This window comes from Amycolatopsis sp. NBC_01480, from assembly GCF_036227205.1.
GTDB lineage: Bacteria > Actinomycetota > Actinomycetes > Mycobacteriales > Pseudonocardiaceae > Amycolatopsis.
Map to the genome: position 1 here is coordinate 5439022 of NZ_CP109442.1, position 56264 is coordinate 5495285.

Genomic DNA, 56264 nt, shown 5'->3' on the forward strand with positions numbered 1-56264 from the left:
GTGCAGTTCCAGGTCTTCATGTCGCTGCGGGACCAGAAGGACCCGCAGCGGCGCGCGGTGCTGCACGTGGTGCTGTCCGCGTTGCTGGAGAACCAGTTCGAGCAGGTCATCGACGACTTCCAGAAGTTCCTCTCGACGATCACCCCCGAGAAGGCCTGATGAACGAGACTGCCAGGCAGCTGCTGGCGCGGATCGAGGCGATCGACACCGCGGCGGCCGAGAACCGGATGCGCGCCGAGTCCTACCGCCACATGGCCGACGAGCTGAAGGACGCCCGGGGCCAGGCCACCTCGCCGGACGGGGTGGTGACCGTGGTCGCGGGCGCGGGCGGCTCGATCACGTCCATCACCTTCAGCGAGCGGGCCCGCGAGACGGCGCCTTCGGCGTTGTCGGCCGACGTCATGGGCGCCATCGCCGAGGCGCAGGCGATCGCCGCGCGGATGCAGGCCGACGTCGTCCGCCGGGGCCTGGGCGACACCGAGCTGCTGGACCGCGTGCTGGATTCCGACGAGCAGCTGTTCGGCGCGGCCCGCCCGTCGGCGGCCGCCACGGCGCCGCTGCCGGTCCAGGCCCCGCCGCCCGGTGCGCCGGGCCGCCGCCCGGCCCGGCCGGTCGAGGACGAACACGTCGAAGAATTCGTCCTGCGCAAGGAGGGACCGGGCTGATGAGCACCGGGGCGATCATCGCGATCGCGGTCGGCGGCACGGTGATCTTCGGTGCCGCGATCGTCGCCTTCGTGCTGTGGATCATGCGGATGAACAAGCGCCAGGAAGCCGGGGCGCTCGCGCGGCTGGCGGAGGAATCCGCGCGCCGCGGCTGGAAGTTCGAGGAGCGCAACGACTCCTACTGCGCGGTCTACAACGAGGCCGACACCTATATCCAGCAAAGCCTGGTCTCGCAGGTGGTCAACCCCGGCGATCCGCTCGCCGGGCGGCTGCGCGCGATCGAGGCGCACGAGATCATCAGCGGGACGCACCGCGGGCGCCCGTTCCTGGCCGCCCGGTTCAAGGTGACCAGGCCGGGCCCGGGCTCGAGCCTGGCCCAGGCGATCTGGGTGCAGGCGCCCGGCCGCGGGCCGGCGCTGCAGATCAGCCCGTCCGCCGGGGTCGCCAACCGGGTCAACGCCATGGCCGGGCAGGGCGACCTGCAGTTCGGCAACCCGGACTTCGACAACCGCTGGGAGGTGCACACCGGCGACGAGCGCTTCGCCCGCGCGGTGCTCGCCACGCAGGTGACGAACTTCCTGGCGACCGACACCCGCCAGTTCCGCGGCTTCACGCTGCTCGGCGCGAACCTCGACTTCTTCGACCAGGTCAGCGACTACCGCGACCCGAAGGAGCTGATCCCCGCGCTCGACCTGCGCTGCGACCTGCTCGACCTGATCCCCCGTTCCGTCTGGGCCTGAGGAGGCTTACGCTCCATGTTCCGTCCGATGAGGACAGTCACGCTCGCGCTCTGCTGCGCGGGTCTCGTGCTCGGCGGCTGCTCGGCCAACGTCGAGGTGAACCAGCAGATCGCCAAGGCCGACCTGGAGAAGGGGATCGCCGACGCGTTGCAGCAGTCGGTGGGGCAGCGCCCCGACTCGATCACCTGCCCGGGCCCGATCAACGCCAAGCAGGGCGAGCACATGCGCTGCGAGCTGGCGGCCGGGTCGACCAAGTACGGGCTCACCGCCACGATCAAGTCGGTCGAGGGCAGCAACGCCAAGTACGACGTCCAGGTGGACAACAAGCCCAGCAACTGAAAAACCCGGTGACCGCGCGGCCTCGCCGGGCGCACACTCCTGAGCGTGCCGCCCGACGAGACCGCCGTGATCATCGAAGGCCCGCGCGTCCACCTGCGCCCGCTCACCGAGCGGGACCGCGACCGGGCGCGGGACATCCTCGCCACCCCGGAAGTCGCGTCGTGGTGGGGTGAAGCCGAGAAAGAGGCCGACGGGCTGCTGGAAGCCGAAGCGGGATTTTCCAGCTATGCCATCGAGTTCGACGGCGAGACCGTCGGGCTGATCCAGAGTTTCGAGGAACTGGAGCCGCAGTACCGGCACGCCGGCATCGACATCGCCGTCGACCCGCGGTGGCACGGCCGGGGCTTCGGCGCCGAGGCGATCCGCGTGCTCGCCGCGCACCTGTTCGCCCAGGGCCACCACCGGCTCACCATCGACCCGGCGGTGGCCAACACTCGGGCCGTGCACGTGTACGAGAAGCTCGGCTTCCGGCCGGTCGGCGTGCTGCGGTCGTACGAGCGCGGGCCCGACGGCACGTGGCACGACGGGCTGCTGATGGACCTGCTGGCCGGTGAACTCGTGGGCGGCTCTGCTCGCTGACGCCGCCCACGAGCGGGTTCAGGCGGGCGGCAGCTGTTGCGAGAGCCGGTCCGCGATCTTCTGCACCACCGGCGCGATGTGCGCCACCGCGTCCGCGGTCAGCCGTCCCGACGGGCCGGACACCGAAACCGCGGCGGGCACCGGCGCGCCGGGCACGGCCACCGCGATGCAGCGGACGCCCAGCTCCTGCTCGGCCTCGTCCAGCGCGTAGCCCTGGCCCGCGATCCGGGTCAGCTCCGCGGCGAGCGCGTCCGGGTCGGTGAAGGTGTGTTCGGTGTAGGCGGGCATGCCGGTGCGGTCGAGCAGCGCGGTGACGTCTTCGGCGGGCAGTTGCGCGAGCATCGCCTTCCCGACCCCGGTGCCGTGCGGCAGCAGCCGCCGGCCGACTTCGGTGAACATCCGCATCGAGTGCTTGGACGGCACCTGCGCCACGTACACCACCTCGTCGCGTTCCAGCACCGCGAGGTTGGCCGTCTCGCCGACCTCCTCCACCAGCTCGACCAGCAGCGGGCGCGCCCAGGCGCCGAACTGCATGCTGGCGTTCTCGCCGAGCCGGATCAGCCGGGCGCCGAGGGCGTACCGGCGGTTGGTGTTCTGCCGCACGTAGCCGAGGTCGACCAGCGTCCGGATCAGCCGGTGGATCGTCGGCATCGGCAGCCCGGACAGCGTCGCGAGCTCCGAGAGACTGGCCTCCCCGCCGGTGTCGGCGAGGTGTTCCAGCAGCTCGAAGGCGCGTTGCAGGGACTGGACGCCGCCGTCTCGTCCGCTTTTCTCAGCCGCCACCGTGGTCCTCCTCACAGGTCCGGGCACTGCCGTTTGAGCTTCCGCTATGCAGAAACTATAGTCCGTCAGGTAAAAACCGTAGGGACGTTATCCAAAGAACGACTCGGGGTGTTTCGCATGTCTGAAGTCCAGGTCCTCGGCGGCTCTGTCGAGCGCGGCGACGAGATCCTGACGCCGGAAGCCCTCGCCTTCCTGGCGGGGCTGCACGACGCGTTCGCGGGCCGCCGGGACGAACTGCTGCTCGCCCGCGGCAAGCGCCGCGAGGAGGCCCGCACCACCGGCCGGCTCGACTTCCTGCCGGAGACCCAGGCGATCCGCGAGGGCGACTGGCAGGTCGCCGGGGCGCCGCCGGCGCTGCGCGACCGCCGGGTGGAGATCACCGGCCCGACCGACCGCAAGATGACCATCAACGCGCTCAACTCCGGCGCCAAGGTGTGGCTCGCCGACTTCGAGGACGCGAACACCCCGCACTGGGCGAACGTGGTCTCCGGCCAGGTCAACCTGCGTGACGCGGTCCGCGGCGACATCACGCTGGAGAGCGGCGGCAAGAGCTACGCGCTGAAGGACGACGTCGAGCACGCCACCATCGTGGTCCGCCCGCGCGGCTGGCACCTCGACGAGCGCAACCTGACCTTCGGCGGGCGCAAGGGCGTCGGCGCGCTGGTCGACTTCGGCCTGTACTTCTTCCACAACGCGGCCGAATTGCTCAAGCGCGGCAAGGGCCCGTACTTCTACCTGCCGAAGATGGAGAGCCACCTCGAGGCGCGGCTGTGGAACGACGTGTTCACCCACGCCGAGAAGGAACTCGGCATCGAGCACGGCACCGTCCGCGCGACCGTGCTGATCGAGACCATCCCGGCCGCGTTCGAGATGGAGGAGATCCTCTACGAGCTGCGCGAGCACGCCTCGGGCCTGAACGCGGGCCGCTGGGACTACCTGTTCAGCGTGATCAAGTACTTCCGCGACGCCGGCGAGAAGTTCGTGCTGCCGGACCGCAACTCGGTCACCATGACCGCGCCGTTCATGCGCGCCTACACCGAGCTGCTGGTGCGCACCTGCCACAAGCGCGGCGCGTTCGCGATCGGCGGCATGGCCGCGTTCATCCCGAGCAAGGACCCGGCGGTCAACGAGGGCGCGTTCAAGAAGGTCCACGACGACAAGGCGCGCGAGGCCGGCGACGGCTTCGACGGCTCGTGGGTCGCGCACCCGGGCATGGTTTCGCTCTGCCGCGAGGAGTTCGACAAGGTGCTCGGCGACAAGCCGAACCAGCTCGAGCGCACCCGCGACGAGGTCAGCGTGACCGCCGACCAGCTGCTGGACGTCGCTTCGACGCCGGGCAGCGCCACCGCGGCCGGCCTGCGCGCCGCCGTCGAGGTCGGCATCCGTTACATCGCCTCGTGGCTCAGCGGCAACGGCGCGGCGGCCATCCACAACCTGATGGAGGACGCCGCCACCGCCGAGATCTCGCGTTCGCAGGTCTGGCAGTGGGTGAAGAACGGCACGGTGCTCGACACCGGCGACCGGGTGACCGCGGAGCTGGTGCGCGGCGTGCTGGCCGACGTCCGCGGCGAGCTGGCCGCCGACGTCAAGGAAGAGCTGCTGACCCCGGCTGTCGAGCTGTTCGAGCAGGTCGCGCTGGCCGAGGAGTTCCCGGACTTCCTCACGCTCCCGGCCTACGAGCGCATCAAGTAATGGGCGGCCGGCTCTCCGAGGACGTTTACACCAGCGCGGACGCGCGGCTCGCGGATGCGGACGCGCGCGTCGCGGCGCTGTACCCCGGCGAGCCGCCGGGTCGCCGGCCCGTGCACACCGTGTACGTGCCGGCGTCCCAGTACCGCACGCGCCTGGTCGCCGACTGGGGCAAGCGGGCCATGCGGGTGTTCATCGAGGAGGGCGACCGGCTCGGCCTCACCCCGGACGTCGCTGAGCGCGTGCGCGCCAAGCTGCTCACCGAGCCGATCGAGGATCTGCGGATCGACTTCGAGGACGGCTACGGAAACCCGGGCGACGCCGCGGAGGACGCCGCCGCGCTGGCCGCCGGGCAGACGCTCGCGACCACCGGCGGCACGCCGTTTGTCGGGATCCGGTTCAAGAGCTTCGAGGCCGCGACGCGCCGACGCGGCATCCGCACGCTCGACCTGTTCCTCTCCGGCCTGCTGGAGAACGGCCCGTTGCCCGGCGGTTTTGTCGTCACGCTGCCCAAGGTGACGGCCGTCGAACAGGTTGAAGTAGCCGCGGATGTGTTGGCACGCCTGGAATCCGCGTACGAACTCGACGAGGGCTCGTTGCGCTTCGAGGTGCAGATCGAGACCGCGCAGTCGATCCTCGCCCACGACGGGACGGTTTCGGTCGCGCGCATCATCCAGGCCGCGGCCGGGCGCTGCTCCGGCCTGCACTACGGCACCTACGACTACAGTGCGGGCCTCGGCATCGCCGCCGCGTACCAGAGCATGGAGCACCCGGCCGCGGACTTCGCCAAGCAGCTCATGCAGGTCGCCGCCGCGGGCACGGGTGTGCGGCTGTCCGACGGCTCCACCAACAAACTGCCGGTCGGCGACGCCCTGCCCACGGCCTGGGCCGAGCACCTCCGCCTGGTGCGGCGCTCGCTGGAGAACGGCTTCTACCAGGGCTGGGACCTGCACCCGCACCAGCTGCCGACCCGCTTCGCGGCGACGTACGCCTTCTACCGCGAAGGCTTCCCGGACGCGGCGAAGCGGCTTCGCGACTACGCCGACCAGACGTCCGGCGGTGTCCTCGACGAGCCCGCGACGGCCGAAGCGCTCGCGCGGTACCTGCTCGGCGGCCTGTATTGCGGCGCGCTGGAGGAGTCCGAGCTGCCGTTCGACCGGGTGGAGCTGGACCGCTACGCCCGGCGCCTCGCCTGAACGCGGGACTTTGGTGCAGCGGATGACGCTTGACCCGCACTGAGCGAAGGAAAAGCGTCATCCGCTGCATTGCTTTCCGCCGGACGGCCGTCGGCGACCCGCTCGCCGCCACCAGCACCCGCTGCCTGGCCTGGACGCACCGGGCCCGAAGCCGCTTGGGTAGAATTCCGGCGGTCTTTGCGCAGGGTGGGAAGGAAGACATGTCGGTCGAAACACGGGAATTCCAGTCCGAGGCACGCCAGCTGCTGCAGTTGATGATCCATTCGATCTACTCGAACAAGGACATCTTCCTGAGGGAGCTCGTCTCGAACGCTTCGGACGCGCTGGACAAGCTGCGCCTGGAGTCGTACCGGGACAAGGATCTGCAGGCGGACACCGATGACCTGCACATCGAGATCGCGATCGACGCCGAGGCCCGCACGCTCACCGTGCGCGACAACGGGATCGGCATGAGCCGCGACGACGTGGTCGGCCTGATCGGCACCATCGCGAAGTCCGGCACCGCCGAGTTCCTGCGCAAGCTGAAGGAGTCGCAGGACGCGGCCGGCTCGCAGGACCTGATCGGCCAGTTCGGCGTCGGCTTCTACTCGAGCTTCATGGTCGCGGACAAGGTCACCCTGGTGAGCCGCCGCGCGGGCACGGACGAGGGCGTCCGCTGGGAGTCCGAGGGCGAGGGCACCTACACGATCGAACCGGTCGAGGACGCGCCGCAGGGCACCGCCGTCACGCTGCACCTGAAGCCGGCCGACGACGAGGACCACCTCTTCGACTACACGTCGCCGTGGAAGGTCCGCGAGATCGTCAAGCGGTACTCGGACTTCATCACCTGGCCGGTCCGGATGGTGAAGCAGAACCCGCTGGAGCCCGACAGCGCCGAAGACACTGCCGAGGCGCCCGAGCTGGAGACGGTCAACTCGCGCAAGGCGCTGTGGGCGCGGCCGTCTTCGGAGGTCTCCGAGGACGAGTACCACGAGTTCTACAAGCACATCAGCCACGACTGGAACAACCCGCTCGAGACCGTCCGGATGCAGGCGGAGGGCACGTTCGAGTACCAGGCGCTGCTGTTCATCCCGGCGCAGGCGCCGGTGGACCTGTTCATGCGCGACAGCAAGCGCGGCGTGCAGCTGTACGTCAAGCGCGTGTTCATCATGGACGACTGCGAAGCGCTGATGCCGAACTACCTGCGCTTCGTGAAGGGTGTTGTCGACGCGCAGGACCTTTCGCTGAACGTCTCGCGCGAGATCCTGCAGCAGGACCGGCAGATCCGGATGATCCGGCGGCGGCTGGAGAAGAAGGTGCTGTCCACGGTCAAGACGATGATGACCGAGGACGCCGAGAAGTACGCGACGTTCTGGCGCGAGTTCGGCCGCGCGGTCAAGGAGGGCCTGCTCGACGACCCGGAGAACCGCGAGTCGATCCTGGAGATCTCCTCGTTCGCCTCCACCGAGGACGCCGAGAAGCCGACCTCGCTGCGCGACTACGTGGCGCGGATGAAGGACGGCCAGGAGCACATCTACTACATCACCGGCGAGTCGCGCACGACGATCGAGAACTCGCCGCACCTGGAAGCGTTCCGCGCCAAGGGTTACGAGGTGCTGATCCTGACCGACCCGGTCGACGAGATGTGGGTCGACTCGGTGCCGGGCTTCGACGGCAAGCCGCTGCAGTCCGTGGCCAAGGGCGAGGTGGAGCTGGACCCGGCGTCGCAGGAGCAGCAGACCGAGTACACCGACCTGCTGTCCTGGATGACGACCACGCTCGAGGACACCGTCAAGGAGGTCCGGCTCTCGTCGCGGCTGACCACCTCGCCCTCGTGCATCGTCGGCGACACGAACGACCTCACGCCGACGCTCGAGAAGATGTACCGCGCGATGGGCCAGGAAATGCCGCAGATCAAGCGGATCCTGGAGCTGAACCCGGAGCACCCGCTGGTCACCGGCCTGCGCGAGGCCCGCGTGGCGAACCCGGACGACGCGTCGCTGGGCGAGACCGCGGAGCTGCTGTACGGCATGGCGCTACTCGCCGAGGGCGGCGAGCTGGCCGACCCGGGGCGGTTCCTGAAGCTGGTCGCCGACCGGGCGGCGAAGGCGCTGTAAAAAGCTCGTGAGTGTTTATGACGGTTCTAACCGTCATAAACACTCACGAGCTTTTCTCTGCGACCAGCGCCAAATACACGTCCACCTGCGCGACGAAATCGCTCAAGTCCACACCCAGCAACTCGGCCGCCCGCCCGATCCGGTACCGCAGGGTGTTCACGTGGATGTGCAACGCCTTCGCCGCCTTGGTCGGCGAGCCCGAGCACTCCAGGAACACCCGCACGGTGTGCACGAGGTCGGAGTGCTGTTCGGCGTCGTAGTCCAGCAGCGGGCCGAGCAGCCGTCGCCGTAGCGCCGCCCGCAGGTCGCCGGAGACGGCGGCCAGCAGCAGTTGGTGCACGCCGACGTCGGCGGCCGGGACCACGGCCACGGGGCCCTCGCGGTTGGCCGCCACGGAAAGCGCGTGACGCGCGACTTCCAGCGCCCCCTTGGCTTCCGTCGCCGGACCGGGGTCGCTGAACCCGGCCAGCAGCCGCCGCGCCGTCAGCAGTGGTTCCACTGTGGACAGAGCGGCGGTGGTCTCGTGGGCCCAGTCCTCCGGCCAGGACCCGTCTTCGGCGACGAGGGCGTGGGCCTCACCGGGGGTTGAGCCGGTGAGGGTGAACGTGGTGTCCGCCAGCAGTTCCGCGAGGACGTCGGCGGCTTCCGCGCTGCCGTCGGTCCGCAGGGCGACGGCCCGCACGATTCCGGTCTCCGGCAGTTCCGCGGGAAGGCGGGCACGGCCGCGCGCCAGGCCGACCAACCCGGCCAGCTCTTCGGCCAGCTCGGTCTGTGAAGCGCTCAACGGCCCGTCGACGGCGAGCAGCCACGGCACGGCGTTACGGCCTTCGACCGGCAGCACGGTCAGCCCGGCGGCGGCGGTCGGGCGGCCGTGCGCGGCGGCGAACCGGCGGACCGGCTCGGCGGGCGAGCCGGGCAGCGCCGCCGTCCCCGCGACCACCCGGGGTACGGCCGAGAGCACCCAGCAGGCCGCGCCCAGCTCGACGGCCGCGCGTTCCAGCAGCACCGGCAGCGGCGCGTCCTCCGCGGCCGCAGTCAGCAAACGTTTGCGCGCCCCGTCCGCGGCCGCCGCCAGCGCCAGCACCACCTGCTCGGTGACCACGGCGAACGACAGGTCGGGCGGCACTTCCAGCAGCGCGACCCGGTGCCGGGCGCAGGCCTCGACGACGTCGTCCGGGATGCCGTCCGAGTCGGCGCCCGAGGCGGCCAGCGCGGGGGCCCCGGCGGCGGCCAGCGCGGCCACGAACGGCTCCGCGTCGCCCGGCGCGCGCCACCAGAGCAGCCCGGACAGCACCAGCTCGCCCGCCGACAGGTAGCGGCCGGGGTCGGGCAGCTCGGTCACGTAGATCCGGGTCACGGGCCGGTCGAGCAGCGCGTCCGGGGTGCTCGGGTGCGGCCGCAGCCCGGGCAGGGCCAGCAGCGTTTTGACGGTGGTCATCAGGCTTGTAGGAAAGCACAAACGGGTGGTGTTCCGCCGCTCGGGAGTTCATGGCGAGGCACCGTTGCCGCCCGGTGGGTTTCGGCGTGTACTGAGCTGTCCAGCCGAGAAAGAGGAGCCCGCGCGTGGACTTCCTGCGTCCCGAAAGCCTCGCCGAGGCGCTGGCCGTCAAGGCCGAGCGCCCCGACGCGGTGCCCATCGCCGGCGGCACCGACGTGATGGTGGAGCTGAACTTCGACCACCGCCGCCCGGCCGCGCTGCTCGACCTGAACCAGGTCGGCGAGCTGGCGCAGTGGTCGGCAACCGAGGGTGAGGTCCGGCTCGGCGCGAGCGTGCCGTACGCCCGCGTGATCGCCGAGCTGGGGGAGTCGCTGCCCGCGCTGGCCATGGCGTCGCGCACGGTCGGCTCGCCGCAGATCCGCAACCGCGGCACGGTGGGCGGCAACCTCGGCGCCGCCTCGCCCGCCGGCGACACGCACCCGGTGCTGCTCGCGCTCGGCGGCCGGGTGGAGGTCGCTTCGGTCCGGGGCACGCGCTTCGTCCCGGCCGACGAGTTCTACCTCGGCGTGAAGCGCAACGCGCTGGAGCCCGACGAGCTGATCACCGCCGTCCACCTGCCCGCTTCGGCCGGGCCGCAGCAGTTCGCGAAGGTCGGCACGCGCAACGCGATGGTGATCGCCGTCTGCTCGTTCGCCTTGTCGCTGCGGCCGGAGAAGACCGAGGTCGGTGCCGCCGTCGGCTCGGCCGCGCCCACGCCGCGGCGGGCCCGCGAGGCCGAGGGCTTCCTGGCCGCCGAGCTGCCGTGGGGCTCGCCGGAGCCGCTGGCCGATTCGCTCAAACGCCGGTTCGGCGAGCTGGTCGCGCAGGCCGCGGCGCCGATCGACGACGTCCGCGGGAGCGCGGAATACCGCAAGCACGCCCTGTCCGTCCTCGCCCGGCGGACGCTGACCTGGGCCTGGGACGAACACCGGGGGAGTGGCCGCGAATGCGCGTGAACGTGACCGTGAACGGCGAGGGCCGGCAGGCCGACGACGTCTGGGAGGGCGAGAGCCTGCTGTACGTGCTGCGAGAGCGGCTGGGCCTGCCCGGCTCGAAGAACGCTTGTGAGCAAGGCGAATGCGGCTCCTGCACGGTGTACCTGGACGACGTGCCGGTGTGCTCGTGCCTGGTCGCCGCGGGCCAGGTGGAGGGCCGCGCGGTGCGTACCGTCGAAGGCCTGGCCGACGGCGACCGGCTCGACCCGGTGCAGCAGTCCTTTGTGGACGCCGGCGCCGTGCAGTGCGGCTTCTGCACCCCGGGACTGGTCGTCGCGGTACACGATCTGCTGAACCGCGTCGCGAAGCCCAGCGACGAGGAGATCCGCGAGGCGCTGGCCGGGAACCTCTGCCGCTGCACGGGATACGAGAAGATCCTGGACGCCGTCCGCTCGGCGGCTTCGATCAAGGACACTGCCGTCAAAGGTGGTGCCGCGTGAAGACGCTGGTGTCGAACGCCGCGATCGCCACCGTCAGCGGCCCGGAGTACGCGAGCGGTCATGTGCTGATCGACAACGACCGTATCGCCGCCGTGGGAGAAGGGCGCTACTCCGGCGAATTCGACCAGGAGGTGGACGCGTCCGGCTGCCTGGTCACGCCGGGCCTGGTCAACACCCACCATCACCTCTACCAGTGGGCGACCCGCGGGATGGCGGCCGACCACACGCTGTTCGAATGGCTCGTCGCGCTGTACCCGGTGTGGGGCCGGCTGGACGCGGACATCACGCACGCCGCGGGCACGGCCGGGATGGCGCGGCTCGCGCTGACCGGCTGCACCACCGTCGCCGATCACCACTACGTCTTCCCGCACGACGGCGGTGACCAGGTCGAGGCGCTGGTCGCCGCCCGGCAGCGGATCGGCGTCCGGCTGCACCTGGTGCGCGGCTCGATGGACCGCGGCGAGTCCGACGGCGGGCTGCCGCCGGACAACCTGGTCGAGACGACCGAGGACGCGCTGCTCGGCACCGAGGCCGCGATCGACCGGTTCCACGATTCCTCGCCCGGGTCGCACCTGCGCATCGCCGTCGGCCCGTGCTCGCCGTTCTCCGTCACCGAGCGGCTGATGTCCGGCGCGGCCGAGCTGGCCCGGCGCAAGGGCGTCCGGCTGCACACGCACCTGGCCGAGACGCTCGACGAGGAGCGGCAGTGCCTCGCCGAGGTCGGCTGCACCCCGGCCGAGTACGCGGACAAGCTCGGCTGGCTGGCCGGCGACGTCTGGCTCGCGCACACCGTCCACCTCTCCGCCGACGCGATCCGCCGCTTCGGCGCGACGGGCACGGGCTCAGCGCACTGCCCGACGTCCAACGGCCGGCTCGGCACCGGCATCGCCCCGGTGCGCGACCTGCTCGACGCGGGCGCGCCGGTCGGCCTCGGCGTCGACGGGGCGGCGTCCAGCGAGTCCGGCGGCCTCGGCGAGGAGCTCCACCAGTCGCTGTTGCAGGCTCGCCAGCGCGGCGGCCCGAAGGCGCTGACCACGCGGGAAGCGTTGTGGCTGGGCACAATGGGCGGCGCGCGGTGCCTCGGCCATGAGGCGGACGTCGGCTCGCTGGAGGTGGGCAAGCTCGCCGACCTGGCCGTGTGGGACCTGTCGGGGCTGAACTACGCGGGGATCACCGACCCGGTCGCGGCGCTGGTGCTGGGCGCGACGCCGCCGCTGGCCCGGCTGTTCGTCGGCGGCGAGGCCGTGGTGGAGAACGGCACGCTGCGCCAGGAGGACGAGTCCGCGATCGCGCGTGATCTGGCGGGCGCGAGCGCGCGGCTGCGGGAGGACCGATGACCACCACGCTGCCGCTCACCGGCACCTCGAACGGCGTCGGCGCGAACGCCCAGCGCCCGGACGGCACGGTGAAGGTGCGGGGCGAGTTCGCCTACTCCTCGGACCTGTGGCACGAGGACATGCTGTGGGGCACCACGTTGCGCAGCCCCCACCCGTACGCCCGGATCACCGGCCTCGAGATCGGGGAAGCCCTTGCGGTGCCTGGGGTTTACGCGGTGCTCACGCACGAGGACGTGCCCGGCCTCAACCGCTACGGCCTGGAGCACGCCGATCAGCCGGTGCTGGCGGGCGACGTCGTCCGGTACCAGGGCGAGCCGGTCGCGCTCGTCGCCGCGGACCACCCGGAGACGGCGCGCCGGGCGATGAAGCGCATCAAGGTGAGCTACGAAGTGCTGGAGCCGGTGACGGACTCCGAAGCGGCTGTCGACGGCGTCGGCGCTTCGCTGCACCCAGGCGGCAACGTCGTGCGGCACGTGCGGATCCGGCGTGGCGCTCCGGAAGCTTCGGCCGACGTCGTGGTGTCCGGGGTGTACGAGGTCGGCATGCAGGACCAGGCGTTCCTCGGCCCGGAGTCCGGGCTCGCGGTGCCGGACACCGAGGGCGGCGTGGACCTGTACGTCGCGACGCAATGGCTGCACGTGGACCAGCAGCAGATCGTCGCCGCGCTCGGGCTGACGACGGAGAAGGTGCGGCTGACGCTCGGCGGCGTCGGCGGGGCGTTCGGCGGGCGCGAGGATCTGTCGATGCAGGTGCACGCGTGCCTGCTCGCGCTGCACACCGACAAGCCGGTGAAGATGGTCTACAACCGCGAGGAGTCGTTCTACGGCCACGTGCACCGTCACCCCGCGAAGATGTACTACGAGCACGGCGCCACTTCCGACGGTCGTCTGGTGTACGTCCGCGCGCGGCTCTTCCTCGACGGCGGCGCGTACGCGTCTTCGACCGGCGCGGTGGTGGCGAATGCCGCGACGCTCGGGGTCGGACCGTACACAGTGGACAACGTGTCCGTCGATTGCTGGGGCACCTACACGAACAACCCGCCGTGCGGCGCGATGCGGGGCTTCGGCGCGGTGCAGGCGGCGTTCGCGTACGAGTCGCAGATGGACAAGCTGGCCGTCGCGTGTGGACTGGACCCGGTGGACCTGCGCATCCGCAACGCGATGAGCGAGGGCTCGGTGATGCCCACCGGCCAGGTGGTGGACTCGGCAGCGCCCGTCGCGGAGCTGCTGGAACTGCTGCGCGCGCGGCCACTGCCGTCGGAACGGGACTTCGACCTGCGCCACATGCCCGGCGGCGTCTCGAACACCACCCACGGTGAGGGCGTGGTGCGCGGGATCGGCTACGCGGTGGGGATCAAGAACGTCTGCTTCTCCGAGGGCTTCGACGACTACTCGACCGCGCGCGTCCGGCTGCAACTCGTCGGCGGCGAGCCCGCGGCCACCGTGCACACCGCGGCGTGTGAGGTCGGCCAGGGGCTGGTGACGATCATGCAGCAGATCGTGCGCACGGAGCTGGGCGTCGAACAGGTCACCGTGCTGCCGATGGACACCTCGATCGGCAACGGCGGCTCGACCTCGGCGTCACGCCAGAGCTACGTGACCGGTGGCGCCGTGCAGGCGGCTTGCGCCGCGGTGCGCGCCCGGCTGCTGGAGAGCCAGGCTTTGCCCGCGCGTACGCGTGTCGTGGGCGGCAAGCTGGTGGACGTCGCGGGTTCGGTCGTCGGAGATCTGGCTGCATTGCTGGATTCGGCGTCGTTCGACGAGACGGTCGAGTGGCGCCACCGGCCGACGCAGCCGCTGGACCCGGAGACCGGCCAGGGTGACGCGCACGTGCAGTACGGCTTCGCGGCGCACCGGGCGGTGGTGGACGTGGACGTCGAGCTGGGCCTGGTGAAGGTGGTCGCGCTGGACTGCGCGCAGGACGTCGGCAGGGCGCTGAACCCGCAGGCCGTGGTGGGCCAGATCCAGGGCGGTTCCGCGCAGGGCCTCGGGCTGGCGGTGATGGAGGAGATCCAGGTCGTCGACGGCCAGGTGCGCAACCCCTCGTTCACCGACTACCTGATCCCGACCGTGCTCGACATGCCGCCGATGGCCATCGACGTGCTGGAGCGCCCGGACCCGAACGCCCCGTACGGGCTGCGCGGCGTCGGCGAGCCCCCGACCATCTCGTCCACCCCGGCCATCGCCGCCGCCATCCGCGCCGCGACCGGGCTGGCCCTGGAGCGCGTGCCGGTGCGGCCGGAGCACATCACCGGCACGTAACGGGGTTCTGTGGTTGGCTCCGAGCACAGAGTGTCCGGTGTGGAGCAGACGGGGAAAGCCATGGCGCACAAGGGACGAGCGAGGCTGTTCGACGCGTTGACGACGAAGGGGACGGCCTTCACCCGCCAGGAGCGGCGCGAGCTGGGCCTGCTCGGCCTGCTGCCGATCGCCGAGAAGACCATCGACGAGCAGGTCGAGCACACCTACCACGAGTTCTCCACCCGCCGCGACGACCTCGACAAGCACATCTACCTGCGCGCCCTGCAGGACCGCAACGAAACGCTGTTCTACCGGCTGCTCAGCGAGCACATCGAAGAGATGATGCCGATCGTGTACACGCCCACGGTCGGCGAGGCGTGCCAGCGGTTCAGCGAGATCTACCGGCGCCCGCGGGGCCTGTTCGTCGCCTACCCGGACCGCGCCGAGCTGCGCGAGGTGCTGCGCAACCGGCCGGACCAGGAGGTCGACGTCATCGTGGTCACCGACGGGCAGCGCATCCTCGGCCTCGGCGACCAGGGCATCGGCGGCATGGGCATCCCGATCGGCAAGCTCTCGCTGTACACGCTGATCGGCGGCATCGACCCGGCGCGCACGCTGCCGACCGTGCTGGACGTCGGCACGGACAACGTCGAACGGCGCGAGGACCCGCAGTACCTCGGCTGGCGGCACCGGCGCATCGGTGACGACGAGTACTACGCGTTCATCGAGGAGTTCGTCGCCGCCGTGCGCGAGGAGCTGCCGGACGTGCTGCTGCAGTGGGAGGACTTCGCGACCACCCACGCGTTGCCGATCCTCGAGCGTTACCGCGACCGGCTGCTCACCTTCAACGACGACATCCAGGGCACCGCCGCCGTCGCGCTCGGCGCGCTGCACGGCGCGGCCCAGACCGCCGGGCGGCCGCTGTCGGAGCAGCAGGTGGTGATGCTCGGCGCCGGCTCGGCCGGCATCGGCGTGCTGGAGATGATCCGCCAGGAGATGGTGTCCCAGGGCCTGTCCGACGCCGAAGCGGCTTCGCGGATCTGGGTGGTCGACATCAACGGCCTGCTCACCGACGACCGCACCGACCTGTCCGACGGCCAGCGCCGCTTCGCCCAGCCCGCCGACCGGGTGAAGGACTGGGACGGCGTGCAGCTGGCGGACGTCGTGCACCAGGTCGACGTCGGCGTGCTGCTCGGCCTGTCGACGGCGGCGGGCGCGTTCACCGAGGAGATCGTCCGCGAGCTGGCGGCCAAGACCGACCGGCCGATCATCTTCCCGCTGTCCAACCCCACCAGCCGGGCCGAGGCGCACCCGCACGAGCTGGACGAGTGGACCGACGGCCGCGCGCTCGTCGCCACCGGCTCGCCGTTCGCCCCGGTGGAGCGCAACGGGAAGAAGCGCCGCGTCGCGCAGTGCAACAACGTCTACATCTTCCCGGCGATAGGTCTGGCCGTCACGGCCGCGCAGGCCACCCGCGTCACGGACGAAATGATGCGCGTCGCGGCCAAAACCCTCGGCGAGGCTTCCCCGGCCCTGGCTGATCCGGACGAGCCGCTGCTCCCGGCGTGGGAGGACGTTCCGGAAATCGCCACGCGCATCGCGACGGCTGTTGCCGTGCAGGCGGTGAAGGACGGTGTTGCGCCTAAGCGGTCGGACGACGAGCTGGCCCAGCTGATCCGTGACGCGCGGTGGAAGCCGGAATACCGCTGACTACTGCAGCAACCCGATCGGGATCGCCATGCCCAGGAACAGCACGAGCTGATACGCGCTGTTGAGCACGGTGAGCCGGCCGGGCTTCTGCTCGAAACCGTTGTGCTGCGCCAAGGTCGACAGCGAGAAGCCGGCCCACGCCGCGAGCCCGGCCCCCAACAGGCCCTTGCCGCCCCGCGCGGAGTCCTCTTTGGTCACTCCGGTCAGCTTCCGCCAGACCCGCCGGCCAGCTGATGCTCAGCTCCACGTCACTCCCCTCCGCTCGGTCAACCCAGCTCTGCCAGCAGCCTCCGGGCGACGTCGACGACGGCGGTGCCCGCGACGGCCATCGGCTCGGGCGAGCGCATCGAGCGGGCCAGCACGAAGGCGCCCTCCAGGCTGGTGATCAGGGTGATCGTCAGCGTGCGCGCGGATTCGGGCGGCAGGCCGAACTTCTCGAGCCGCTCGGTGCCCGCGTCGATCCACGCGGTGAAGACGTCGGCCGTGGCCTGGCGGAGGGTTTCGTTGGTGGTGGCCACTTCCAGCGCGACGGTCGCGATCGGGCAGCCCTCGACGTAGTCCGTCTCCAGGAGCGAGGTGACGCCGGCGGCGAAAAACGCCTCGATGCATTCGACCAGGCCCGCTTCCGGCTTGACGAAGAGGTCGAACAGCGCGATGTACTGCATGCCCGAGCTGCGCACGACCTCTTCGCCGAGCTGCTCCTTCCCGCCGGGGAAGAAGTGGTACAACGAGCCGAACGGCGCGCCCGCCGCTTCGACGATCTGCTTCACGCCGGTGCCGGCGTAGCCGCCCTGCCGGAACAGTTCGGCCCCGGCGGCCATGATGCGGTCCTTCGTCCCTGTCACGAAACCGAGGATAGCTCTTTCGCGCTAGAGCGTTCTATCAAGCGCTCGCCGAAGGCCAGGTTGAGCACCACGGCGGTGAGGCAGCCCGCGCTGATGCCCGAGTTGAGCACCACCTGGAGCGCGGCCGGGAAGCCCGAGTAGAAGTCCGGCAGCGCGATCGGGATCAGGCCGATGCCCAGCGAAGCGGCGACGATCGCGACGTTGGCCGGGTGCTCGAACGACGCCTTCGCCAGCGTGCGCACCCCGCTCACCGCGACGCTGCCGAACAGCACCAGCCCCGCCCCGCCGAGCACCGGCTGCGGCACCAGCGCGATGACCCCGCCGGTCACCGGCAGCACGCCGAGCACCACCAGCACCACGCCGCTGGCCGCGACGACGTACCGGCTCACCATGCGCGTCAACGAAACCAGCCCGATGTTCTGTGCGAACGCCGTGCACGCGAAGCCACCGAAGATCGTGCTGACCGCGGTGGCCAGCCCGTCCGCGCGGAGTCCGTCGGCGAGCGTCCGGCTGGTGGTCGGCCGCCCGACGATCTCGCCGAGCGCCAGCAGGTCCGCGGTGCTCTCGGCCATCACCACGAGCATCACGATGGCCATCGAGACGATCGCCGCCACGTCGAACACCGGCGCCCCGAAGTGGAACGGCGTCACGATGCCGAACACCGGCGCCTGCTTCAGCGTCGAGGCGTCGACTTCGCCCAGCGGCCACGCCACGAGCGTGCCCGCGACCAGCCCGAGCAGTAGCGCGATCCGGCTCCAGAAGCCGGACAGGAAACGGGTGAAGACCAGCACCGCGAGCAAGGTGACGCCGGCCAGCAGCAGCCCGGACGGGCGCGCCGCCGGCCGTTGCGCCGAGATCCACTGCACGGCCACGGGCAGCAGCGAGACGCCGATCAGCGTGATCACCGTGCCGGTCACCACGGGTGGGAAGAACCGCGTCAGCTTCGAGAAGAACGGCGCCGCCAGCACCACGAAGAGACCGCCGACCAGCGTCGCGCCGTAGACCACGCCCAGCGCGCCGCCGGACTTGTGCTGCTCGGCGATCGCGAGGATCGGCGCGACGGAGGCGAACGTGACGCCGTTGACCAGCGGCAGCCGCGCGCCGAAGCGCCAGAGACCGAGGGTTTGGAGCAGGGTGGCCAGCCCCGCGGTGAACAGGGAGGCGCTGATCAGCAGGCTCAGCTGGCCGGGGCTGAGGCCGACAGCAGCGCCGATCACGAGCGGTGGGGCCACGACGCCGGCGTACATGGCCGCGACGTGCTGAATGCCGCCGAGCACGAGTTGCGGCAACGGCGGCCGCGCGTCGACGGGGTGTGGCGAGGGATGATCCGGGCTTTCGGACATGCGCTCTCCCGGTGGGGACGGGGGGGGTTAGAGCACGGCTTCGGTCCAGGCCGGGCCGGGCTCTTCGGCTTCGTCGCGGACCACGGTGCCTTCGATGAGGCCGTACGGTCGGTCGGCGGCGTAGAACACCTCGTTGTGGTTCTCGAGGCCGAACGGGCTCAGGTCGACGAGGAAATGGTGTTTGTTCGGCAGGGAAAGCCGGACCTCGGCGACGTCGGTCCGCGCGAGCAGCACGGCTTCGCCCATCGTGTACAGGGTCTGCTGCAACGAAAGGCTGTGTTTCGTGGCGAACGCCTCCAGCAGCGTCCGCCGGATCTCCTGGTGGCTCTTGGCCCAATCGATGTCGGTACTGCCCTGATAACGCCACCGCGCGGTGACGGCGGTGGCGAGGATCCGGTCGTCGGTCTCCGCCAGCGTGGTGTACTCCTCGCGGGGAAATCCGTGGAACTCCGAGCCGGTGGACTTCAGCACGGTCAGACCGTCCACACCGGACACCACCCAGGCGCGGCCGCCCTGCACCGTCACGGTGGTGGTGCGGCTTTCGCCGCCGGAGCGGCTGAACGCGTGGTCGTGCGGCGCGCCGCCGACCGGGATGCGCTCCCAGCCGTGCTCGGCGATGGTGATGCGCGCGGTGGTGATCTTCTCCTGGGTGTCCACGAACCGACGGCCCAGCCGCAGTGCGAAGTCCTCGATCTCGCCGACGTCCTGCTGCTTGGCGAACGCGTACACGGTGTTCTTCTGCGTGTCGGTGGCCAGCACGACGCTGTTGTCGCCGGTCAGGTGCGTCGCTTCGAGCTCGCCGCGCAGGGCGGTGGAGACGGTGAGGTCGCGCAGGTGGTGCACGGCGCCTTCGCGGCGCACGGTGACCAGCCGGACCTCGGCCTTGCCGTATTGGTTGGGGCCCAAGGAGATTCCCATGCCAGGTTCCCTTCAGCTGCCACGGTAGGTCGAGTAGGCGAACGGGCTCAGCAGCACCGGCACGTGGTGGTGCGCGCTGCCGTCGGTGATCCGGAAGGCGAGGGTGACGTCGGGGAAGAACGCGTCCGGCCCGAGGTACGCGCCGGTGTCGAAGATCAGCCGGTAGACGCCGGGGGCCAGGGTTTCCGGGCCGAGGTCGCGGATGCGGCCGTCTTCGTCGGTCACGCCGTCGGCGATCGGTTTCCCGTCGCCGTGCTCGAACCGCACCGGGATGCCCGCGGCGGGCTTGCCGGCGGCGGTGTCGAGGACGTGCGTGGTCACGAGGCTCATGCGGTCACCGCTTTCTGCAGGCGCAGCTGGGCGATCTTGGCCAGCTCGGCGCCCGCGACGTCCAGTTCGGTCTCGGGGTCGTTGCCCAGCCGCGAGCGCAGGTTCGCGAGCAGCTCCGCACCGCTGCGTCCGGCGGCGCAGACCAGGAAGACGTGACCGAACCGCTTCTCGTACTCGGCGTTCGCCGCGGCGAACTCGCCGGCATTGTCCACACCGGACTGTTCGCCCCGCGACCAGCCGGCGTCTTCCCCGGTGCCCTTGGGCTTCTCACCGATCCGCGGATGAGCGGCAATCGCGTCACGAACCTCGTCCCGCCGCAACGGCGTGGCGCCGGCGGCGGCCTCGAGCAACGCGTCGAACCGCGCGTACGGCCGCCCCCCGAGCACGGCGTCGACCCACCGCGGCACAGCCAGGCAGGCCGTCAGCGCCGGACGGACCTCGGCGGCTTCGGCAGTGTTGAACTCGGCGAGTGCGAGTGGCAACGGGATCTCCTCACGGCGGGGGAGCAGGTAGTCAGCCGACCGTACGGTGCGGGTGGCTGGTCGTCAACATTTTGTTGAACGTGCTGGTCAGTCGGCTTCACGGTTCAGATAGTTGTAAACCGTGAACCGAGTGACCCCCAGCGCCTCGGCGACCGCAGACACCGACTTCCGCAGGCTGAACGCCCCCCGCTCACGCAGCAACCGCACCGCGCGTTGCTTGTCCGGCCGCCCCAGATCGCCGAGTTTGGCCCCAAGCTCACGCTCCACGTCGGCGATCAGGCGGGACAGGGCGCTGTTCAGTTCGACCGGAGGCGGCGGCTCGTTCTCGTCCGTGCGGCGCAGCTGCAGCGTCACCCGGGTTGCCCCGCCCTCCAGCGCCGCCTTCGCGATTGACGGGAGGGCCTGGACGAGCCGGTCGGCGTCACCGCGGGCGAGGGTGCCGAGGGGGCCGAAATCGGTGTCCAGACCGGCTTCCCTGGCCGCGTCCCGGGCGCGTAGGGCGTGCTCCGGCGGGGCGCCCTCGCCCTGGAAAGGTTCGCTGGTGAACTCCGCTTCTAGCTCCACGCGCTGACCGTAACGTGGACGGCGTGACGTTGACGAGGGACGAACACCGTGGTTAATCTCGGTTGGCGAAACAGACTTTCCGTAGCGTGAAATTGCCTGCCGGATTCCGGTGGGCGTGAGGAGTGTGCCCGCAGATGGACCTCGTGGTGCGCGCCGCACGGGCGGTGACGGGGCAGGGAACCGAAGGCCCCGCGACGATCGGCGTCGACGCAGGCCGGATCGTCGCCGTGGAGCCGGGATTGGTGGACCTGTCCGGCGACACAGTCCTCGAGCTGGACGCGGACGAAGTCCTGCTGCCCGGCCTCGTGGACACCCACGTGCACGTGAACGACCCCGGCCGCGCCGAGTGGGAGGGCTTCGAGACGGCAACCCGCGCGGCCGCCGCCGGCGGGGTCACCACGATCGTGGACATGCCGCTCAACAGCCTGCCGCCGACGGTCGACGTGGCCGCGCTGGAGGTCAAGCGCAAGGCGGCCGGCGGGCGCGTGCACGTCGACGTCGGCTTCTGGGGCGGCGCGATCCCCGGCAACACCGGCGACCTGCGCGAGCTGTACGACGCGGGGGTGTTCGGCTTCAAGTGCTTCCTGCTGCACTCCGGCGTCGACGAGTTCCCGCCGCTCGACGCCGCCGGGCTGGAAGGAGCACTGCGCGAGCTGGCCACGTTCGACGCGCTGATGATCGTGCACGCCGAGGACTCGCACGCGATCGAGTCGGCGCCCGATCCGCACGGCGAGAAGTACCGCGACTTCCTCGGCTCCCGGCCGCGCGGCGCGGAGAACCTGGCCATCACGCACGTGATCGAGGCGGCGCGCAAGACCGGCGCCCGCGCGCACGTGCTGCATCTGTCCTCTTCGGACGCATTGCCGCTGATCGCGTCCGCGCGGGCGGAGGGCTTGCCGCTTTCGGTCGAGACCTGCCCGCATTACCTGAGCTTCACCGCGGAGGAGATCCGCGACGGCGCCACGCAGTTCAAGTGCTGCCCGCCGATCCGCGAGGCGGCCAACCGCGAACTGCTCTGGCAGGGCCTCGCCGACGGGGTGATCGACACCATCGTCAGCGACCACTCGCCGTGCACGCCGGAGCTGAAACGCTTCGACACCGGTGACTTCGGCCTCGCCTGGGGCGGGATTTCCAGCCTGCAGCTGGGTTTGCCGGCGATCTGGACGCAGGCGCGCCAGCGGGGCTTCTCGCTCGCCGACGTCGTCCGCTGGATGGCGGAGCGGCCCGCGGCGCAGGTGGGGATGACCCGCAAGGGCCACCTCGCCGTCGGCTACGACGCGGACTTCTGCGTGTTCGCGCCGGACGAGGCGTTTGTCGTGGACGTCGCGAAGCTCAAGCACCGCAACCCGGTGAGCGCGTACGACCAGCGGCCGCTCGCCGGGGTCGTGCGGAGCACCTGGCTGCGTGGTTCGCGGGTGACCGGTGACGAACCGCGTGGCGCACTGCTGACGAGGGGGAACTGCTGAAATGGAGGAGAACGTGTCGGACGACCGTCCTGAGTGGACCGCCCAGCCGGACCTGGCCTCGCGCCGGTTCGGCGGCACGGTGATGTGGGCGAGTGACGAGCTGTTCGCCGAGAAGGAGAACCTCGTCAACCCGTGGAAGCCCGAGCACCGCGCCGAGACCTTCGGCCCGAAGGGGCAGGTCTACGACGGCTGGGAGACCCGGCGGCACCGCGAGCCCGGTGACGACCAGGCGGTGCTGCGGCTCGGCCTGGGCGGGGTGGTGTCCGGCGTCGTGGTGGACACGGCGTTCTTCAAGGGCAACTACCCGCCGTTCGTCTCGGTGGAGGCCACGGCGGTGCCGGGTTACCCGAGCGCGGCCGAGCTGGCCGGGGCGGACTGGGAGGCGCTCGTCGACCGGGCGCCCGCGCTGGGGCACACGGAGAACTTCTACAAGGTGTCCTCGCCCAGGCGGTACACCCACGTCCGCCTGACGCAGCACCCGGACGGCGGCGTCGCGCGGCTGCGCGTGCACGGTTCGCCGGTGCCGGACCCGGCGTTGCTGGACCCGCGTTCGCTGGACCTGGCGGCGCTGGAGAACGGCGCGATCGTGACCGGCTGCAGCAACATGTTCTATTCGTCGCCGAACAACATGCTCTCGCCCGGTTTGGCCGCTCACCAGGCGGAGGGCTGGGAGACCGCCCGCCGCCGCGACGACGGAAACGACTGGGCCACGGTCCGGCTGGCCGGCGCCGGGATCGTCCGCTTCGTCGAGCTGGACAACAGCAACCTCAAGGGCAACGCGCCGGGCTGGGCGTCCGTGAGCGGCCGCTTGGACGAGGGGGAGTGGGTGCCGCTGCTGCCCCGCACCCGCCTGCAGCCGGACACCCGCCACCGCTTCGCGCTGCCGGACGACGGTCCGCAGGTCACGGAGGTCCGCCTCGACATCTACCCGGACGGCGGGCTGGCGCGCCTGCGGCTGTTCGGCGAGCTGACCAAACGCGGCCGGGAAGCGGTGACCACGCGCTTCCAGGAAACCTCGGGCTGATCGCCGATCGCGGCCGCCGCCGCAGTGAGTGCAGCGGATGACGCTTTCGCTGCACTCACTGCGGGGAAAGCGTCATCCGCTACCTGCGGCAGCTGCCGCAGGCGCGGCTCACGGCCGCGCGCTGGGCCGGTTCAGGTAAGCCGAGAACGAAGACAGCAGGCAGGCCACCCCGACGATCGAGGTGACCCACCACGGCCCGCCGATCACCAGGTTCCACACGAACGCCGCCGCCATCAGCACGGCGGCGATGATGTTCCTGATCTGCAGCCCGGAGGGTTTAGCCATACGGCCAGCCTCTCACGGCCCGGACCAGCGCCCAATGTGGCGTTGGTTGCGCTGGACGCACCCAATGTGGAGTTGGTCGCTCCACCCTGCCCCGCCACCGCCCTCAATGGAGGCGCTCCGCGCCCAGCCCTGATTCCACGCACCGAACGCCAGTTTCGGGCGCATCGGGCCCGGGGCCGCGTTACGGGGCCGACTGCCGCCGTGAGCTGATCACGCCCGTGTTGAAGCCCGCGAGGTGCAGGCCGCCGGCGAAGCGGGCGTGCTCGATCTTCACGCAGCGGTTCATCACGACGTCCAGACCGGCCGCGCGGGCGGTGTCGGCGACCGGCTCGTGCCAGAGACCCAGCTGGAGCCACAGGGTGCGGGCGCCGGCGTCGATCGCCTCGTCGGCCACCGACGGCAGGTCGTCGTGTTTGCGGAAGACACTGACCAGGTCGACGCCCGGCACGTCCTTCAGCGACGGGTACACCGGGCGCCCCAGCAGCGTGTCGAGGCGCGGGTTGACGAAGTTGACCTCGTACCGCGTCGACGACAGCAGGTACGTGGCCACGAAGTAGCTCGGGCGCGCAGGGTTCGCGGATGCGCCCACCACCGTCACCGAGCGCGTGCGGCCCAGCAGACGCCGCCGTTCAACGGCACCGACCTCGTACGTCATGACGCCACCGCCTTGTCGAGCGCCTGGTCCAGATCCCAGAGGATGTCCTCGACGTCCTCCAGCCCGACCGAAAGCCGGATCAGGTCCGGGCCGACGCCGGCCGCCGCGAGCTGGTCGTCGGACAGCTGTGCGTGCGTGGTGGACGCGGGGTGGATGACCAGCGTGCGCGCGTCCCCGACGTTCGCCAGGTGCGACAGCAGCTCGACCGACTCGACGAACTTCTCGCCCGCCGCGCGGCCGCCGTTCACGCCGAAGGAGAACACCGCGCCCGGGCCCGCGGGCAGGTACTTCGCGGCCAGCTCGTGCTGCGGGTGGTCCGGCAGCCCGGCGTACCCGACCCACGCCACCCGCGGGTCGGCCTTCAGGTACTCGGCGACGGCGCGCGCGTTCGCCACGTGCGCGTCCATCCGTTGCGGCAGCGTCTCCACGCCCTGAAGCAGCAGGAACGCGGAGTGCGGCGACAGTACGGCGCCGATGTCTCGCAGCTGCTCCGCGCGAAGCCGCGTACAGAAGGCGTACTCGCCGAAGTTCTCCCAGTACTTGAGGCCGCCGTACGAGTCGACGGTCTCGGTCATCCGCGGGAATTTGCCGTTGCCCCAATTGAAAGTGCCCGCTTCGACGACCACGCCGCCGAGCGTGGTGCCGTGTCCGCCGAGGAACTTCGTCGCGGAGTGCAGCACGATGTCCGCGCCGTGCTCGATCGGGCGGCAGAGGTACGGCGTGGCCAGCGTCGCGTCGACCACCAGCGGGATGTCGTGCGAGTGCGCGAGGTCCGCCAGCGCCGCGAGGTCGGCGATCTCGCCGCTCGGGTTGCCGATCACCTCGGTGTAGATCAGCCGGGTCCGGTCCGTGACGGCTGCGGCGTAGTCCTCGATGCCGCCGCGCACGAAGGTCGTCTCGACGCCGAAGCGCGCGAGCGTGCCGGTCAGTTGCGTGACGGTGCCGCCGTACAGCCCGCTCGCCGAAACGATGTGGTCGCCCGCCTCGGCGAGCGCGGTGAACGTCAGGAACTCCGCGGCCTGCCCGCTGGCCGTCGCGACGCCGCCGATCGCGCCCTCGAGACTGGCGATCCGCTCCTCGAACGCCGCCACGGTCGGATTCCCGATGCGGCTGTAGACGTTCCCGTACTTCTGCAGCGCGAACAGGTTGGCGGCGTCGGCCGCGTCCTCGAACACGAAGCTGGTCGTCTGGTAGATCGGCACGGCGCGGGCGCCGGTCGCGGGGTCGGGCGTGCCGCCCGCGTGCAGGGCACGGGTGCGGAAGCCCCAGGTGCGTTCACTCATCGCCGGCCACGCTACCCACGTCGCCGCGGCGGGGCCATCCTTCCCGCAGGGTGACCAGGACCGATTCGATCCCCCTAGCCCAGTGCCGCACGAAGCCGCGCTTCGCGTTCTTCGGGCTTCTGACGCGGGCAGCTGACGCACTTCGGGTTGCCCGCTTCGTAGATCAGGCAGCACGACACGCGCTTCACGGCGAGCGTCCGTCCGACAGTCACGTAGCGAGGACGCGGCAAGCCCAGCCCGATGGACGCCACGATCTCCTCCGCGCGTTCCGGCGCCGAAGCCCACAGAAGCCGGTTCGCGATCGAGTCCGTCGCGATGGCGCCCAGCGCCCGGGGATTCGCGGAGGTGACCGAGGCGATCGTCGTGATGGCTGTGCCGAGCGAAGCGGCGAACGCCGGGCCGAGCGGGCCTCGAAGCGGCCGGAGTGAGCGGGCGCCGAGGAACCGGCCGTCCGGCGTCAGGTCCAGCTCCACGGCGTCGAGCGACGGGTCGAGCACGTCCGCGGCGAGAGACTCCAGCGTCGGCGCCACCAGTACCGACGACAGCGAGTACCACCAGATCGTGCCGAGCACGTTGGCCGGCGCGGGGCCGTACAGCTTCGCTGCGCCGTCGACGCGGGCGCGCACCCACGAAGCGTCAGCCAGCAGCGAAGCGGGAGTCACGCGTCCTTCCTACGCCACACACTCACGCCGACGGCGAGCGTCACGTCGCGGCCTTCGGCGGCCAGCAGGCGGGAACGGCGGTCGTCGCGGTCGAGGTGGAAGCCGGCGGGGCCCATGGCCACGACGTCGTGCACCTGCTGGGCGGTGAACGGCGCCGTGTGCACCACGTCGGCCCGGCTGACCCGCGCGAAGTGGTCCCCGAGCGCCGTTTCCAGGCGCTCTTCCTTCCGCTCGTCCACCGACAGCACCAGGTCGCCCAGCTCGGCCAGGTGCCCGGGCAGCGGCGCGGCCACCACGAGCCGCCCGCCTGGCTCGAGCACCCGGTGGAACTCGGCGGCGTTGCGCGGGGAGAAAACGTCGAGCACCACCGACGCGACGCCGTCGCCCACCGGCCACGGCTCCCACAGGTTCCACACCGCCGCGCCGAGCCGCGGGTGCGCCCGCGCGGCCCGGCGCAGGGCGATGGCCGAGACGTCCAGCGCGAGCCCGGCGGCTTCGGGCGCCGCATCGAGCACTCGCGAGAGGTAATGGCCGGGCCCGGCGCCCGCGTCGACAATGAGTCCGGCGGTCCCCGAAACCACTCGCGAAAGCTCGTTTTCGAGGGGTGCGTACGCGCCCGAAGAAAGGAACGCGGCGCGGGCCTCGACCATCGGCGCCGTGTCGGCGGTGCCGGCCGGGATGCGCGCGTGCAACAGGTTCACGTAACCCTGTCTGGCTAGATCAAAAGAGTGGCCCGATTCGCAACGCAGCGTGCGATCCGTTAGCCCGACCGGGCGGCCGCACACCGAACACCGCAGGGCGCGCACGACCCGGGGTGGCAGTGGGTCATTTCCGGGCCGGTCGGAGGTCATGGGCCTATTCGACCACGACGTTTCGTAACCGGACACTTCAGCCCAGGCGACCGGAAACCTGCCCGTAACAAGTCCGACCCGACAGTTCACGCACGCGAAACCTCAGCTGCCGCCTCGTGAAACACCGGAGTCCAAAACTTCCCGGGCAGTAACCCAGGGCACGGGAGGACGATGTGCTGAACGCAGGAGACACCGCATGGGTATTGGCCGGCGCCGCGCTGGTCATGCTCATGACACCGGGACTGGCGTTCTTCTACGGCGGGATGGTCCGCGCGAAGAGCGTCTTGAACATGCTGATGATGAACTTCATCGCGCTGGCCGTCGTGGGGGTGTTGTGGGTCCTCTGCGGCTTCTCGATGTCGTTCGGCAACGACGCCTTCGGCGGTCTGGTCGGCAACTTCGACTTCGCGGGACTGACCGGCGCCGTCGGCAAGCTGGCCGGGCTCGCCAGTAGCGGCCCGCCCGCGGTCCCATGGCCGGGCCCGGACGCGCTGCCGGTGCTGGCGTTCGCCATGTTCCAGCTGATGTTCGCGATCATCACCCCCGCGCTGATCTCCGGCGCGATCGCCGACCGCGCGAAGTTCTGGGGCTGGACCCTGTTCGTGGTGATCTGGGTTGTCGTCGTGTACTTCCCGGTCGCGCACTGGGTGTTCTCGTTCGACGGCTTCATGGGCCCGAACGCGGCCGGCGGCTGGATCGCCAACAAGCTCAAGGCCCTCGACTTCGCCGGCGGCACCGCGGTCCACATCAACGCCGGCGCCGCGGGACTCGCACTGGCGATCGTGCTCGGCAAGCGCAAGGGCTGGCCGAAGGACACCGGGCGCCCGCACAACGTGCCGTTCGTGCTGCTCGGCGCCAGCCTGCTGTGGTTCGGCTGGTACGGCTTCAACGCCGGCTCCGCGCTGGCCGCGAACGACCTCGCCGCGGTCGCGTTCACCAACACCACCGTCGCCACCGCCGCCGCCGTGCTCGGCTGGCTCGTGGTGGAGCAGCTCAAGTTCGGCAAGCCGACCACGCTGGGCGCCGCCTCGGGCGCTGTCGCGGGTCTGGTGGCCATCACCCCGGCGTGTGGTTTCGTGAGCCCGCTCGGGGCCATCGCGATCGGCCTGATCGCCGGCCTGCTGTGCGCGCTGGCGGTTTCGCTCAAGTTCCGCTTCGGCTTCGACGACTCGCTGGACGTGGTGGGCGTTCACCTGGTCGGCGGCCTGGTCGGCACGCTCCTGATCGGCTTCTTCGCCACCACCAGCGTCAACTCCGCCGGAGCCGACGGCCTGTTCTACGGCGGCGGGTTCACCCAGCTGGGCCGCCAGGCCATCGCCGCGCTGGCGGTGCTCGCGTACTCGTTCATCCTTACCCTGATCATCGGCTTCATCATCAAGAAGGCCGGCGGCTTCCGGGTCAGCACGGAGGACGAGGTCAGTGGCATCGACGAGGCGCAGCACGCGGAAAGCGCCTACGACTTCAGCGGGATGGGCGGCGGCTTCGGCGCCGGCTCGGGCATCCCGGCGAAGACCGCCACGGGCAACGCGGCCACGAAACTCGAGGAGACGAAGGCATGAAGCTGATCACTGCGATCGTCAAGCCGTTCACGCTCGACGACGTCCGCTCGTCGCTGGAGCAGCTGGGCGTGCTCGGCATGACGGTCACCGAGGTGCAGGGCTACGGCCGGCAGAAAGGCCACACCGAGGTCTACCGCGGCGCGGAGTACTCGGTGGACTTCGTGGCCAAGATCAAGGTCGAGGTCGTGACCGACGACGCGGGCGTGGAGAAGGTCCTCGACGCGATCACCACCGCCGCGCACACCGGCAAGATCGGTGATGGCAAGGTGTGGGTGACGCCGGTCGAGACCGTGATCCGGGTACGGACCGGCGAGCGCGGCACGGACGCGCTATAGGCGCGAGGACACATGTCGCACGGGGGTGAGCTGGCCCAGGCCACCGAGCGGTTGCTCGAGGGCAGGCACGGCCGGCTGGGGGCGTCCGCACTGCGGGCGGCCCTGGTCGACCTCTACGAATTCTGGCTCGGGAAGGGGGCCTCGGCGGCCGGCGTGGACACCGCGGAACCGGGTGTCGCGCTGGTCGCCGTAGGCGGTCTCGGGCGGCGGGAGCTGGTGCCGTTCTCCGATCTCGACCTGGTGCTCGTGCACAACGGGAACTCGCGCGTCGGCGAGATAGCCGACGCGCTGTGGTACCCGCTGTGGGACGCGAGGGTCGGTCTGGATCATTCGGTGCGGACTCCCGGCGAAGCGCTGAAAGTGGCTTCGGAGGATCTGCGCACGGCGCTCGGCCTGATCGACGCCCGGCACCTCGCCGGTGACGCCGAGCTGGCCGAGCGGCTGGCGTCCGCGGCGCGCGACCAGTGGCGGCGCACGGCTCGCAAGCGGCTCGACGAGCTGGCCGAGTCCGTTCGCGGGCGGTGGCGGCGCAGCGGTGAGATCGCGCAATCGGCCGAGCCCGACCTGAAACACGGGCGGGGCGGGCTGCGTGACTTCGCCGTGCTGGAAGCGCTTGCTGCCGCGCAGCTGACGGCCCGCCCGGGCGAGGAGCTGCTGGAGGCCAAGGGACTGCTGCTCGACGTCCGCACCGAGCTGCGGCGCGAACTGCGGCGGGAGCGGGACATCCTCAGCGCCCCGGAGGCCCAGCTGGTCGCGGCCGAGCTCGGCTTCGGCGACCGGTTCACGTTGGCGCGCAAGCTTTCCGGGGCCGGCCGGACGATCGCGTACGCGGTCGACGTGGCGCTGCGGTCCACTGTGGAGCCACCGAAGACCCGGTTCGGACGGCGTCCCTCGCGCACGCCGCTGGCCGAGGGCGTGGTGCTGCACGGCGCGGAGGTCTCGCTCGCGCGGGACGCCGTGCCGGCCAAGGACCCGGCGTTGCTGCTCCGGGTCGCGGCCGCCTCGGCGCGGACCGGGAACCCGATCGCGCACGGCACTCTGCGCGCGCTGGCGGAATCGGCGCCCGAGCTGCGCGCGCCGTGGCCGCCGGACGCGCTGAACGCGCTCGTGGAACTGCTGGGCGCGGGGGAGGGACTGGTCGACGCCGTCGAGGCGCTGGACCGGACCGGGCTCTGGGCACGCCTGTTCCCGGAATGGGGCGCGGTGCGCGACCTGCCGCCGCGCTCGCCGGTGCACCAGTGGACGGTGGACCGGCACCTGGTGCAGGCCTGCGTCGAGGCGTCGAAGCTGACCACCACGGTGGCGCGCCCGGACCTGCTGCTGATCGGCGCGCTGCTGCACGACATCGGCAAGGGCCGCGACGCGGACCACTCGGAGCTGGGCGCCAAGATCTCCGCCCAGGTCGCGAAGCGGCTCGGCCTCCCGGACACGGACGTGGCGACGGTTTCGGCGATGGTGCGGCACCACCTGCTGCTGCCGCACACCGCGACCCGACGAGACATCGGCGACCCGGCGACGGTTTCGCGCGTGGTGAAGACGCTGGACAACAGCGTTGTGCTGCTGGACCTGCTGCACGCGCTGACCCAGGCGGACTCGCTGGCCACCGGCCCCGGCGTGTGGACGGACTGGAAGGCCCGGCTGCTCGCCGAACTGGTCTCCGGCTGCGAGGAAGTCTTACACGGCAAGGGTTTCTCGGCACCCGAGCCGATGGACGCCGAACAGCGTGAGCTGGTGGCCGCGGCCGTGCGCTCGGGCACCGGCGAGGTCCGGATCAGCGCGCACGGCAAGGTCGTCACGGTGGTGCTGGCCGTGCCGGCGCGGGCGGAGCTGCTGGCCCCCGCGGCGGGCGTGCTGGCGCTGAACTCGCTCGAGGTGCACTCGGCGATCCTGCGCGGACACGACGGCGGCCGCGCGGGCGTCTTCACGGCGTCGCCGAAGTTCGGCTCGCTGCCGGACCCGGCGTTGCTGCGCGAGCAGTTCGCGCGCGCGGTGGCGGGCACGCTGCCGTTGACCCAACGCCTGGCGGCGAAGGAGCGCGACTACTCGTCGGGTTCGGCCCCGGCGGTGTCACCGAAGGTGCTGTGGTTCGACGACGAGACGAGCGGCTCGGACACCGTGGTCCTCGAACTGCGCGCGGCGGACCGCATCGGCCTGCTTTTCCGCGTGGCGGGCGCTTTCCGCCGCTGCGAGGCCGAAGTCCGCTGGGCCAAGGTGGCCACCCTCGGCGGCGCCGTGGTCGACTCCTTCGCCGTGACCCCGCGCTCGGGCCACGTCGACGCCGCCTGGCGGGCCAAGGTCGAGGAAGCAGTGCTCGGCGCCTCTTCTTGAGCGGTGTGACGGCGGCCGTTGTGAGAGCCGCCGTCACACGTTCGGGGTGTCGTGGCAGCGACGGCCGGTGCCGGTGGCAGTATGGCGCGGGTCCGGAGCGGCTGTGCAGACGGCGGGGGTGGGCGGTGCAGGGTCCCGAGCGGAATCTCCCGAGGCTTTCCCTGCCGCCGACCGTGGTCGCGGCGCATCTGCGGTCGTGTGCGGAAGAGCTGGCCGGGTCGTTGCGCAGTGATGGGCAGACGGCGACGCTCGCGGAGATCTCCGAGGTCGTCACGCAGCTGGTCGCCGGGCAGCATGCGCTCGCGCACGCGCTGGCCGGGCTCGCCGGACGGGTGGACGCCCGCAGCGGCGCGCTCGCGGCGGCCGCGACCGTGGACGTCGAAGTGGTCACCGAAGTGCTCCAGGCGGCGGCGTGCGCGGTGGGCTGTTCGGCGGAGGCACTCGCCGAGGCCGAGCCGTCGTTCGAATGTGTGAGCGAATCCGCGGGGCCTGACACCCGTTTGTAGCTGTCGCCGGGACGACGTCCTTCCTTAGCCTTGGAGCTGCGGAGGTGTCGCGATGCGCGCGGTGTGGAAGGGCACGATCGGATTCGGCGACTACGCCATTCCGGTGAAGGCGTACAGCGCGGTGGGGGAGCACGCCGTCCCGCTGCACCAGGTGCACGAGCCGGACGGCGGGCGGGTCCGGGTGCGGCGCGTGTGCGAGGTCGACGGCGCGGACGTGCCGGACGCGGAGATCGTCAAGGGCTACCCGGTGCCGGGCGGTGACGTCGTGGTGCTCACCGAGGACGACCTCGCGCGGCTACCCTCGCCCCCGGCGGACACGATCGACGTCCACGGCTTCGTGCCGGCCTCCGACATCGACCCGGTGTGCTTCGCGAAGAGCTACTACCTGGAGCCCGAGCCCGCGGGGACGAAGCCGTACGTGCTGCTGGCTTCGGCGTTGCTCGAGACGGAGCGCGTGGCCGTCGTGAAGGTCGCGCTGCGGCGTCGCGAAACGCTCGCTGCGTTGCGCGTACGGGACCAGACGATCGTGCTGCAAACCCTGCTCTGGCCCGACGAGGTGCGCCGGCCGGACTTCGCCTTCCTGCACGAGGACGTCGACCTCCGGCGCGGCGAGCTGAGACGCGCGGTGAACCTGGTCGAGGAGCTGGGCGCCGACCTCGCGTCGTACACCGATCAGCACCGCGAAGCGCTGGAAGCGCTGATCCGGGCGAAGGCGGAAGGCGGCGACGTCGAACGGCCGACCGGGCGCGAACAGGACGAAGGCGTCACGCGGTTGCTGATGGCGTTGCAGCAGAGGACAGTTGACTCGGACCCGGCGCCGGTCGAGACTGCGCGCGCGGCCGCGGCGATGGCGTCGCGAGCCAGGGCGGCGGCGCGGAAAGCCGCATCGAGGCGGGGATTGAGTAGTTCTACGTAGCCCTTCTTGGGGGTCTTCACGCTGCCCGCGCGCGGCCTTCTCGGGCAGGCTTCTCCCCAACACACGGCGGAAGCCACTCGCCCGGTACTGGGGGTCCGGCGAGCGGGGCGAGCAGGTCCCGCCGGTGTGCACGCGGCGGGAGGCTCCCGGGGAGGTGAGTCCTTCCGCCAAGGTTCCGGGGCCGGCCGTTGGGGAGCGGCCGCGTCCCGGAACCCCTGGGGGCCACGCGGGGTCCTGGGACCGGCCCGGGGAGGGGCCGTGCTCCCGGGGCCCCGTTTTCCTTGTGCGCCAACGGTTTCCCGGTCACCTGAGTAGTTGCCCTCACCCGGATCGGGTGACTTCACGCTGCCGGCGGCCCCGGCGCTCCGGGCAGACTGCCGAGCGCGGCGGGCCCGGCCCGTCCAGGGGTTCCGGGGCCGGTCGAGGGCGCAGGCCCCGGAACCGCCCGGACGGCCTCAGGCCTCGGCGACGCGCACGAGCAGCTCCGACGCCAGCCGCAGCAGCTGCTGTTCGGTGGGGCTCAGCGAGCGGTCCATCGCCGACGCCAGCCACCGTTCGCGCTGCACCGAGTACTCCCGCAGCACGGCCCGTCCGGCGGCGGTGATGTCGAGCAGCGAGCGACGGCCGTCCGACGGGTCCGGGGCCCGCGTGATCAGCTCGCGCGAAGTCAGCGTCGCCAGCACGCGCGTGAGCGACTGCGGATGGATCCGTTCGGCCTCCGCCAGCTCGCCCGGCGTGTGGGTCCCCCCGCGGTAAAGCCGCGAAAGCACGGCGAGCACGGTCGGGCCGGGGGCCGGCGCGTCGGCCTCGGCACGCATCCGCCAGTTGAGCCGGCCGACCCCTTCGCGGACCACGCGCGCCAGCGACGCCAGCTCGTCGGCGCGGGCGGGCGCATCGAGTTCGGTCATCCCGCCACATTAGGCGATTTCCCCGCGCACCAGCCGCGCGTACCGGCCGTCGAGCGCCAGCAGCTCCGCGTGCGTGCCGCGCTCGGCGATCCGGCCCGCGTCCAGCACCACGATCTGGTCCGCGTGCTCCACAGCGGACAGCCGGTGCGCGATGGTGAGCGTGGTGCGCCCGGCCGCGAGCCGGTCCAGCTCCGCCTGCACGGAGCGCTCCGTGCGGTTGTCCAGCGCGCTCGTCGCCTCATCGAGGATCAGCACGGGCGGGTTGCGCAACAGGATCCGCGCGATCGCCATCCGCTGCTTCTCCCCGCCGGAGAACCGGTAACCGCGCTGGCCGACGACGGTGTCGTAACCCTCCGGCAGCGCCGCGAGCGTGTCGTGGATATGGGCGGCCTTCGCGGCGCGCTCCAGCTCTTCGTCGGTGGCGTCCGGCTTCGCGAAGCGCAGGTTCTCTCGCACCGACGCGTGGAACAGGTACGTCTCCTGCGAAACCAGCCCGACGCCCTTGGCCAGCGACGCCAGCGTGACGTCGCGTACGTCGGCACCGTCCACGCGTACCGAGCCTTCGGTCACCTCGTAGAGCCGCGCCACCAGGTACGCCAGCGTGGTCTTGCCCGAACCGGTGGACCCGACCAGCGCCGTGGTCGTCCCGGCCGGCACGTCGAGATCGATGTCGTGCAGGGTCCACGGCCCGGTTTCGTCGTAGCGGAACGACACCCCGCGCATCGAGACGCTGCCGCCGCCCACTTCCAGCTCCCGCGCGCCGGGCCGGTCGCCGATCTCCACCGGCAGGTCCAGCACCTCGAAGATCCGCCCGAACAGCGCCTTCGACGTGGCCACGTTCTGCCCCACCGACTGCATCGCGGTGGCCGGCCCCAGCAGCCGGTTCAGCATGCTGGTGAACGCGACCACGGTGCCGAGCGAAAACGGCGTCGCGCCGCCGGCCAGCGCCAGCCCGGCGATCCAGTAGACCAGCGCGGGGATGATCGTCAGGCTCATCGTCCGCGACGCCCGCTGCCAGCGCCCGGCCAGCGCGGCGTCGCGCTCCAGCGCCGCGATCTCCTTCGACTCCGCGGCGAAGCGCTGGCGCATGTCCCGCTCGTTGCCCATCGTCTTCGCCAGCAGCACGCCGGTGACCGAAAGGGATTCCTCGACCAGCGTGGTCAGCCGTGCCATCCGCCAGGTCCGGCCGCGGGCCAGCGCCCGCCGCTTGGTGCCCAGCCGCAGCGTGAACAGCAGGAACAGCGGCACGACGACCAGCGAGAGCAGGGCGAGCTGCCAGTCCATCACCACCAGCGCCACGGCGATGGCGACGGTGGTGGTCCCGTTCTGCACCACCGACCCGGCCGTCGTGGTGATCACGTTGTCGACGCCGCCGATGTCGTTGAACACCCGCGACAGCACCTCGCCGGTCTTCGTCCGGGTGAAGAAGCCGAGCGACATCCGCTGCAGCCGCCCGTAGACGGACACGCGCAGCTCGTTCATCACCCGCTGCCCGATCGTGTTGGACAGGCCGGTGGTCGCCACGCCGAGCGCGCCGCTGCCCAGCGAGGCGGCGATCATGCCGATCGCCAGCAGGCTGATCAGCAGCGTGTCCCGGTGCGGCAGCGCGTCGTCGAGGATCGCGCGGAGCAGGAACGGCGAGACCACGCCGAGCCCGGCCTGCAGGACCAGGAGGGCGAACAGCGCGGCCATCGGCCCGCGGTGCGGCCGGAACAGCGCTGCGATGCGGCTGAACGGCACGTTCTCGTCGGTGTCGGCGGCCGGTTCGGCGAGCGCCGGACGCCGCGCCGTGGAAGAAGTCATACGCAGATGTTTAACGATTTTCGCGGTCGAGTCGAGTGTTTTTCTTGCCTTGACTCAGTGTCGGACTTCGAGTTATTACGCATATGCGTAGTAACCTTCTCAAGAAGGTTCGCGTACCCGCGAGGCCGATCGGCCACAGCGGCTACCCTCGGAGGTTGCCGGGGCCCGCCGCGGGCGAGTCCGGTACGCCACGACGACCCAGCTGGAGCGTGCACACCCGTGTTCGACACCCTCTCCGATCGGCTCACCTCTGCCCTGCAGACGCTCTCGCGCAAGGGCAGGCTGTCCGACGCCGACATCGACGCCACCGCGCGCGAGATCCGCATCGCGCTGCTGGAGGCGGACGTCGCGCTGCCGGTGGTCAAGGAGTTCATCGCCCGGATCAAGGAGCGGGCCAAGGGCGCCGAGGTGTCCCAGGCGCTGAACCCGGCCCAGCAGGTGATCAAGATCGTCAACGAGGAGCTCGTGGCGATCCTCGGCGGCGAGACCCGGCGGCTGAACCTGGCCAAGAACCCGCCGTCGGTGATCATGCTCGCCGGCCTCCAGGGCGCCGGCAAGACCACGCTGGCCGGCAAGCTGGCCATGTGGCTGAAGAAGCAGGGCCACGCGCCGATGCTGGTCGCCTGCGACCTCCAGCGCCCGAACGCCGTCACCCAGCTGCAGGTGGTCGGCGAGCGCGCCGGCGTCACGACCTTCGCCCCGGAGCCGGGCAACGGCGTCGGCGACCCGGTGGACGTGGCCCGCCGCGCCATCGAAGAGGCCAAGCACGCGCAGCACGACATCGTGGTCGTCGACACCGCCGGCCGGCTGGGCGTCGACGAAGAGCTGATGAAGCAGGCTGCCGACATCCGCGACGCGGTCTCGCCCGACGAGGTCCTGTTCGTGGTCGACGCCATGATCGGCCAGGACGCGGTGACCACCGCCGAGGCGTTCCGCGACGGCGTCGGCTTCACCGGCGTGGTGCTGACCAAGCTCGACGGCGACGCCCGCGGTGGTGCCGCGCTGAGCGTGCGCGAGGTCACCGGCCAGCCGATCCTGTTCGCGTCCAACGGCGAGAAGCTCGAGGACTTCGACACGTTCCACCCGGACCGGATGGCTTCGCGCATCCTGGGCATGGGCGACGTGATGACCCTGATCGAGCAGGCCGAGCAGCACTTCGACCAGGAGCAGGCGGAGAAGGCCGCGGAGAAGCTGTCCAGCGGGCAGCTGACCCTGGAGGACTTCCTCGAGCAGATGCTCGCGGTCCGCAAGATGGGCCCGATCGGCAACCTGCTCGGCATGCTGCCCGGCGCCGGGCAGATGAAGGACCAGCTCGCCCAGGTCGACGACAAGCACCTGGACAAGCTGCAGGCGATCATCCGCGGCATGACCCCGGCCGAGCGCGACGACCCGAAGATGATCAACGGGTCCCGCCGGCTGCGCATCGCGAACGGTTCGGGCGTCACCGTCCGCGACGTGAACGACCTGGTCAACCGGTTCTTCGAGGCGCGCAAGATGATGGCGCAGATGGCCGGGCGGTTCGGCTTCGGCGGCGGTGGCGGCGGCAGCAAGAACCGCAAGGGCAAGAAGGGGAAGAAAGGCAAGGGGCGCGGCCCCACCCAGCCCAGGGTCCGCGGCGGGATGCCCGGCGGGATGCCGATGCTGCCCCCGGGCGGGATGCCGATGCCGCCGCAGGGCGGTGGCATGCCGGACCTGTCGCAGCTCGGCGGGATGAACGACGTCCCGGGCTTCGACCCGACGAAGTTCAAGCTGCCGAAGAACCCCAAGAACAACTGACGTGGGCGCGCTGCACCTGCGCGGCACCGTCCTGCCCGGCGGCGAGCCGCGTGAGCTGTGGATCGACGGCAGCCGGATCTCGTTCACGCCCGTGCCCGGCGCCGAGACGCTGGTGGAGGACGGCTTCGTCCTGCCCGGCCTGGTCGACGCGCACTGCCACCCCGGCCTCGGCCCGCGTGGCCCGGTCGGGGTCGAGGAGGCCGCCGAGCAGGCGGTGACCGACCGGGAAGCGGGCACCCTGCTGATCCGCGACTGCGGGCTGCCGCTGGACGTCCGGCCGTTGCAGGCCCGGGCGGACCTGCCCACGATCATCCGCTGCGGACGGCATTTGGCGCTGCCGAAGCGGTACGTGCCGGGCTTCGCGATCGAGCTGGACGACCCGGCGCTGCTGCCCGAGGCCGTCGCCGAGCAGGCCCGCGACGGCGACGGCTGGGTGAAGCTGGTCGGCGACTGGATCGACCGTGGCGAGGGCGACCTCGCGCCGCTGTGGCCGGACGACGTGCTGGCCGAGGCCGTCGGGATCGCGCACGGGCTGGGCGCGCGCGTCACCGCGCACGTGTTCGGCGAGGCCGCGCTGCCGGGCCTGATCGCCGCCGGGATCGACTGCCTGGAGCACGGCACGGCGCTGGACCCGGACCAGCTCGCGGAGCTGGCACGGCGCGACGTCGCGCTGGTGCCCACGCTGGTCAACATCGAGAACTTCCCCGGCATCGCCGACCAGGCCACGCGGTACCCGGTCTACGCGGCGCACATGCGGGCCCTGCACGCGGGCGTCGGCGAGATGGTGTCCTCGGCCGTCGAAGCGGGCGTGCGCGTGTTCGCCGGGACCGACGCCGGCGGCATGGTGGCCCACGGCCGGATCGCCGACGAGGTCGAGGCCCTGCACCGCGCCGGGATGTCCCGCGAGCAGGCCCTCGCGAGCGCGTCCTGGGCGGCCCGTGAATGGCTCGGCCACCCCGGCATCGCCGACGGCGCGCCGGCCGACCTGATCGTCTACCCGGCCGACCCGCGGGCCGACCTGTCCGTGCTGCGCCACCCGGCCCACATCGTCCTGGGCGGCACGGTCTTCGCCTGACCCCCGCTGTTTTCCCTGCCACGCCAAGGCTTTAGCGTTGGACCCCGTGGCTCACGACGACGGTGGCAGGCGGGTGCTGGGCGCCCACTGGGGCTTCGCCGCATTTTTCGCCGGGGTCGCCGGCTACCACCTCGTCACGCTGATCACCACGGTCGCGCTGAACCGCCAGACCGGCGAACTCGACCCGCTGCAGCTGCCGGCCGGCCCGCTGCTCCTGCTGGCCTTCCTGCCGAACCTGATGCTGGGCCTCGGCCCCGTCCTCGGTTCCTTGCGCTACGGCGAAGGACTCCGCCGGGATTTCGGCCTGGTGCCCAACTGGCGCGACGTGCGGATCGGCCTGGCCTTCGGCGCGCTCGCGCTGGCGGTCGGCTACGCGCTGAACCTCGCCGAGATCGCCGTCTACGGCGCCGACCAGGTCTCCGACAGCCCGCTCACCGACCTCGCCGACAACGCCGACAACAGCCCGGCCTGGCTCGTCCCGGCCGCGCTGATCGTGGTGATCGCCGCGCCGCTGACCGAAGAGCTGCTGGTCCGCGGCACGCTGTGGAACGCGCTGGCCGCGTACCGCATCCCGTCGTGGGTGGTGCTCGTGCTGACCGCGCTGGTGTTCGCGCAGCTGCACGGCGAGGCGACGCGCACGATCGCGCTGTTCGGCCAGGGCCTGGTGCTGGGGCTGGCGCGGCACTACTCCGGCCGGGTCGGGGCGGGTGTGGTCGCCCACGCGGCCAACAACCTGCCGCCCGCGGTGCTGCTGCTCGCCGGGCATTGATCATCGCCTGTGATCGGCTGCGTACTGTGCGAAGTCTTCCCGGCGGCTAGGCTCGGGCGGTGAGCCGAGCGATCACCGGAGGGCCGGCGTGACGACTTCCCAGCCACGGGAACCACTTCCGGGCCCGTCGGAGGCGGCGGAGGAACTGGTGAGCCTGCCGCGCGAGTACCCGTCGCACCGCTGGGGGTTCGGCGCCTTCCTGCTCGTCGAGGCCGTGCTGCTGGCCTCGGCCGCGTTCGTCAGCGTGCTCGTCGGCGACCCGTCGCCCGGCCGGCCACTGCCCATCCGGACGGTCCTGCTCGGCACGATGCTGCCGACGATGATCGCCGCCGGCGTCGCGGTGCTGATCACCAGCCTGCGGGGCAACGGCCCGGTGATCGACCTGCGCCTGCGCTGGCGCTGGTCGGATGTGAAGGCCGGGCTCAAGTTCGGCCTGCTCGGGCTGGTGCTCACCTCATTGAGCGCCTACGTCTGGACCGCGCTGGTCGGCAACGCGGACGCGACGTCCGCGATCAGCGCGCTGATCGACGACCGGAAGATGTCGGTGCCCGCGGCCGTGGTGATGTTCGTCTACCTGTGGCTGGCCGGCCCGATCTGCGAGGAGATCATCTACCGCGGGCTGCTCTGGGGCGCGGTCGAACGGCTCCAGTGGCGCAGCGAGCGCTGGGGCCGGATCGCCGCGTTCCTGCTGTCCACGGCGGTCTTCGCGGCCAGCCACCTCGAGCCGCTGCGGACCACGCTCCTGCTGGTCATCGCCGTGCCGATCGGCCTGGCGAGGTTCGCGACCGGGCGGCTCGCGGGCAGCGTCGTGGCGCACGCGATGAACAACTTCCTGCCCGCCGTCGCGATCCTGCTCGGCGCGCTCGGGCTGTCCTCGTTCTGAGCGGTTCCCGGCGCCGTTCCCGGCCTGTGTGCAGGCACGTCGCGGCCGTCTGGCAGAATGTTCGCTTGCCTGCTTCCGTCGGACCCTCTCACCGCACGGGAGCTCCTGACCTTCGGGTGCCCTCGGCCGTGTCCCCACTCGGCTGACGGGCGCTCACACTCGCACCAGAGAGAACTGAGGAGTACCCACACCCGTGGCCGTCAAGATCAAGCTGCAGCGCCTCGGCAAGATCCGTGCGCCGTACTACCGCATCATCGTCGCCGACGCGCGCACTCGCCGGGACGGCAAGGCCATCGAGACGATCGGCAAGTACCACCCGAAGGAAGAGCCGAGCTTCATCGAGGTCGACACCGAGCGGGCGCAGTACTGGCTGGGCGTCGGCGCGCTGCCGACCGAGCCGGTCCAGCGCATCCTCGAGGTCACCGGCGACTGGCAGAAGTTCAAGGGCCTGCCGGGCGCCGAAGGCACCCTGAAGGTGGCCGAGCCGAAGCCGTCCAAGCAGGACCTGTTCAACGCGGCGCTGGCCGCGGCCGGCGAGGAGCCCTCCACCGAGGCCACTACGCCGAAGAAGAAGTCCGCCCCGAAGAAGGCCGAGGCCGAGAAGGCGGAAGCCGCTGAGGGCGAGAAGTCCGAGTGAGTTTTCTCGCTGACTCCCTCGAACACCTGGTGCGCGGGATCGTCGACAACCCGGACGAGGTCCGGGTCGAGCTGCTGACCACGCGCCGTGGCCGGACGCTCGAGGTGCACGTGCACCCCGACGACCTCGGCAAGGTGATCGGCCGGGGCGGTCGTACCGCGACCGCCCTGCGCACCGTCATGGGCGGCATCGGCGGTCGCGGCGTCCGGGTGGACGTCGTCGACACCGACCGCTGACCCGGCCGTATTCGGATGGACGTCGTAGTCGGCCGGATCGCCAAGGCCCACGGGATCCGCGGCGAGCTCGCGGTGGACGTGCGCACGGACTCGCCGCAAGAGCGGTTCAAGGTCGGTTCGGCGGTCACGACGAAGCTGCGTGACGGCAGCAAGAGGGAACTCACCATCGCAGCCGCCCGCGAACACAGCGGGCGGCTGCTGGTGCGTTTCGACGAGGTGCTCACCCGCGACGTCGCCGAGACCCTGCGCGGCGCCCTGCTGGTGGTCGACACCGCCGACCTGCCGCCGACCGGCGATCCGGACGAGTTCCACGACCACGAGCTGACCGGCCTGCGCGCCGAGCTGGCCGACGGCACCGTGGTCGGCAAGGTGGTCGAGGTCGTGCACTCGCCCGCGGGCGAGCTGCTGGAACTGGACGTGGACGGCCGCGAGGTGCTGGTCCCGTTCGTGCTGGCTATCGTGCCGACGGTGGACGTCGCGGGCGGGCGGGTCGTGCTCGACCCGCCGGAAGGCCTCCTGGACGAGGACTGAGTTGACCCTTTCCCTTCGCGCCCGCGCCGCGATCTCCCGCTTTGCGGTGTTCGGTGCTGTGGTGCTCGCCAGTGCGGGGCTGACCGCGCCGGCCGCCGAGGCCGCCGCGCCGGTGTACGGCGACTTCTCCCTGATGTTCAGCCGCAGCGCGGGCCAGTACGCGCCGCCCGGCGAGCAGGCGTTCCAGTGGGCCTGGTCGCCGCAGTCGGCCACCGAGTCGCAGATCTCCTGGGGCGACCCGAAAACCTGGCCGCCGTCGTACGCGGAGCATTTCCTGCGCGACGGGGACTGGGTGCTGCTCGACGGCTGGGGCGGCAACGGCACCTACTACACGCAGCGCGTGACCAGCGAAGAACTCTGCCACGGCACGGCCTGCACCCCGCTCCCGTCGGACGGCGGGCGGCAGCACTACGTCCAGTGGACCGTGCCGTCGGAGGACTACCGGCTGGTCGCGAACGGGACCGTCACCGAGCAGAGCAGCGGCAAGAGCTTCCAGTTCCGGCACGCGCAGACCTGGGGCGCGCCCGCGCCGTGCAGCTCGGCCCGGTTCGGCGCGCGGACCTGCGTCACGCAGAGCGAGTCGTGGTCGGACGACAACGGCCTGCCCGCCGGTTCGCCGATCCGCGAGACCCTGCGCCGGGACATCAAGATCGCCAAGGGCCTGGGCATGGCCTTCGCGATCGACCAGCAAGTGCCGTCGCCTTGGCACGCCGAGGCCACCGAATACTGGAACTGGTGACCCGGTGCGCATCGACGTCGTCACGATCTTTCCCGAGTACCTCGACCCCCTGCGGGCCGCGCTGCTCGGCCGCGCCATCGACCGCGGCCTGATCGAGGTCGGCGTGCACGATCTGCGCGAGTGGACCCACGACGTCCACCGCGCGGTGGACGACGCCCCGTACGGCGGCGGGCCCGGCATGGTGATGAAGCCGCAGATCTGGGGCCCCGCGCTCGACGAGGTCTGCGGCGAGGGCAGCCGCCTGGTCGTGCCGACGCCGGCCGGGCGGCCGTTCACCCAGGAGCTGGCGCACGCGTACGCCGAGGAAGAGCACCTGGTCTTCGCCTGCGGCCGGTACGAGGGCATCGACCAGCGAGTGGTCGACGACGCGGCGCGGCGGATGCCCGTCGACGAGGTGTCGATCGGCGACTACGTGCTGGTCGGCGGCGAGGCCGCGGTGCTGGTCATGGTCGAGGCCGTGGTCCGGCTGCTGCCCGGCGTGCTCGGCAACGCGCGCTCGGCGGCCGAGGACTCGTTCTCCGACGGGCTGCTCGAAGGCCCCAGCTACACCCGCCCCGAGGTGTGGCGCGAGCTGGCCGTGCCGGACGTGCTGCGCTCGGGCAACCACGCCCTGATCGACCGGTGGCGGCGCGACGAGGCGCTCGTCCGGACCGCGCGGCGCCGCCCGGATCTCCTGGCCCGGTTGCCGGAGGGTAGCCTGGACCGTCGTGATCACGAGGTTCTCGACGGGCTCGGCGAGGACCCCGGCTAGACCCCGTGCGAAGCGAGCACCCGCGCCTCTGCCATACTTGACCGGTTGGCGTGAGTGGACCGCCTCGTTCACGAGCCCGCCATCAGCCCCTGGTGAGACGTAGCAGCAGTGCTGCGCGCCCGGGGAGACGTAGTACTCAAGCCATACGAAATGACGAGGACGGACCACCGATGAACACCCTGGACGCGCTGGATGCGCAGTCACTGCGTTCCGACATCCCGGCCTTCCGCGCGGGCGACACGCTCAAGGTTCACGTCCGCGTCATCGAGGGCAACCGCGAGCGCAACCAGGTCTTCCAGGGCGTCGTGATCCGTCGCCAGGGCGGCGGGATCCGCGAGACCTTCACGGTCCGCAAGGTCTCGTTCGGCGTCGGCGTCGAGCGCACCTTCCCGGTGCACTCGCCGAACCTGGCCGAGATCGAGGTCTTCAAGCGCGGCGACGTGCGTCGCGCGAAGCTCTACTACCTGCGCGACCTGCGCGGCAAGAAGGCCAAGATCAAGGAGCGCCGCGAGAACCGCGAGACCACCTCTGCCCGCTGAGTGGCGGATCGGTTACCGGTAGCCTGGCGACGTGGTCGAACCCGTGCCCCAGAACGCCGCTGAGGATGACCCCGACCGCTCGGACGAGGACCAGCCCCGGCTGTCCCGTTCCGAGGAGCGTCGGGGCTCCCACCGGCGAGGCAAGTCCTCGAAGAAGCGGTCGTTCTGGAAGGAGCTGCCGATCCTGATCGTGATCGCCCTGGTGCTCACGATCCTGATCCAGGCGTTCCTGGCCAAGGTCTACATGATCCCCTCGGGGTCCATGGAGGCCACGCTGCACGGCTGCCCCGGCTGCACCGGTGACCGCATCCTGGTCGACCGCGTCACGTACGACTTCACGGACCCGTCGCCGGGCGACGTGATCGTGTTCAAGGGCCCGCCCGCGTGGACCGAGAACGAGATCATGCCGCAGGAGTCGGGCAACATCGTGGTCCGCGCGCTGCGCGGGCTGGGCTCGCTGGTCGGCTTCGCGCCGCCGGACGAGCGGGACTTCGTCAAGCGCGTGATCGCCACCGGCGGCCAGACCGTGCAGTGCTGCGATCCGCAGAACCGCGTGATCGTGGACGGCAAGGCGCTCGACGAGCCGTACGTCCACTGGGAGAACCCGGACCACGCGGTGCAGGAGAGCTTCGCCCCGGTGAAGGTGCCCCAGGGCGCGCTCTGGGTGATGGGCGACAACCGCAACAACTCCGCCGACTCCCGGTACCAGGGCGGCGGCGGCCCCAACGGCGCGGTCCCGGTCGGCGACGTGATCGGCAAGGCCCGGATCATCGTGCTCCCGCCGAGCCGCTGGGGCGGCATCACCGACCACAACCCGCAGGCGAGTGCCCAGCCGGTCGCGCTCGGCGCCCCGGCCTGGCAGGAAGGCCTGCCGCTCGGTGTCGGCATCGCCGGAGCCGTCCCCACGCTCTTCCTCGGACGGCGTGTGAAGGCGGGCATCCGCAAGGCGGCCGGCCGGAGACGCTAGCGTGCTCCGCCCGAGCAGAGTCGTCAGACGGGTAGTGCAGCTGTGACCGTTCCCGTTCCCCGCCCCCCGGCCGAACCACTCCGGCCGCCGCGCGCCGTGGTGCGCGGCGAGTTCTTGTGGGGCCTGCAGGGTGCGCTCGACCGTCGTGGCCTCGGCCCCGTCGCCGGGGTGGACGAAGCCGGCGCCGGCGCGTGTGCCGGGCCGCTGGTGGTCGCCTCGTGTGTGCTGCGCCCCGGCGACGGCGCCCGGCTGCCCGAGCTGACCGACTCGAAGATGCTCACGGCGAAGGCCCGCGACCGCGTTTACGACCAGGTCCTCAAGCGCGCGGTCGACTACGCGGTGATCGTCATCCCGTCCGAACAGGTCGACCTGCTCGGCATCCGGGTGATGAACCTGGAGGGGATGCGGCGGGCGGTCGCCGCGCTGCGCGAGCATCCCGGGTATGTGCTCACCGACGGCTTCCCGGTCCCCGGCATCCCGGCCCCCAGCGTCGCGGTCATCAAGGGCGACCGCTGCGTGGCCAGCATCGCGGCCGCGTCGGTGCTCGCGAAGGTGACGCGGGACCGGATCATGAAGGGCCTGCACGGCGAGCTGCCGCACTACGGCTTCGACGTGCACAAGGGCTACAGCACGGCCGACCACCTGGCGGCGCTGGACGAGCACGGGCCCAGCCCGGCGCACCGCTGGTCCTACACGAATGTGGCCACCGCGGCCGCCCGGCACGGCCTCACCCCACCGCATCCGGTCGTGCTCACCTACGCTGCCTTGGAGAACCCGAGCGTGCCGGTCCGTGCCCTGGCCAGCTCGGTGGGTAAGAATGAACGCTCCGCCGCCGGAGCAGCAAGACGAACGCGAGGAGGGGCGCGGATTTCATGAGCGCAGAGGATCTCGAGAAGTACGAGACCGAGATGGAGCTCTCGCTGTACCGCGAGTACCGCGACATCGTCGGCCAGTTCTCGTACGTGGTGGAGACCGAGCGTCGGTTCTACCTGGCCAACGCCGTCGACGTGCAGGTGCGTGACGGTGGTGGCGAGGTGTACTTCGAGGTCCGCATGTCGGACGCGTGGGTCTGGGACATGTACCGCCCCGCCCGGTTCGTCAAGCACGTCCGGGTCATCACGTTCAAGGACGTCAACGTGGAGGAACTCGACAAGCCGGACCTCCGGCTGCCCGAGGACGGCCCGTTCTCGGGCTGATTTCTCCCACGCGCTGAAGGCCGACCGGACCCGCTCCGGCCGGCCTTCAGCGCGTTCTGGCGGGTTTTCGCCTTTTGGGCTTTTGGGCTGAGCACGGGGGACCGACAGTTTCGGGCTCCGGTGCCGGTCGTCGCGCGGGTTCTCCACAGGTCCCCGGTTGTCCACAGGTTGGCTTTTCGGCGCTGGTGACGGGTTCGGTCACCCTGCGAACGTGGGTTCACACGTTCCGTGATGGTCGCGGGACGGTGAGGGGGCCACGATGAACGACAGTCTTCGGCGGCGCGCGCTGTGGCGCCGCGAGTTCGGCCGCTGGGGTGAGGACCTGGCCGCCCGGCACCTCCAGGAGGCGGGGCTCGTCCTGCTCAGCCGGAACTGGAGCTGCCGCGAAGGCGAGCTCGACCTGGTGCTGGCCGAGGGCGACCGGGTGGTGTTCTGCGAGGTGAAGACCCGCTCCGGCGACGACTACGGCACCCCGGCCGAGTCCGTCACCCCGGAGAAGGTCGATCGCGTGCGCAAGGCGGCGGAGCAGTGGCTGCGGGCGTTCCGGATCGGCTGGTGCCGCACGCGGTACGACGTGGTCACCGTCTTCGCGCCGGTCGGCGGGCAGCCGACGGTGCGGCACATCGCGGGGGCGTTCTGATGCCGCTGGCGAAAGCGTGGTCGGTGGCCCTGCTCGGGATCGAGGGCCGGGTGGTGGAGATCGAGGCGGACCTGGGCGGCGGGCTGAGCCGCGTGACGCTGGTCGGCCTGCCGGACGCGGGCCTGCGCGAGGCGAAGGACCGCGTGCGCTCGGCCGTGCGGAATTCGGGCCAGCCGTGGCCCGACGGCAAGGTGACGCTGGGGCTGTCGCCGGCGAATCTGCCCAAGGTGGGCTCGGGGTACGACCTCGGCATCGCGGCGGCGGTGCTGGCGGCCACCGGCGCTGTGCCGGCCACGAAGCTGCTGCGCACGATCCTGCTCGGCGAACTGGCGCTGGACGGCCGGATCCGTCCCGTCCGCGGTGTCCTGCCCGGTCTGCTGGCCGCGCGGGCCGCGGGTTACGAGCGCGCGCTCGTCCCGTCGGAGTCGCTGGGGGAGGCGGCGCTGGTCGAGGATCTGGAGGTCGCCGGGGTCTCGCGTCTGACGGACCTGGTGGCGTGGCTGAAGGACGAGGGCGAGCTGGAGCCGCGGCCCGAACCGGTGCCCCCGGACCCGCCCGCGGTGCCGGACCTGGTCGACGTCGTCGGCCAGCCGGAGGCGCGGTGGGCGCTGGAGGTCGCGGCCGCGGGCGGCCACCACCTGCTGCTGACCGGCCCGCCCGGCGTCGGGAAGACGATGCTCGCGAAGCGGTTGCCGGGCCTGCTCCCGCCGCTCTCGCCGGAGGAGTCGCTCCAGGTCACGGCGGTCCACTCGGTCGACGGCACGCTGTCGAAGTCGTCGCCGCTGGTCACCGTCCCGCCTTTTGTCGCCCCGCACCACTCGATCACCGTCGCGGCCCTGATCGGCGGCGGCAGCGGCCTCGCCGTGCCCGGCGCGATCAGCCGGGCACACCGGGGCGTGCTGTTCCTGGACGAGGTCTGCGAATTCGGCCCCGAGCGGCTCGACTCGCTGCGCACCGTCGTCGAGGAGGGCGAGGTCCGCATCGCGCGGGTGAAGGGCGCGGTGCGTTATCCCGCGCGCTTCCAGCTCGTGATGGCGACCAACCCGTGTCCCTGCGCCCAGCCGCGCGAGATCGACTGCACCTGTTCCCCGCTCGCCCGCCGCCGCTACTTCGCGCGCCTCTCGGGCCCCTTGCTGGACCGCGTCGACCTCCGTGTCAGCCTGCGCCCGCTGACCGCCATGTCCGCCCACCTGACCGCCGCCCCGGAACCGTCGGCCACGGTCCGCGCCCGCGTCCAGTCGGCCCGCGACCGCGCTGCCCACCGCTGGCAGGCCCACGGCTGGCAGTCGAACTCGGAGGTCCCGGGCCCGTCGCTGCGTCGCGAGTTCCGGCTGCCCCCGGCCACCACGGTCCTCCTGGACCGAGCCCTCACGAAGGGCGTCCTGACCGCCCGCGGCGCCGACCGTTGCCTCCGCATCGCCTGGACCCTCGCCGACCTCGCCGGCACCCCCCACCCCACCCCCGACCACGTCTCCGCCGCCCTCGACTTCCGCGAACGGACAGCCGCATGACCCACCCGCCCCCGCCCTCACCGACGGGCCGCTGTCACCCGCTTCGCCGTGCTGCCCGCCCTCCTGCGCCCCACCCCTTGCTCCGTCGGACCGCCCCTGTCGCTGCTTCGCCGTGTTGCGCGTCCCAGATCGCTTCCGACTGATCCCTTCCAAGCGGCCCCGGCCCAGCGCGGCCACGCCGCCCCCGCTTCCCTGAACGGAGTTCCCATGTCTCACCCCGCCCGCCCCCGGCTTGCCAATCCCCAGCCCGCCGACTCGCGCAAAGCCCGCCACCTCCGCCTGGTCCCACCACCGCCGCCGGGCCGGGACCCCGATCCCCTCCAAGTCCGCGCCCGCCTCGGCCCGGTCCGTGCCCTGGCCCCCGCGCCGCCCCACCCCCGCGCCGCCCAGCCCGCCTCACCCAGAGGAAGCGCCGCATGAGCGTCGAGCCCCGGCAAACCAGCCAGGCCACCTCCCACGAGGCCGAACGCCTTGCCAGGGCGTATCTGCTGCGCGTCGCCGAGCCGCCCGCGCCGGCGTTGGTCGCCTTCGTGGAGGCGCGCGGTCCCGTCGAGGCCGCGGAGCGCGTGCGCAGCGGCGACTGTCCGGCGAAGGTGCGCAAGGAAACTGCGGCCCGCAAAGACGTCGAACTCGCCGAGCAGGATCTCGCGGAAGCCGCCAAGATCGGTGCCCGCCTGGTGATCCCCGAGGACGACGAGTGGCCGGGCTGGCCGCTGCACTCGCTCACACTCGCCACCCACGAGGGCGTCGCCGACGTCGCCCCGCCGCTGGCGTTGTGGGTGCGGGGCTCAGCGTCGCTCGCCTTGGCGGCGGATCGCGCGGTCGCCGTTGTCGGAGCGCGGATGTGTTCCAACTACGGCGAGAACAACGCGGGAGAGCTCGGCTACGGGCTGGCGGCGCGCCAAGTGCCGCTGTTCTCCGGCGCCGCCATCGGCATCGACGCGGCCGCACATCGCGGAGCACTCGCGGGCGACGGAGTGACCGTCGCGGTCCTCGGGTGCGCCCTCGACATCGGCTACCTGGCCGGCCACGAAGGCCTGCTGAAGAAGATGGCCGACAACGGCGGCGCGGTCATCAGCGAGTACCCGCCCGGCACGCCACCCGCGCGGTACCGATTCCTCGTCCGCAACCGGCTGATCGCGGGCCTCACCGACGGCACCGTGGTCGTCGAAGCCGGCCGTCGCAGCGGCGCGCGCAACACCGCGACCACGGCGGGCGCGCTCGGCAAGGTCGTGATGGCCATACCCGGCCCGGTCCACTCACGCACGTCGGCCGGCTGCCACGACCTGATCCGCGACTGCAAGGCCACGCTCGTCGCGAACGTCGACGAAGTGCTGGACACCGTCGGCCGCTTCGGCCCGCCGCCGAAGGAGGGCAGCCAGCAGCACCGTCCGACGGACGGGTTCGGGAAGGAGGCGATGCGCGTTTACGAGGCGCTGGTGCCGCGCGCCGGTCGTTCGGCCGACGAGGTCGCCGCGGAGTCCGGGATCCCGGTCGCGCGGGTCAGAGCGGTGCTGCCCGAGCTGGAACTCGACGGGTTCGCCATGCGCGGGGCGACCGGGTGGCGCCGGATCATCCGGTCGGCGCCGCAAGGGAATCCGTCGTGAACGGCCCGGCCCGCGTGGCGATGCTTGACCAATGGCGGGAGTTCGCGCAGCGTGATCGCCATGCCGTCAGGGAGCGTCCGCCGCGACGCAGCCGCGCGCCCGCCCGGGCACCGGAAAGGCCCGCCGCGGGTGGATCTGCACGCGCTCCGGGACGGGTTGCCGCAAGCCGTGCGGGCAGTCGTCGCCGACTACGAGCGGCACCTCACGCTCGAGCGTGGCCTGTCTCCGCACACGGTGCGCGCGTACGTCGGCGATGTGGTGTCCCTGCTGGCGTTCCTGACCGAGGGGGAGGACGACGGCCCGGCGCGCGGGTTCGCCGATCTCGACATCGGTCTGCTGCGGGCGTGGCTCGCCGGGCAGCGCACCGGCGGATCGGGCCGGACGACGCTGGCGCGCAGGGCCGCGTCGGCGCGCACATTCACGGCTTGGGCCCACCGCCAAGGCGTGCTGAAGGCGGATCCGGGCGGGCGGCTCGCCGCGCCGCGGGCGCACCGGACGCTGCCGGGGGTGCTGCGGGAGGACCAGGCGGACGAACTGATGCGGGCGTCGGAGGCCGGCGCCGCCCAGCGCGATCCGGTCGCCCTGCGTGACCGTGCGATCGTCGAACTGCTCTACGCGACCGGCATCCGGGTGTCGGAGCTGTGCGGGCTGGACGTCGGCGCGGTCGATTTCTCCCGGCGCGTCGTCTCCGTGATCGGCAAGGGAGACAAGGAACGGATGGTCCCGTTCGGCGTCCCGGCGGCCGGGGCGCTCACCGCGTGGCTCGAGGCGGGCCGTCCGGAATTGGTCTCGGAACGGGCTGCGCACGCGCTCTTCCTGGGCGTTCGCGGCAACCGGCTTGATCCCCGGGCTGCGCGGCGGGTGGTGCACGAGGCGGTCGCCGCGGTGCCCGGCGCGTTGGACATGGGGCCGCACGGACTGCGGCATTCGGCCGCAACACATCTGCTGGAGGGAGGTGCCGATCTCAGGAGCGTTCAGGAACTGCTCGGTCACGCTACGCTTGCCACGACCCAGCTCTACACTCACGTGACAGTCGATCGGCTGAAGGCGATCCATGACCGAGCCCACCCACGGGCCTGACGAGGCCGGTGGCGACTCGGCCGGAAAAGCCGGGGCCGAACCGGCGGCGCACGCGCATCCGCACGAGCACGGAGACCATACTGACCCGCATGCCGAGAACGACCGTGCAATGAGTTCCACGCCTCCTGCCACGGAAGCCGGGGTGAGCACCCCCGGCGCCGAGGACGCCGTCACCGCCGACGGGCGTCCTGGTTATGACGTCGACGCGGGGATCCAGGCGCTGTGGCAGCAGTTCGCCGACCAGCCGGACCAGACTTCGCGCGACCGGCTGGTGCTGCACTACGCGCCGCTGGTCAAGTACGTCGCGGGCCGGGTCGGCACTGGCCTGCCGACGCACGTCGACGTGGGCGATCTCGTGCAGTCGGGCATTTTCGGCCTGGTCGACGCCATCGAGAAGTTCGAGCCGGCCCGCGGCCTGCGCTTCGAGACGTACGCGATGCAGCGCATCCGCGGCGCCATCCTCGACGACCTGCGCGCCCAGGACTGGGTGCCGCGCGCCGTGCGCAGCAAGGCCAAGGAGACCGAGCGCGCCCTGGAGCGCCTCGGCGCGCGCCTGCACCGAGCCCCCACGGACGCCGAACTGGCCACCGAACTCGGCGTCAGCCTCGACGACCTGCGCGACTTCTACGGTCAGCTGCAGCTCACCAGCGTCGTGGCCCTCGAAGACCTGGTCTCGGCTGGCAAGGACAGCGGCTCCCTGGTCGACACCCTCCCCGACGACGGCGCCGTCGACCCGGTCGCCGTCCTAGTCGACCAGGACAACCGCAGGCAGCTCGCGGAGGCCATCGCCCAGCTGACCGAGCGGGACAAGATCGTGGTCAGCCTCTACTACTTCGAAAGCCTCACCCTCGCCGAGATCGGCAAAGTCCTGGGCGTGACGGAATCCCGCGTCAGCCAGCTCCACACCCGCGCAGTGATGCGGCTGCGGGCCAAACTCGTCGAGCAGCCGGCCACCTAGCCCCGCCGCTTGCCGGCTGTCCGGCATCCGCGCCTGCGCGCTTGCCGAGCCGAGTCCCGCGGACGCTTGCCGCTGTGGCGCTCGGCTGAGCGCCGCGGACAGTCGCGATGCTGACCTGGATCCCGCGCTGTGGCGCTGGGCTGGGTCGAGTGGCCTGCGGTGCGGTGCGGTGCGGTGTTGGGCTGAGTTGGGTTGAGCGGGCTTGTCGCCGGTAAGCCACTCGCTGCTGGGCCTGCGGACGCTTGCCGGTGCGGCGCTGGACTTGGGCCGGTGGACCCCCGCCGGTGCGGCGGTGGGGTGAGGCCGCGGACAGTCGCGGTGTGGCGCTGGGTTGGGTCTGGCGGACGGCTGCCGAGGCGGCGGATGGCTGCGGACTCTGGGGTCAGGGCTCACCTCCCCACGGTTTGAGGCGTACTCGGCCGGGTGCGCCGGTCAGGGCGAGAGGGTCGACGTACTCGGTGCCGCGGCGGGCGCCCCAGTGCAGGCAAGCGGCGACGGAGCAGCCGGGATGGCCTGGTGTGGCGGTGCCCAGCGGTTGTCCGCGGTAGACCTGTTCGCCGGTGGTGACCGTCGGGGTGATGGGCTGGTAGGTGGTGCGGAGGCCACCGTCGTGGTCGAGGGACACCACCCCGTGGCCTGCGATCTGGCCCGCGAACACGACGACGCCGACGTCCGCGGCGAGGACCTCCTGCCCAGGCGCTGCTGCCAGATCGACCCCTCGATGCCCCGGTCCGTACGGTGACTCGGGCGCCTCGAAGTACCGCGTGACCTCCGGCCGCGGCGCCAACGGCCAGGCCAGCCGACCCGCCTGCGCGACAGGTACCGGCTCAGGCAGCTCTGCGACGTCATGGCGCGCGACGCCGGTTTGCGCGACGCCAGCAGGTGCGACGCCAGCAGGTGCGAGGCCGGTACGTGCGACGCCAGCGCGTGCGACGCCAGCGCGCGCGGCGGCTGTCTCGTCCTCGCGTGTTCCGGCCGTCTCGCCCTCGTTGGGGCCGACTGCCTCCCTCGGAGTCGGGCCGGTCGCTTCGCTCTCGTTCGGATTGGTCGGCTCGAGCTGTGTGCCCAGAAGGTGGGCGCTGACCTCTTGTGCGCCGGCGGCTCGGGCTGGTGTCGCGACCAGACCGGGCAGTGGGAGTACCACTGCCGTCGCGATCAGCAACGCCAGCTGTGTTCGGCGGATGAGTGGTCGGCTCGGCGGCCATGGCAGGAACTGGTGGGGGAGGCTGTCCTCTCGCCAATCCTGTGGTCTGGCCATCAGCCAGGGTGGTGCCCATTTCGGTGACAGGAGCAGGAGCTCGGCTTGCGGCTGACGAAATGGCCAGTGTGCGAGACCAGCTTGCAGGCAGCACCGGAACCAGGCGAGTGAGCGTCGCAGGAGCCAGATTGCCGGCCGGCTCACCAAGTCGCGTGGTGACCGGTGCCGGGACTGGGGACGAGGGCGCGTTGCAGGCTGCCTCGGGATCGGGCGTGGTCGGTCTGCGAGCCGGTGCGACGGGCCGTGACCGAGCGGCTGGCGACTGCCCAACTGGTGACTGGCTGGGCGGTCGCTGGGCGGGTGGTGACTGCCCGGGTGGTGGCTGCGCGGGTGCTGGCTGAGCCAGCTCAAGTAACTGCGTGCGCGCCGGCTCACCCGCCATCGAGCAGGACGCGAAGCTCGGTGGCGGCCGCGGCCACGATGGCCATCGCCGGGGCGATGGATGTCGGCGCGGCCACTGCCGGTGCAGCTGCCGCCGCTGGCGCTGGCGGTGCGGCCGCCGCCAGTGCAGCCACTGTCGGCGCCGTCGGCGCAGCCACTATCCGTGCCGTCAGTGTGGCCGCTGTCGGTGTCGCCGATGCAGTTGCCGCTGCCGGTGCAGCCCGAGCCGGTGCAGGGGCTGCAACCGCCGCAGCGGGTGTCGCAGGGGTGGCCGTCATGGGGGCACTCACCAGCGCGGAGACACGGGACAGCCGGGTCGGCCGGTGGGGAACAGGGGGTCCTCGTCACGGGTTCCATCGTCGGGGAAGGCAGTGTCGGCAGAGGGCCGCCGAGGGGAGTTGTGCACAGGCGGGGGCAGTTGTGGACAACTCGGGCGGGGCCGGGCGCTGCCGGTGGGGGCGGGCCTGGTGGCAGGGGGTAGAATCTTTCCCGCAGTCCATTCGAATGGGCTGACTTCGCGTGCACGTGCGCGCATCCCCGGCCGGTTCCGTCTTGTGCGGAGGCCCGGACGGAGGGTCGCACGGTGCCCGGCGGTCCCCGGGGGTTCCTGAGTGAACCCGCGGGGTCCGGGCTCCGGCACGGCACCAGGGCGAGCGGCCACCCGGCCGCGAGCGGCAAACCGATCAGCGCGTCGGCGGCCTAGAACACCGCGGGCGTGCGTGAGACAGAAAAGGTGTGATTCCGGCAATGGCCGTCGTCACCATGAAGCAGCTGCTTGACAGCGGCGTGCACTTCGGGCACCAGACCCGTCGGTGGAACCCGAAGATGAAGCGCTACATCTTCACCGAGCGCAATGGCATCTACATCATCGACCTGCAGCAGACGCTGACGTACATCGACCGTGCGTTCGAGTTCATCAAGGAAACCGTCGCGCACGGCGGCACGATCATGTTCGTCGGCACGAAGAAGCAGGCTCAGGAAGCCATCGCCAGCGAGGCCGCGCGCGTGGGCATGCCCTACGTGAACCAGCGCTGGCTCGGCGGCATGCTGACCAACTTCCAGACCGTGCACAAGCGTCTTCTCCGCCTCAAGGAGCTCGAGTCGCAGGAGCAGACCGGCGGCTTCGTCGGGCTGACCAAGCGCGAGATCCTGACGCTGACCCGCGAGAAGGACAAGCTCGAGAAGACCCTCGGCGGTATCCGCGACATGGCCAAGGTGCCCTCGATCGTGTGGATCGTCGACACGAAGAAGGAGCACATCGCCGTCGGCGAGGCTCGCAAGCTGAACATCCCGGTCGTCGCGATCCTGGACACCAACTGCGACCCGGACGAGGTCGACTACCCGATCCCGGGCAACGACGACGCGATCCGCTCCGCCGCGCTGCTGACCAAGGTCGTGGCCGAGGCCGCCGCCGCCGGTCTGATGGCCCGCTCCAGCCGTAACGGTGCGTCCGCCGACACGAAGCCGGAGCCGGGCGTCGCCACCGACGAGCCGCTGGCCGAGTGGGAGAAGGAGCTGCTCGCCGGCTCGGAGACCGCGTCCGCCGACGCCACCGAGGCCGCTGCGGCGACCGAGGCGGCCACGGCGACCGAGGCCCCCGCCGCCGAGGCCGCTGCCACCGAGCAGCCGGCCGCCGAGGCCCCCGCCGCCGAGCAGGCGACCGCCTCTTCCTGATGCAGCAAGGTGCCCGTGCGGCCGGTCCTCTCGGCCGGCCGCACGGGCGCTGATCACCTCACACGTACCTGAAACGGACGGATTCAACACGATGGCGAACTACACCGCCGCTGACGTGAAGCGCCTGCGCGAGATGACCGGCGCCGGAATGATGGACTGCAAGAAGGCTCTCGAGGAGAACGACGGCGACTTCGAGAAGGCCGTCGAGTTCCTGCGCATCAAGGGCGCCAAGGACGTCGGCAAGCGCGCCGAGCGCGCGACGGCCGAGGGCCTGGTCGCCGGCGACGGTGGCGTGCTGATCGAGCTGGACTCCGAGACCGACTTCGTCGCGAAGAACGCCGACTTCCAGGAGCTGGCCGCGAAGATCGTCGAGGTCGCGAAGGGCCTGAAGACCAGCGACGTCGAGGCGCTCAAGGCCGCCGAGCTGGACGGCAAGACCGTCATCGAGGTCGTGCAGGAGCTTTCGGCCCGCATCGGCGAGAAGCTCGAACTCCGCCGCGTGGTCGCCTTCGAGGGCCAGACCACCTCGTACCTGCACCGCCGTGGCTCGGACCTGCCGCCCGCCGTCGGCGTGCTGGTCGAGTTCACCGGTGACGACGCCGACGCCGCCCGCGGTGCCGCCATGCAGGTCGCCGCGCTGCGCGCGAAGTACCTGACCCGCGAGGAGGTGCCGGCCGAGACGATCGAGAACGAGCGCCGCATCGCCGAGCAGACCGCCCGCGAAGAGGGCAAGCCCGAGCAGGCCCTGACCAAGATCGTCGAGGGCAAGGTCAACGCCTACTACAAGGACAACGTCCTGCTCGAGCAGCCTTCGGTCAAGGACAACAAGAAGACCGTCAAGGCCCTGCTCGACGCGGCCGGCGTGACCGTGACCCGGTTCGCCCGGTTCGAGGTCGGCCAGGCCTGAGCCAGGCACTGGGACTAGGTTCTGCCACTGTGCCCCGTCTCCGCGGTTCGGGGACGGGGCACAGTCGGGTCCACGAGGGCACGCCGCCCGCGCACTCCCTCCCGGGAAGGCGGCCATCGAACACAGGAGGCGACATACATGGGTGACCGCGTCGAGGGTGGCTACCGGCGGGTGCTGCTGAAACTGGGCGGCGAGATGTTCGGCGGCGGCTCGATCGGGGTCGACCCCGATGTCGTGCACTCGGTCGCCCAGCAGATCGCGGCGGTCGCGCGCACCGGCGTCCAGATCGCGGTGGTGATCGGCGGCGGCAACTATTTCCGCGGCGCGGAGCTGTCCCAGCGGGGGATGGACCGTGACCGCGCCGACTACATGGCCATGCTGGGCACCGTGATGAACTGCCTGGCGCTGCAGGACTTCCTGGAGAAGGAAGGGCTGCCCACGCGGGTGCAGACCGCCATCACGATGGGCCAGGTCGCCGAGCCGTACATCCCGCGCCGCGCCGAGCGGCACCTGGAGAAGGGCCGCGTGGTCATCTTCGGCGCCGGCGTCGGCATGCCGTACTTCTCCACCGACACGGCCGCCGCGCAGCGGGCGCTGGAGCTGGGCTGCGAGGTCGTGCTGATGGCCAAGGCCGTCGACGGCGTCTACACCGCCGACCCGAAGAGCGACCCGGACGCGAAGATGTTCCGCGAGATCACCCACCGCGAGGTGCTGGAGCGCGACCTCAAGGTCGCCGACGCGACGGCGTTCAGCCTCTGCATGGACAACAACATGCCCATCATCGTGTTCAATCTGCTCAC

58 protein-coding genes (2 of these 58 only partly in view) are annotated in these 56264 nt (G+C 71.4%); 41 read left to right on the forward strand and 17 right to left on the reverse strand.

Features of this window, described 5'->3' with window-relative positions; all coding sequences use genetic code 11:
• From OG371_RS25995 to OG371_RS26015, 5 genes are all read left to right on the forward strand, one after another.
• Positions 1-159, forward strand: partial view of a hypothetical protein gene (locus OG371_RS25995; RefSeq protein WP_329057763.1) — the end only. Its footprint begins 339 nt before the window's first position; only the last 159 of its 498 coding nucleotides appear in the window; its start codon lies off the left edge, out of view; its stop codon occupies positions 157-159.
• Complete coding sequence (locus OG371_RS26000; protein ID WP_329057766.1) at positions 159-665, forward strand: YbaB/EbfC family nucleoid-associated protein; 507 nt, start codon at positions 159-161, stop codon at positions 663-665. Before OG371_RS25995 ends, OG371_RS26000 begins: the two co-directional genes overlap by 1 nt.
• Positions 665-1405, forward strand: a complete 741-nt coding sequence (locus OG371_RS26005) for a hypothetical protein (RefSeq protein ID WP_329057767.1) — start codon at positions 665-667, stop codon at positions 1403-1405. The genes OG371_RS26000 and OG371_RS26005 overlap by 1 nt, the downstream gene beginning before the upstream one ends.
• Before the next feature lie 27 nt (positions 1406-1432).
• On the forward strand, positions 1433-1744 hold the full coding sequence (locus OG371_RS26010; RefSeq protein WP_329057769.1) for a DUF4333 domain-containing protein: 312 nt from the start codon (positions 1433-1435) through the stop codon (positions 1742-1744).
• Between the two features lie 66 nt (positions 1745-1810).
• Complete coding sequence (locus OG371_RS26015) at positions 1811-2323, forward strand: GNAT family N-acetyltransferase (RefSeq protein ID WP_442876180.1); 513 nt, start codon at positions 1811-1813, stop codon at positions 2321-2323.
• An 18-nt stretch (positions 2324-2341) separates the two neighbouring features.
• Here OG371_RS26015 and OG371_RS26020 read toward each other — a convergent pair whose 3' ends face one another.
• On the reverse strand, positions 2342-3106 hold the full coding sequence (locus OG371_RS26020) for an IclR family transcriptional regulator (RefSeq protein ID WP_329057771.1): 765 nt from the start codon (positions 3104-3106) through the stop codon (positions 2342-2344).
• Between the two features lie 117 nt (positions 3107-3223).
• Between OG371_RS26020 and aceB the strand changes: the two genes are divergently transcribed.
• The 3 genes from aceB (at position 3224) to htpG (ending at position 8087) form a co-directional block, all read left to right on the forward strand.
• A complete protein-coding gene (gene aceB, locus OG371_RS26025; protein ID WP_329057773.1) occupies positions 3224-4798 on the forward strand; it encodes a malate synthase A in 1575 nt (524 codons plus the stop codon).
• A complete protein-coding gene (locus tag OG371_RS26030) occupies positions 4798-5991 on the forward strand; it encodes a DUF6986 family protein (RefSeq protein WP_329057775.1) in 1194 nt (397 codons plus the stop codon). The genes aceB and OG371_RS26030 overlap by 1 nt, the downstream gene beginning before the upstream one ends.
• 200 nt (positions 5992-6191) lie before the next feature.
• Positions 6192-8087, forward strand: a complete 1896-nt coding sequence (gene htpG, locus OG371_RS26035; RefSeq protein ID WP_329057777.1) for a molecular chaperone HtpG — start codon at positions 6192-6194, stop codon at positions 8085-8087.
• 43 nt (positions 8088-8130) lie between these two features.
• Here htpG and OG371_RS26040 read toward each other — a convergent pair whose 3' ends face one another.
• Positions 8131-9525 carry a helix-turn-helix domain-containing protein gene (locus OG371_RS26040; protein ID WP_329057778.1) on the reverse strand — a complete coding sequence of 465 codons (1395 nt, stop codon included), beginning with the start codon at positions 9523-9525 and terminating at the stop codon, positions 8131-8133.
• A gap of 125 nt (positions 9526-9650) precedes the next feature.
• Between OG371_RS26040 and OG371_RS26045 the strand changes: the two genes are divergently transcribed.
• Genes OG371_RS26045 through OG371_RS26065 form a run of 5 tightly spaced genes read left to right on the forward strand, consistent with a single transcriptional unit; the run spans position 9651 to position 16286 of the window.
• Complete coding sequence (locus OG371_RS26045; protein ID WP_329057780.1) at positions 9651-10520, forward strand: FAD binding domain-containing protein; 870 nt, start codon at positions 9651-9653, stop codon at positions 10518-10520.
• Positions 10511-10999, forward strand: coding sequence for a (2Fe-2S)-binding protein (locus OG371_RS26050; RefSeq protein ID WP_329057781.1), 489 nt, complete (start codon positions 10511-10513; stop codon positions 10997-10999). Before OG371_RS26045 ends, OG371_RS26050 begins: the two co-directional genes overlap by 10 nt.
• On the forward strand, positions 10996-12336 hold the full coding sequence (locus tag OG371_RS26055; RefSeq protein WP_329057782.1) for an 8-oxoguanine deaminase: 1341 nt from the start codon (positions 10996-10998) through the stop codon (positions 12334-12336). Before OG371_RS26050 ends, OG371_RS26055 begins: the two co-directional genes overlap by 4 nt.
• On the forward strand, positions 12333-14597 hold the full coding sequence (gene pucD / locus OG371_RS26060; protein WP_329057783.1) for a xanthine dehydrogenase subunit D: 2265 nt from the start codon (positions 12333-12335) through the stop codon (positions 14595-14597). Before OG371_RS26055 ends, pucD begins: the two co-directional genes overlap by 4 nt.
• A 39-nt stretch (positions 14598-14636) precedes the next feature.
• Positions 14637-16286, forward strand: coding sequence for an NAD-dependent malic enzyme (locus OG371_RS26065; protein ID WP_329057785.1), 1650 nt, complete (start codon positions 14637-14639; stop codon positions 16284-16286).
• Here OG371_RS26065 and OG371_RS26070 read toward each other — a convergent pair whose 3' ends face one another.
• The 7 genes from OG371_RS26070 to OG371_RS26100 form a co-directional block, all read right to left on the reverse strand.
• Positions 16287-16484 (reverse strand): DUF1761 domain-containing protein, encoded by a 198-nt coding sequence (locus tag OG371_RS26070; RefSeq protein WP_329057787.1) that lies wholly within the window; start codon positions 16482-16484, stop codon positions 16287-16289.
• A gap of 68 nt (positions 16485-16552) precedes the next feature.
• A complete protein-coding gene (locus OG371_RS26075; protein WP_442875984.1) occupies positions 16553-17131 on the reverse strand; it encodes a TetR/AcrR family transcriptional regulator in 579 nt (192 codons plus the stop codon).
• Positions 17128-18474, reverse strand: coding sequence for a nucleobase:cation symporter-2 family protein (locus tag OG371_RS26080; RefSeq protein WP_329057789.1), 1347 nt, complete (start codon positions 18472-18474; stop codon positions 17128-17130). Before OG371_RS26080 ends, OG371_RS26075 begins: the two co-directional genes overlap by 4 nt.
• Positions 18475-18501: 27 nt before the next feature.
• A complete protein-coding gene (gene pucL, locus OG371_RS26085) occupies positions 18502-19392 on the reverse strand; it encodes a factor-independent urate hydroxylase (RefSeq protein ID WP_329057790.1) in 891 nt (296 codons plus the stop codon).
• A gap of 12 nt (positions 19393-19404) precedes the next feature.
• The gene (gene uraH, locus OG371_RS26090) at positions 19405-19722 is read right to left on the reverse strand and encodes a hydroxyisourate hydrolase (RefSeq protein ID WP_329057791.1); all 318 of its coding nucleotides are present in this window, start codon (positions 19720-19722) and stop codon (positions 19405-19407) included.
• Positions 19719-20204, reverse strand: coding sequence for a 2-oxo-4-hydroxy-4-carboxy-5-ureidoimidazoline decarboxylase (gene uraD / locus OG371_RS26095; RefSeq protein ID WP_329057792.1), 486 nt, complete (start codon positions 20202-20204; stop codon positions 19719-19721). The genes uraH and uraD overlap by 4 nt, the downstream gene beginning before the upstream one ends.
• Before the next feature lie 87 nt (positions 20205-20291).
• Complete coding sequence (locus tag OG371_RS26100) at positions 20292-20768, reverse strand: helix-turn-helix domain-containing protein (protein ID WP_329057793.1); 477 nt, start codon at positions 20766-20768, stop codon at positions 20292-20294.
• Positions 20769-20902: 134 nt separating this feature from the next.
• On the opposite strand from OG371_RS26100, the gene allB reads away from it, so the two are divergent.
• Together allB and alc are read left to right on the forward strand one after the other, a co-directional pair.
• Positions 20903-22234, forward strand: coding sequence for an allantoinase AllB (gene allB / locus OG371_RS26105; RefSeq protein ID WP_329057794.1), 1332 nt, complete (start codon positions 20903-20905; stop codon positions 22232-22234).
• A gap of 1 nt (position 22235) precedes the next feature.
• On the forward strand, positions 22236-23258 hold the full coding sequence (gene alc, locus OG371_RS26110) for an allantoicase (protein ID WP_329057796.1): 1023 nt from the start codon (positions 22236-22238) through the stop codon (positions 23256-23258).
• Between the two features lie 108 nt (positions 23259-23366).
• Here the strand turns inward: alc and OG371_RS26115 are convergent, their stop codons facing one another.
• From OG371_RS26115 to OG371_RS26135, 5 genes are all read right to left on the reverse strand, one after another.
• Positions 23367-23543, reverse strand: a complete 177-nt coding sequence (locus tag OG371_RS26115; RefSeq protein ID WP_329057797.1) for a hypothetical protein — start codon at positions 23541-23543, stop codon at positions 23367-23369.
• A 181-nt stretch (positions 23544-23724) separates the two neighbouring features.
• Complete coding sequence (locus OG371_RS26120) at positions 23725-24198, reverse strand: CoA-binding protein (RefSeq protein ID WP_329057798.1); 474 nt, start codon at positions 24196-24198, stop codon at positions 23725-23727.
• Complete coding sequence (locus OG371_RS26125) at positions 24195-25481, reverse strand: O-acetylhomoserine aminocarboxypropyltransferase/cysteine synthase family protein (protein ID WP_329057799.1); 1287 nt, start codon at positions 25479-25481, stop codon at positions 24195-24197. The genes OG371_RS26120 and OG371_RS26125 overlap by 4 nt, the downstream gene beginning before the upstream one ends.
• A 74-nt stretch (positions 25482-25555) precedes the next feature.
• Positions 25556-26143 (reverse strand): (2Fe-2S)-binding protein, encoded by a 588-nt coding sequence (locus OG371_RS26130; protein ID WP_329057801.1) that lies wholly within the window; start codon positions 26141-26143, stop codon positions 25556-25558.
• Positions 26140-26994, reverse strand: coding sequence for a putative RNA methyltransferase (locus tag OG371_RS26135; RefSeq protein ID WP_329057802.1), 855 nt, complete (start codon positions 26992-26994; stop codon positions 26140-26142). The genes OG371_RS26130 and OG371_RS26135 overlap by 4 nt, the downstream gene beginning before the upstream one ends.
• A 173-nt stretch (positions 26995-27167) precedes the next feature.
• Here OG371_RS26135 and OG371_RS26140 point away from each other — a divergent pair, with 173 nt between their 5' ends.
• From OG371_RS26140 to ku, 5 genes are all read left to right on the forward strand, one after another.
• Complete coding sequence (locus tag OG371_RS26140; protein ID WP_329057804.1) at positions 27168-28553, forward strand: ammonium transporter; 1386 nt, start codon at positions 27168-27170, stop codon at positions 28551-28553.
• Positions 28550-28888, forward strand: a complete 339-nt coding sequence (locus tag OG371_RS26145; RefSeq protein WP_329057806.1) for a P-II family nitrogen regulator — start codon at positions 28550-28552, stop codon at positions 28886-28888. Before OG371_RS26140 ends, OG371_RS26145 begins: the two co-directional genes overlap by 4 nt.
• Positions 28889-28900: 12 nt before the next feature.
• Complete coding sequence (locus OG371_RS26150; RefSeq protein ID WP_329057807.1) at positions 28901-31216, forward strand: [protein-PII] uridylyltransferase; 2316 nt, start codon at positions 28901-28903, stop codon at positions 31214-31216.
• 125 nt (positions 31217-31341) lie between these two features.
• Complete coding sequence (locus tag OG371_RS26155; protein ID WP_091623653.1) at positions 31342-31722, forward strand: hypothetical protein; 381 nt, start codon at positions 31342-31344, stop codon at positions 31720-31722.
• Positions 31723-31774: 52 nt separating this feature from the next.
• Entirely contained in the window at positions 31775-32638 is an 864-nt protein-coding gene (ku, locus tag OG371_RS26160; protein ID WP_329057809.1) for a non-homologous end joining protein Ku, read from the forward strand.
• Positions 32639-33093: 455 nt separating this feature from the next.
• On the opposite strand, the gene OG371_RS26165 is transcribed toward ku, so the two are convergent.
• Together OG371_RS26165 and OG371_RS26170 are read right to left on the reverse strand one after the other, a co-directional pair.
• Entirely contained in the window at positions 33094-33546 is a 453-nt protein-coding gene (locus OG371_RS26165) for a MarR family winged helix-turn-helix transcriptional regulator (RefSeq protein WP_329057810.1), read from the reverse strand.
• 9 nt (positions 33547-33555) lie between these two features.
• Positions 33556-35349: an ABC transporter ATP-binding protein gene (locus OG371_RS26170; protein ID WP_329057811.1), complete on the reverse strand. Its 1794-nt coding sequence runs from the start codon at positions 35347-35349 to the stop codon at positions 33556-33558.
• A gap of 219 nt (positions 35350-35568) precedes the next feature.
• On the opposite strand from OG371_RS26170, the gene ffh reads away from it, so the two are divergent.
• The 18 genes from ffh (at position 35569) to OG371_RS26260 (ending at position 51244) form a co-directional block, all read left to right on the forward strand.
• Complete coding sequence (gene ffh / locus OG371_RS26175; protein WP_329057813.1) at positions 35569-37125, forward strand: signal recognition particle protein; 1557 nt, start codon at positions 35569-35571, stop codon at positions 37123-37125.
• Position 37126: 1 nt separating this feature from the next.
• Positions 37127-38200, forward strand: coding sequence for an amidohydrolase family protein (locus OG371_RS26180; RefSeq protein WP_329057814.1), 1074 nt, complete (start codon positions 37127-37129; stop codon positions 38198-38200).
• A 46-nt stretch (positions 38201-38246) separates the two neighbouring features.
• Positions 38247-38969, forward strand: coding sequence for a CPBP family intramembrane glutamic endopeptidase (locus OG371_RS26185; RefSeq protein ID WP_329057815.1), 723 nt, complete (start codon positions 38247-38249; stop codon positions 38967-38969).
• Between the two features lie 88 nt (positions 38970-39057).
• Positions 39058-39852: a lysostaphin resistance A-like protein gene (locus OG371_RS26190; RefSeq protein ID WP_442875985.1), complete on the forward strand. Its 795-nt coding sequence runs from the start codon at positions 39058-39060 to the stop codon at positions 39850-39852.
• A gap of 193 nt (positions 39853-40045) precedes the next feature.
• A complete protein-coding gene (gene rpsP, locus OG371_RS26195) occupies positions 40046-40489 on the forward strand; it encodes a 30S ribosomal protein S16 (protein ID WP_091623675.1) in 444 nt (147 codons plus the stop codon).
• A complete protein-coding gene (locus OG371_RS26200) occupies positions 40486-40725 on the forward strand; it encodes an RNA-binding protein (RefSeq protein WP_003103110.1) in 240 nt (79 codons plus the stop codon). The genes rpsP and OG371_RS26200 overlap by 4 nt, the downstream gene beginning before the upstream one ends.
• A gap of 15 nt (positions 40726-40740) precedes the next feature.
• Positions 40741-41256 carry a ribosome maturation factor RimM gene (rimM, locus tag OG371_RS26205; RefSeq protein WP_329057817.1) on the forward strand — a complete coding sequence of 172 codons (516 nt, stop codon included), beginning with the start codon at positions 40741-40743 and terminating at the stop codon, positions 41254-41256.
• A gap of 1 nt (position 41257) precedes the next feature.
• Complete coding sequence (locus tag OG371_RS26210; protein ID WP_329057818.1) at positions 41258-41995, forward strand: hypothetical protein; 738 nt, start codon at positions 41258-41260, stop codon at positions 41993-41995.
• Between the two features lie 4 nt (positions 41996-41999).
• Entirely contained in the window at positions 42000-42746 is a 747-nt protein-coding gene (gene trmD, locus OG371_RS26215) for a tRNA (guanosine(37)-N1)-methyltransferase TrmD (protein WP_329057819.1), read from the forward strand.
• Positions 42747-42916: 170 nt separating this feature from the next.
• Entirely contained in the window at positions 42917-43285 is a 369-nt protein-coding gene (gene rplS / locus OG371_RS26220) for a 50S ribosomal protein L19 (RefSeq protein WP_328607439.1), read from the forward strand.
• A gap of 31 nt (positions 43286-43316) precedes the next feature.
• Positions 43317-44252 carry a signal peptidase I gene (gene lepB, locus OG371_RS26225; RefSeq protein ID WP_329057821.1) on the forward strand — a complete coding sequence of 312 codons (936 nt, stop codon included), beginning with the start codon at positions 43317-43319 and terminating at the stop codon, positions 44250-44252.
• A gap of 96 nt (positions 44253-44348) precedes the next feature.
• On the forward strand, positions 44349-45128 hold the full coding sequence (locus OG371_RS26230; protein ID WP_329073267.1) for a ribonuclease HII: 780 nt from the start codon (positions 44349-44351) through the stop codon (positions 45126-45128).
• Positions 45125-45448, forward strand: coding sequence for a DUF2469 domain-containing protein (locus OG371_RS26235; protein WP_003096226.1), 324 nt, complete (start codon positions 45125-45127; stop codon positions 45446-45448). The genes OG371_RS26230 and OG371_RS26235 overlap by 4 nt, the downstream gene beginning before the upstream one ends.
• A gap of 259 nt (positions 45449-45707) precedes the next feature.
• Entirely contained in the window at positions 45708-46088 is a 381-nt protein-coding gene (locus tag OG371_RS26240; RefSeq protein WP_329057822.1) for a YraN family protein, read from the forward strand.
• Positions 46088-47599, forward strand: coding sequence for a YifB family Mg chelatase-like AAA ATPase (locus tag OG371_RS26245; protein ID WP_329057823.1), 1512 nt, complete (start codon positions 46088-46090; stop codon positions 47597-47599). Before OG371_RS26240 ends, OG371_RS26245 begins: the two co-directional genes overlap by 1 nt.
• Positions 47600-48015: 416 nt before the next feature.
• Positions 48016-49206, forward strand: a complete 1191-nt coding sequence (gene dprA / locus OG371_RS26250; protein ID WP_329057824.1) for a DNA-processing protein DprA — start codon at positions 48016-48018, stop codon at positions 49204-49206.
• A 60-nt stretch (positions 49207-49266) separates the two neighbouring features.
• Positions 49267-50286 (forward strand): tyrosine recombinase XerC, encoded by a 1020-nt coding sequence (locus tag OG371_RS26255; protein ID WP_442876181.1) that lies wholly within the window; start codon positions 49267-49269, stop codon positions 50284-50286.
• Between the two features lie 109 nt (positions 50287-50395).
• Positions 50396-51244 (forward strand): FliA/WhiG family RNA polymerase sigma factor, encoded by an 849-nt coding sequence (locus OG371_RS26260; RefSeq protein ID WP_329057825.1) that lies wholly within the window; start codon positions 50396-50398, stop codon positions 51242-51244.
• A gap of 382 nt (positions 51245-51626) precedes the next feature.
• Here the strand turns inward: OG371_RS26260 and OG371_RS26265 are convergent, their stop codons facing one another.
• Positions 51627-52313, reverse strand: a complete 687-nt coding sequence (locus OG371_RS26265) for a murein hydrolase activator EnvC family protein (RefSeq protein ID WP_442876182.1) — start codon at positions 52311-52313, stop codon at positions 51627-51629.
• Positions 52314-53630: 1317 nt separating this feature from the next.
• On the opposite strand from OG371_RS26265, the gene rpsB reads away from it, so the two are divergent.
• The 3 genes from rpsB to pyrH all read left to right on the forward strand — a co-directional run.
• A complete protein-coding gene (gene rpsB, locus OG371_RS26270) occupies positions 53631-54557 on the forward strand; it encodes a 30S ribosomal protein S2 (RefSeq protein WP_329057826.1) in 927 nt (308 codons plus the stop codon).
• A 91-nt stretch (positions 54558-54648) separates the two neighbouring features.
• Positions 54649-55464 carry a translation elongation factor Ts gene (gene tsf / locus OG371_RS26275; protein ID WP_329057827.1) on the forward strand — a complete coding sequence of 272 codons (816 nt, stop codon included), beginning with the start codon at positions 54649-54651 and terminating at the stop codon, positions 55462-55464.
• Positions 55465-55602: 138 nt separating this feature from the next.
• Positions 55603-56264, forward strand: the 5' portion of a protein-coding gene (pyrH, locus tag OG371_RS26280; protein WP_328607449.1) for a UMP kinase. Its footprint extends 82 nt past the window's final position; 662 of the gene's 744 nt are visible here — the first part of the coding sequence; it begins with the start codon at positions 55603-55605; its stop codon lies beyond the right edge, outside the window.

What these genes read in the sequence shown, in the direction of transcription:
- OG371_RS26000 (WP_329057766.1), top strand. Translation starts at nt 159, where the DNA reads ATGAACGAGACTGCCAGGCAGCTGCTGGCGCGGATCGAGGCGATCGAC.
- OG371_RS26005 (WP_329057767.1), top strand. Translation starts at nt 665, where the DNA reads ATGAGCACCGGGGCGATCATCGCGATCGCGGTCGGCGGCACGGTGATC.
- OG371_RS26010 (WP_329057769.1), top strand. Translation starts at nt 1,433, where the DNA reads ATGAGGACAGTCACGCTCGCGCTCTGCTGCGCGGGTCTCGTGCTCGGC.
- aceB (WP_329057773.1), top strand. Translation starts at nt 3,224, where the DNA reads ATGTCTGAAGTCCAGGTCCTCGGCGGCTCTGTCGAGCGCGGCGACGAG.
- OG371_RS26030 (WP_329057775.1), top strand. Translation starts at nt 4,798, where the DNA reads ATGGGCGGCCGGCTCTCCGAGGACGTTTACACCAGCGCGGACGCGCGG.
- htpG (WP_329057777.1), top strand. Translation starts at nt 6,192, where the DNA reads ATGTCGGTCGAAACACGGGAATTCCAGTCCGAGGCACGCCAGCTGCTG.
- OG371_RS26040 (WP_329057778.1), bottom strand. Translation starts at nt 9,525, where the DNA reads ATGACCACCGTCAAAACGCTGCTGGCCCTGCCCGGGCTGCGGCCGCAC.
- OG371_RS26050 (WP_329057781.1), top strand. Translation starts at nt 10,511, where the DNA reads ATGCGCGTGAACGTGACCGTGAACGGCGAGGGCCGGCAGGCCGACGAC.
- pucD (WP_329057783.1), top strand. Translation starts at nt 12,333, where the DNA reads ATGACCACCACGCTGCCGCTCACCGGCACCTCGAACGGCGTCGGCGCG.
- OG371_RS26080 (WP_329057789.1), bottom strand. Translation starts at nt 18,474, where the DNA reads ATGTCCGAAAGCCCGGATCATCCCTCGCCACACCCCGTCGACGCGCGG.
- pucL (WP_329057790.1), bottom strand. Translation starts at nt 19,392, where the DNA reads ATGGGAATCTCCTTGGGCCCCAACCAATACGGCAAGGCCGAGGTCCGG.
- uraH (WP_329057791.1), bottom strand. Translation starts at nt 19,722, where the DNA reads ATGAGCCTCGTGACCACGCACGTCCTCGACACCGCCGCCGGCAAGCCC.
- allB (WP_329057794.1), top strand. Translation starts at nt 20,903, where the DNA reads ATGGACCTCGTGGTGCGCGCCGCACGGGCGGTGACGGGGCAGGGAACC.
- alc (WP_329057796.1), top strand. Translation starts at nt 22,236, where the DNA reads ATGGAGGAGAACGTGTCGGACGACCGTCCTGAGTGGACCGCCCAGCCG.
- OG371_RS26115 (WP_329057797.1), bottom strand. Translation starts at nt 23,543, where the DNA reads ATGGCTAAACCCTCCGGGCTGCAGATCAGGAACATCATCGCCGCCGTG.
- OG371_RS26120 (WP_329057798.1), bottom strand. Translation starts at nt 24,198, where the DNA reads ATGACGTACGAGGTCGGTGCCGTTGAACGGCGGCGTCTGCTGGGCCGC.
- OG371_RS26125 (WP_329057799.1), bottom strand. Translation starts at nt 25,481, where the DNA reads ATGAGTGAACGCACCTGGGGCTTCCGCACCCGTGCCCTGCACGCGGGC.
- OG371_RS26135 (WP_329057802.1), bottom strand. Translation starts at nt 26,994, where the DNA reads ATGACCTCCGACCGGCCCGGAAATGACCCACTGCCACCCCGGGTCGTG.
- OG371_RS26145 (WP_329057806.1), top strand. Translation starts at nt 28,550, where the DNA reads ATGAAGCTGATCACTGCGATCGTCAAGCCGTTCACGCTCGACGACGTC.
- OG371_RS26150 (WP_329057807.1), top strand. Translation starts at nt 28,901, where the DNA reads ATGTCGCACGGGGGTGAGCTGGCCCAGGCCACCGAGCGGTTGCTCGAG.
- ku (WP_329057809.1), top strand. Translation starts at nt 31,775, where the DNA reads ATGCGCGCGGTGTGGAAGGGCACGATCGGATTCGGCGACTACGCCATT.
- OG371_RS26165 (WP_329057810.1), bottom strand. Translation starts at nt 33,546, where the DNA reads ATGACCGAACTCGATGCGCCCGCCCGCGCCGACGAGCTGGCGTCGCTG.
- OG371_RS26170 (WP_329057811.1), bottom strand. Translation starts at nt 35,349, where the DNA reads ATGACTTCTTCCACGGCGCGGCGTCCGGCGCTCGCCGAACCGGCCGCC.
- rimM (WP_329057817.1), top strand. Translation starts at nt 40,741, where the DNA reads ATGGACGTCGTAGTCGGCCGGATCGCCAAGGCCCACGGGATCCGCGGC.
- rplS (WP_328607439.1), top strand. Translation starts at nt 42,917, where the DNA reads ATGAACACCCTGGACGCGCTGGATGCGCAGTCACTGCGTTCCGACATC.
- OG371_RS26235 (WP_003096226.1), top strand. Translation starts at nt 45,125, where the DNA reads ATGAGCGCAGAGGATCTCGAGAAGTACGAGACCGAGATGGAGCTCTCG.
- OG371_RS26240 (WP_329057822.1), top strand. Translation starts at nt 45,708, where the DNA reads ATGAACGACAGTCTTCGGCGGCGCGCGCTGTGGCGCCGCGAGTTCGGC.
- OG371_RS26245 (WP_329057823.1), top strand. Translation starts at nt 46,088, where the DNA reads ATGCCGCTGGCGAAAGCGTGGTCGGTGGCCCTGCTCGGGATCGAGGGC.
- dprA (WP_329057824.1), top strand. Translation starts at nt 48,016, where the DNA reads ATGAGCGTCGAGCCCCGGCAAACCAGCCAGGCCACCTCCCACGAGGCC.
- OG371_RS26255 (WP_442876181.1), top strand. Translation starts at nt 49,267, where the DNA reads ATGCCGTCAGGGAGCGTCCGCCGCGACGCAGCCGCGCGCCCGCCCGGG.
- OG371_RS26260 (WP_329057825.1), top strand. Translation starts at nt 50,396, where the DNA reads ATGAGTTCCACGCCTCCTGCCACGGAAGCCGGGGTGAGCACCCCCGGC.
- rpsB (WP_329057826.1), top strand. Translation starts at nt 53,631, where the DNA reads ATGGCCGTCGTCACCATGAAGCAGCTGCTTGACAGCGGCGTGCACTTC.
- tsf (WP_329057827.1), top strand. Translation starts at nt 54,649, where the DNA reads ATGGCGAACTACACCGCCGCTGACGTGAAGCGCCTGCGCGAGATGACC.